The sequence below is a fragment of the Parabacteroides sp. CH2-D42-20 genome, from assembly GCF_003670185.1.
Taxonomy (GTDB): domain Bacteria; phylum Bacteroidota; class Bacteroidia; order Bacteroidales; family Tannerellaceae; genus Parabacteroides; species Parabacteroides distasonis.
This window is the reverse complement of record NZ_RAYG01000033.1, coordinates 1-57,671: the sequence shown is the minus strand read 5'-3', so window position 1 is coordinate 57,671 and position 57,671 is coordinate 1. Positions and strand designations below refer to the sequence as shown.

At 45.4% G+C, this 57,671-nt stretch carries 43 protein-coding genes and 2 pseudogenes; 25 read left to right on the top strand and 20 right to left on the bottom strand.

Translation table 11 applies throughout. The features are described 5' to 3' along the window. Positions 1-80 precede the first annotated feature (80 nt). From D7V92_RS18190 to D7V92_RS18155, 8 genes and pseudogenes are all read left to right on the top strand, one after another. Positions 81-3,277 (top strand): annotated as a pseudogene (locus D7V92_RS18190) (SusC/RagA family TonB-linked outer membrane protein). 22 nt (positions 3,278-3,299) lie between these two features. Further along, positions 3,300-4,868: a SusD/RagB family nutrient-binding outer membrane lipoprotein gene (locus D7V92_RS18185; protein WP_121773452.1), complete on the top strand. Its 1,569-nt coding sequence runs from the start codon at positions 3,300-3,302 to the stop codon at positions 4,866-4,868. Between the two features lie 481 nt (positions 4,869-5,349). Further along, complete coding sequence (locus tag D7V92_RS18180) at positions 5,350-6,621, top strand: replication-associated recombination protein A (protein ID WP_005865358.1); 1,272 nt, start codon at positions 5,350-5,352, stop codon at positions 6,619-6,621. A 132-nt stretch (positions 6,622-6,753) separates the two neighbouring features. Beyond that, positions 6,754-7,821, top strand: coding sequence for a 3-phosphoserine/phosphohydroxythreonine transaminase (gene serC / locus D7V92_RS18175; RefSeq protein ID WP_005855647.1), 1,068 nt, complete (start codon positions 6,754-6,756; stop codon positions 7,819-7,821). Between the two features lie 17 nt (positions 7,822-7,838). Beyond that, on the top strand, positions 7,839-8,762 hold the full coding sequence (locus D7V92_RS18170) for an NAD(P)-dependent oxidoreductase (RefSeq protein ID WP_005855649.1): 924 nt from the start codon (positions 7,839-7,841) through the stop codon (positions 8,760-8,762). 12 nt (positions 8,763-8,774) lie between these two features. Beyond that, positions 8,775-10,022 (top strand): DUF1015 domain-containing protein, encoded by a 1,248-nt coding sequence (locus D7V92_RS18165; RefSeq protein ID WP_044546169.1) that lies wholly within the window; start codon positions 8,775-8,777, stop codon positions 10,020-10,022. 122 nt (positions 10,023-10,144) lie between these two features. Beyond that, on the top strand, positions 10,145-10,777 hold the full coding sequence (locus tag D7V92_RS18160) for an HAD family phosphatase (RefSeq protein ID WP_048928386.1): 633 nt from the start codon (positions 10,145-10,147) through the stop codon (positions 10,775-10,777). 38 nt (positions 10,778-10,815) lie between these two features. Further along, positions 10,816-13,197, top strand: a complete 2,382-nt coding sequence (locus D7V92_RS18155; RefSeq protein ID WP_121773451.1) for a hybrid sensor histidine kinase/response regulator — start codon at positions 10,816-10,818, stop codon at positions 13,195-13,197. A gap of 69 nt (positions 13,198-13,266) precedes the next feature. Here the strand turns inward: D7V92_RS18155 and galE are convergent, their stop codons facing one another. From galE to D7V92_RS18110, 9 genes are all read right to left on the bottom strand, one after another. After that, a complete protein-coding gene (galE, locus tag D7V92_RS18150) occupies positions 13,267-14,307 on the bottom strand; it encodes a UDP-glucose 4-epimerase GalE (RefSeq protein WP_121773450.1) in 1,041 nt (346 codons plus the stop codon). Positions 14,308-14,332: 25 nt separating this feature from the next. Beyond that, the gene (rsxA, locus tag D7V92_RS18145) at positions 14,333-14,905 is read right to left on the bottom strand and encodes an electron transport complex subunit RsxA (protein ID WP_005855659.1); all 573 of its coding nucleotides are present in this window, start codon (positions 14,903-14,905) and stop codon (positions 14,333-14,335) included. Positions 14,906-14,917: 12 nt separating this feature from the next. Then, positions 14,918-15,502, bottom strand: a complete 585-nt coding sequence (locus D7V92_RS18140) for an RnfABCDGE type electron transport complex subunit E (RefSeq protein ID WP_005865370.1) — start codon at positions 15,500-15,502, stop codon at positions 14,918-14,920. Between the two features lie 17 nt (positions 15,503-15,519). Then, entirely contained in the window at positions 15,520-16,134 is a 615-nt protein-coding gene (locus D7V92_RS18135) for an RnfABCDGE type electron transport complex subunit G (protein ID WP_008771710.1), read from the bottom strand. Between the two features lie 2 nt (positions 16,135-16,136). Next, positions 16,137-17,105, bottom strand: coding sequence for an RnfABCDGE type electron transport complex subunit D (locus D7V92_RS18130; protein ID WP_005855664.1), 969 nt, complete (start codon positions 17,103-17,105; stop codon positions 16,137-16,139). Between the two features lie 12 nt (positions 17,106-17,117). Further along, the gene (gene rsxC, locus D7V92_RS18125) at positions 17,118-18,449 is read right to left on the bottom strand and encodes an electron transport complex subunit RsxC (RefSeq protein ID WP_121773449.1); all 1,332 of its coding nucleotides are present in this window, start codon (positions 18,447-18,449) and stop codon (positions 17,118-17,120) included. 11 nt (positions 18,450-18,460) lie between these two features. After that, positions 18,461-19,393, bottom strand: coding sequence for a Fe-S cluster domain-containing protein (locus tag D7V92_RS18120; protein ID WP_121773448.1), 933 nt, complete (start codon positions 19,391-19,393; stop codon positions 18,461-18,463). Positions 19,394-19,402: 9 nt separating this feature from the next. After that, on the bottom strand, positions 19,403-19,819 hold the full coding sequence (locus tag D7V92_RS18115) for a SoxR reducing system RseC family protein (protein WP_008780945.1): 417 nt from the start codon (positions 19,817-19,819) through the stop codon (positions 19,403-19,405). Positions 19,820-19,920: 101 nt separating this feature from the next. Beyond that, a complete protein-coding gene (locus D7V92_RS18110; protein ID WP_121773447.1) occupies positions 19,921-21,465 on the bottom strand; it encodes a DUF3078 domain-containing protein in 1,545 nt (514 codons plus the stop codon). 417 nt (positions 21,466-21,882) lie between these two features. Between D7V92_RS18110 and D7V92_RS18105 the strand changes: the two genes are divergently transcribed. The 3 genes from D7V92_RS18105 (at position 21,883) to D7V92_RS18090 (ending at position 27,376) form a co-directional block, all read left to right on the top strand. Then, a complete protein-coding gene (locus tag D7V92_RS18105; protein WP_005865380.1) occupies positions 21,883-23,490 on the top strand; it encodes a CTP synthase in 1,608 nt (535 codons plus the stop codon). A 10-nt stretch (positions 23,491-23,500) separates the two neighbouring features. Then, a complete protein-coding gene (gene yidC, locus D7V92_RS18100; protein ID WP_008771714.1) occupies positions 23,501-25,402 on the top strand; it encodes a membrane protein insertase YidC in 1,902 nt (633 codons plus the stop codon). A 249-nt stretch (positions 25,403-25,651) separates the two neighbouring features. Continuing rightward, complete coding sequence (locus D7V92_RS18090; protein ID WP_009276308.1) at positions 25,652-27,376, top strand: DUF6057 family protein; 1,725 nt, start codon at positions 25,652-25,654, stop codon at positions 27,374-27,376. Between the two features lie 16 nt (positions 27,377-27,392). Here D7V92_RS18090 and kdsB read toward each other — a convergent pair whose 3' ends face one another. Together kdsB and D7V92_RS18080 are read right to left on the bottom strand one after the other, a co-directional pair. Continuing rightward, a complete protein-coding gene (kdsB, locus tag D7V92_RS18085; RefSeq protein WP_005865386.1) occupies positions 27,393-28,145 on the bottom strand; it encodes a 3-deoxy-manno-octulosonate cytidylyltransferase in 753 nt (250 codons plus the stop codon). 17 nt (positions 28,146-28,162) lie between these two features. Continuing rightward, positions 28,163-30,433, bottom strand: a complete 2,271-nt coding sequence (locus D7V92_RS18080) for a cation:proton antiporter (RefSeq protein WP_008771717.1) — start codon at positions 30,431-30,433, stop codon at positions 28,163-28,165. 70 nt (positions 30,434-30,503) lie between these two features. Between D7V92_RS18080 and D7V92_RS18075 the strand changes: the two genes are divergently transcribed. Further along, positions 30,504-31,139 (top strand): helix-turn-helix domain-containing protein, encoded by a 636-nt coding sequence (locus D7V92_RS18075; RefSeq protein WP_057329185.1) that lies wholly within the window; start codon positions 30,504-30,506, stop codon positions 31,137-31,139. Positions 31,140-31,145: 6 nt separating this feature from the next. On the opposite strand, the gene D7V92_RS18070 is transcribed toward D7V92_RS18075, so the two are convergent. Then, complete coding sequence (locus D7V92_RS18070) at positions 31,146-32,525, bottom strand: nodulation protein NfeD (RefSeq protein WP_121773445.1); 1,380 nt, start codon at positions 32,523-32,525, stop codon at positions 31,146-31,148. Between the two features lie 265 nt (positions 32,526-32,790). Between D7V92_RS18070 and D7V92_RS18065 the strand changes: the two genes are divergently transcribed. Next, the gene (locus D7V92_RS18065) at positions 32,791-33,300 is read left to right on the top strand and encodes an RNA polymerase sigma factor (RefSeq protein WP_005855686.1); all 510 of its coding nucleotides are present in this window, start codon (positions 32,791-32,793) and stop codon (positions 33,298-33,300) included. Positions 33,301-33,350: 50 nt separating this feature from the next. Here the strand turns inward: D7V92_RS18065 and D7V92_RS18060 are convergent, their stop codons facing one another. Next, a complete protein-coding gene (locus tag D7V92_RS18060; protein ID WP_121773444.1) occupies positions 33,351-35,009 on the bottom strand; it encodes an AMP-binding protein in 1,659 nt (552 codons plus the stop codon). Between the two features lie 140 nt (positions 35,010-35,149). On the opposite strand from D7V92_RS18060, the gene mtgA reads away from it, so the two are divergent. From mtgA to D7V92_RS18045, 3 genes are read left to right on the top strand one after another with little or no spacing between them, the layout of a single operon-like run. Continuing rightward, positions 35,150-35,950 (top strand): monofunctional biosynthetic peptidoglycan transglycosylase, encoded by an 801-nt coding sequence (gene mtgA / locus D7V92_RS18055; protein ID WP_005865395.1) that lies wholly within the window; start codon positions 35,150-35,152, stop codon positions 35,948-35,950. After that, positions 35,896-36,561 carry a lipoyl(octanoyl) transferase LipB gene (gene lipB, locus D7V92_RS18050; protein WP_121773443.1) on the top strand — a complete coding sequence of 222 codons (666 nt, stop codon included), beginning with the start codon at positions 35,896-35,898 and terminating at the stop codon, positions 36,559-36,561. Before mtgA ends, lipB begins: the two co-directional genes overlap by 55 nt. A 1-nt stretch (position 36,562) precedes the next feature. Next, the gene (locus tag D7V92_RS18045; protein WP_121773442.1) at positions 36,563-37,495 is read left to right on the top strand and encodes a tRNA-dihydrouridine synthase family protein; all 933 of its coding nucleotides are present in this window, start codon (positions 36,563-36,565) and stop codon (positions 37,493-37,495) included. Here the strand turns inward: D7V92_RS18045 and D7V92_RS18040 are convergent. Further along, complete coding sequence (locus D7V92_RS18040; RefSeq protein WP_121773441.1) at positions 37,452-41,915, bottom strand: translocation/assembly module TamB domain-containing protein; 4,464 nt, start codon at positions 41,913-41,915, stop codon at positions 37,452-37,454. The genes D7V92_RS18045 and D7V92_RS18040 overlap by 44 nt on opposite strands. 139 nt (positions 41,916-42,054) lie before the next feature. Between D7V92_RS18040 and tsaD the strand changes: the two genes are divergently transcribed. Together tsaD and D7V92_RS18030 are read left to right on the top strand one after the other, a co-directional pair. Next, positions 42,055-43,074 carry a tRNA (adenosine(37)-N6)-threonylcarbamoyltransferase complex transferase subunit TsaD gene (gene tsaD, locus D7V92_RS18035; RefSeq protein ID WP_008780953.1) on the top strand — a complete coding sequence of 340 codons (1,020 nt, stop codon included), beginning with the start codon at positions 42,055-42,057 and terminating at the stop codon, positions 43,072-43,074. A 42-nt stretch (positions 43,075-43,116) separates the two neighbouring features. Then, complete coding sequence (locus tag D7V92_RS18030; RefSeq protein WP_005855698.1) at positions 43,117-43,653, top strand: CinA family protein; 537 nt, start codon at positions 43,117-43,119, stop codon at positions 43,651-43,653. A 12-nt stretch (positions 43,654-43,665) separates the two neighbouring features. On the opposite strand, the gene D7V92_RS18025 is transcribed toward D7V92_RS18030, so the two are convergent. Further along, complete coding sequence (locus tag D7V92_RS18025) at positions 43,666-45,405, bottom strand: SGNH/GDSL hydrolase family protein (RefSeq protein WP_009276310.1); 1,740 nt, start codon at positions 45,403-45,405, stop codon at positions 43,666-43,668. Positions 45,406-45,487: 82 nt separating this feature from the next. On the opposite strand from D7V92_RS18025, the gene D7V92_RS18020 reads away from it, so the two are divergent. The 7 genes and pseudogenes from D7V92_RS18020 to D7V92_RS17995 all read left to right on the top strand — a co-directional run bounded on the left by D7V92_RS18020 (position 45,488) and on the right by D7V92_RS17995 (position 52,144). Further along, on the top strand, positions 45,488-47,482 hold the full coding sequence (locus D7V92_RS18020; protein WP_121773440.1) for a glycoside hydrolase family 97 protein: 1,995 nt from the start codon (positions 45,488-45,490) through the stop codon (positions 47,480-47,482). 99 nt (positions 47,483-47,581) lie between these two features. Continuing rightward, the gene (locus D7V92_RS18015) at positions 47,582-48,604 is read left to right on the top strand and encodes a sensor histidine kinase (protein ID WP_121773439.1); all 1,023 of its coding nucleotides are present in this window, start codon (positions 47,582-47,584) and stop codon (positions 48,602-48,604) included. Next, a pseudogene (locus D7V92_RS18010) lies at positions 48,601-49,310 on the top strand (LytR/AlgR family response regulator transcription factor). The gene D7V92_RS18015 and the pseudogene D7V92_RS18010 overlap by 4 nt, the downstream one beginning before the upstream one ends. Before the next feature lie 129 nt (positions 49,311-49,439). Beyond that, on the top strand, positions 49,440-49,979 hold the full coding sequence (locus D7V92_RS18005) for an NlpC/P60 family protein (protein WP_005865414.1): 540 nt from the start codon (positions 49,440-49,442) through the stop codon (positions 49,977-49,979). Positions 49,980-50,026: 47 nt separating this feature from the next. Further along, positions 50,027-51,301, top strand: coding sequence for a serine--tRNA ligase (gene serS, locus D7V92_RS18000; protein WP_008771728.1), 1,275 nt, complete (start codon positions 50,027-50,029; stop codon positions 51,299-51,301). Positions 51,302-51,439: 138 nt separating this feature from the next. Continuing rightward, positions 51,440-51,598 (top strand): hypothetical protein, encoded by a 159-nt coding sequence (locus D7V92_RS22305; RefSeq protein ID WP_009276315.1) that lies wholly within the window; start codon positions 51,440-51,442, stop codon positions 51,596-51,598. 9 nt (positions 51,599-51,607) lie between these two features. Next, positions 51,608-52,144: a GNAT family N-acetyltransferase gene (locus D7V92_RS17995; protein WP_036614005.1), complete on the top strand. Its 537-nt coding sequence runs from the start codon at positions 51,608-51,610 to the stop codon at positions 52,142-52,144. A 104-nt stretch (positions 52,145-52,248) separates the two neighbouring features. On the opposite strand, the gene D7V92_RS17990 is transcribed toward D7V92_RS17995, so the two are convergent. From D7V92_RS17990 to D7V92_RS17970, 5 genes are all read right to left on the bottom strand, one after another. Further along, on the bottom strand, positions 52,249-54,717 hold the full coding sequence (locus tag D7V92_RS17990; RefSeq protein WP_036653219.1) for a DsrE/DsrF/DrsH-like family protein: 2,469 nt from the start codon (positions 54,715-54,717) through the stop codon (positions 52,249-52,251). Positions 54,718-54,784: 67 nt separating this feature from the next. Further along, a complete protein-coding gene (locus tag D7V92_RS17985) occupies positions 54,785-55,150 on the bottom strand; it encodes a MarR family winged helix-turn-helix transcriptional regulator (protein ID WP_005855716.1) in 366 nt (121 codons plus the stop codon). Positions 55,151-55,293: 143 nt separating this feature from the next. Next, the gene (locus tag D7V92_RS17980; protein ID WP_005855718.1) at positions 55,294-56,271 is read right to left on the bottom strand and encodes a dihydroorotate dehydrogenase-like protein; all 978 of its coding nucleotides are present in this window, start codon (positions 56,269-56,271) and stop codon (positions 55,294-55,296) included. Positions 56,272-56,300: 29 nt separating this feature from the next. Then, positions 56,301-56,969, bottom strand: coding sequence for a YggS family pyridoxal phosphate-dependent enzyme (locus tag D7V92_RS17975; protein WP_022193158.1), 669 nt, complete (start codon positions 56,967-56,969; stop codon positions 56,301-56,303). Between the two features lie 4 nt (positions 56,970-56,973). Then, positions 56,974-57,477, bottom strand: coding sequence for a DUF4494 domain-containing protein (locus D7V92_RS17970; RefSeq protein WP_022193159.1), 504 nt, complete (start codon positions 57,475-57,477; stop codon positions 56,974-56,976). Positions 57,478-57,671: the final 194 nt, after the last annotated feature.

The window sequence follows — 57,671 nt, the reverse complement described above, 5'->3', positions numbered from 1 at the left end:
ATGGAGTAGTTCTGTATGAACTATAGTCCACGAAAGCTTAATTGAATTTCTAGTTTAGTTTAAATAAAAAGAATGTGTCTATGAAGAAAAAGTTGACTTCTGTGCTACTATTTCTTGCGATGAGCGTAGGAGTAGTTTCGGCACAGACCTCGAAGGTTACCGGTAAGGTAGTCGGAGAAGATGGTGAGCCGGTGATCGGTGCGTCCATTATCGTAAAAGGAACGACTGTGGGAACAGTTACGGATTTTGACGGTAATTTTACTTTGGATGTTCCTAGTGATGGTAAGCAATTAGTTATTTCATACATCGGTATGAAATCCAAGGAGGTAGTTGTGTCTCCCAATGTAAATGTAACATTGATGTCTGATACCCAAAACTTGGATGAGGTCGTGGTTACGGCTATGGGTATCTCAAAGGAAAAGAAAGCTTTAGGTTATGCCGTGCAAGATGTAAAATCGGATGAGTTAACACAAGGTGCTAACACTAGTTTGTCTGGGGCTTTGCAAGGTAAAGTATCCGGTATCGATATCGCTTCCTCATCGGGTATGCCAGGCGCATCTTCCAAGATCATGATCCGTGGAGCCCGTTCATTTACAGGGGATAACTCTCCTTTGTATGTGATCGATGGTATGCCGATCGCTTCTACGGCGGATGTTAATACGGATACGATGAATAATGGTAGTGTTAGTGGAGCTGACTATGCGAACCGTGCCGTAGACTTAGATCCGAACGATATCGAGAGTATCAACATCTTGAAAGGACAAGCTGCTTCTGCGTTGTATGGTATGCGTGCTTCTAATGGTGTGATCGTTATTACTACAAAGAGCGGAAAAGGTGCTCGTAAAGGAAAACCTCAGATCTCATTCAACACGAATCTTGCGTTTGATAAGGTTTCTACATTACCTGAGTTACAAACTGAATATGGACAAGGTAATGAAGGTGCTTATAACCCATATTCGGGATTTAGCTGGGGACCGTCTATCTCTGACTTGGCGAATGATCCTGTATATGGCGGTAATGTACAAAATGAATATACGAAAGGTGGATTGCATAATGGACAATACTATGTGCCTCAGCGTGCTGCGGCAGGATTGGATCCATGGGCTACTCCCCAAGCTTATAATAATGCGAAAGATTTCTTCCAGACTGGCGTTACTTGGAGTAACTCTGTAAATGTAGCTCAGTCTTTCGATAAAGGAAACTATTCATTCTCTTTGGGTAATACGACTTCTGATGGTATCGTTCGTTCTACGGGAATGGATCGTTATAACGTGAAGCTGTCGGGTGAGGCACAATTGCATGATAACTGGACGACTGGTTTTAACGGAAACTTCGTGACATCAAAGATCAAGAAGCAAGGAACCGCTAATGACGGTGTTACCGCTACGGTTTATACGGCTCCTATCAGTTATACTATGGCGGGCATACCTTCCCATATCGAAGGTGATCCTTATACTCAGAATACGTTCCGTGAGAACTGGATCGATGATGGAAACTGGGCGTGCGACAATAATAGCTTTACGGAGAGATCTCAACGTTTCTTCGGGAATGCGTTCTTGAAGTATTCTACTAAATTTGGTACGGACAATCATAAATTGGATGTGAAATACCAAATTGGTGATGACGCTTATACGACCAATTACTCTGATATTTACGGCTACGGTACAACTGGTTATACGAATGGTTATGCTAGCGAATACGGTTTTACGGTAAATGAGATGAACTCATTGTTGACGTTTACGTATAACTGGAATATCAATGAGGATTTCGTATTCGATGCTTTGTTGGGTAATGAGCTTGTAGATAAGCGAATCAGTAATACTCAAGCCGTGGGATATAGCTTCAACTTCCCGGGCTGGAACCATTTGAACAACGCTTCTGTATTTAACAGCTCTCATGAGTATAAGAGAAAACGTACGGTAGGTAACTTCGCTAGCTTATCTTTGGCTTGGAAGAATATGCTTTATTTGAATGTTACGGGACGTAATGATATCGTGTCTTCTATGCCGAGAGATAACCGTTCGTTCTTTTATCCTTCCGTATCCCTTGGATGGGTATTCACGGAAGTGGAAGCCTTGAAGAATGATATCTTGACATTTGGTAAGATCCGTGGCTCTTACGCAGAGGTAGGTATGGCAGGAGAATATGTGCCGTCTTATTATTATACGCCAGGTTATGGTGGTGGTTTCTTCCAGGGAACACCTATTATGTATCCGATTAATGGAAATATGGCGTATATTCCTTATTTCGTGGTTTATGATCCGAACTTGAAGCCTCAGAACACGAAGTCTTATGAGCTTGGTGCTGACTTGACTTTCTTGAATGGTTTAGTTTCATTGAATTATACGTATTCTCGTCAGAACGTGAAAGACCAAATCTTCGAGGTGCCTTTGGCTGGCTCCACAGGTGCTTCCAGTATGATGATGAATGGTGGAAAGATGCACTCAAACGTACATGAGATTACATTAGGTATCTCTCCGGTTGATACGAAGAATTTCAAGCTGGACTTCGCTTTTAACTTCTCAAAGATCGACAATTATGTAGACGAGTTGGCTCCGGGCGTAGAGAGCATTATGTTGGGTGGTTTCGTGACTCCTCAAGTACGTGCAGGTATCGGCGATAAATTCCCGGTAATCTATGGTGTTGGTTACAAACGTGATGGCGAAGGACGAATTGTAGTAAACGAAAAAGGTATACCAGAGGCTGGTGAGACCCAAGTAATCGGTAAGGTTTCTCCTGATTTCCGTTTGGGTTTCAATACGAATATCGAGTTGTATAAATTCCGTTTGGCTGCTGTATTTGACTGGAAGCAAGGTGGACAAATGTATAGTGGTACGGCTGGTGAGACGAACTTCTACGGTACAAGTAAGTTATCAGGAGAGGTTCGTAAGAGTGATAAATATCATTTTGACTATGCTGCTGTTGAACAGAAGGGCGTAGATGCGGATGGTAAACTATCTATGTTCCCTATACGGGTGGAGTGAAAGGATCAGATGCAGAGGAGTATTTCAAAAGTGTGAGGGGCATTGACGAAGCCTATGTCTATGACAACTCGTTCTTGAAATTGCGTGAACTTTCATTGTCATATCCTGTATATAAGAAAGATAACTTGAATGTAAACGTGAATGTTTTCGCCCGTAATATCATTGTATGGTCTGAGATAAAAGGCTTCGATCCGGAGGCTACTCAAGGAAATAACAATATGGCTGGCGCTTTCGAGCGTTTCTCCTTACCGGGTACATCTAGCTACGGTTTTGGTGTCAACGTAAATTTCTAATTTATAAAGAAGACAGATATATATGAATACAATAATAAAATCATTTAAAGGGTTGGCTGTTATGTCGGCCGTATCCTTGGCATTGGCTGGATGTTCCGAGGATGTAATGGATCGGATTAACCAAGATACGAGCCATACAAATAGCGTGGATGGCAAATTTATCTTGGCCGACTTGATTACTTCTACTGCATTTTCCAACGTTAGCGGAGACTTCAATACCTATTCATCTTCCTACGTGGAATATGAAGTGGGTATCGAAAACCAGTTATATAACGCGGAAATTCGTTTGAATGAGCCTTCTGCCTCTTCTACGTTTGAGAATACGTGGGGAAATGTTTATACAAGCTTGAAGAACGCTCGTGTTATTATCGGTCAATGTCAAGAAGGTAAGCGTGATGAGGGAAATTTAGTGACGAGAGGTATCGCTGAGGTCATGGAAGCTTACAATGGCGCTCTATTGGCGGATATATTTGGAGATACACCTTATAGTGAAGCTTCTTTATTGGATGAGAATGGCTCACCGGTGAATATGAATCCTAAAATAGATAAGCAAGAGGAGATTTATGTCTCTATAATGGCCTCCTTGGACAAGGCGATCGAGGATTTGAATCAGTCTGATCGTTCACCGGTTGGTACGTATGATTATTTGTATAATGGAGATGCCGAGAAATGGATTAAATTCGCTTATGGTTTGAAGGCTCGTTATACGATGCGTCTGATCAATCGTTCCACGGATAAGCAAGCTGACTTGAATAAGGTTTTGGACTATGTATCAAAATCTTTTACTTCTGCGGATGACGAGGCTGCATACGCTGTCTATGATGCGAATAATATCAACCCATTCTTTGGTTACTTCGATTCTCGCGCTGGTTTTGCCAATAGCCAGAGCTTGACGGACAAGTTGATTGAGCGTAAAGATCCTCGATTGGAAAGAGTGATACTTTCTCCTACTACGGCTGACAAGAAACGCGTACAGGTTACAGGCTCTGCTGATAAGAACTTAGTTCCGGCCCCGAATGGTACTCCTGAGCAGAATATGCAGAAATATGGTGTTTCCGCCTTTGTATATTCAAACACTGCTCCTACGATGTTGATGAGTTATCATGAGTTGAAATTCTTGCAAGCTGAGGCGTTATGTCGCTTAAACCGTACGTCTGACGCCGAGAAAGCGTTGAAAGAGGCGGTAGCTGCCGGAATCGCAAATGCTGAGAGAAGTGTCTCTGCTGCTATCACTTATATGGGTAGCAAAATGGTCGTGAATTCAGAAAAAATGACAGAGGAGACGGCCAATACATATTTCGATAACCAAGTTAAACCGTTGTTTGCTGTAAATCCTTTGAAAGAGACCATGATCCAGAAATATCTGGCTTTGTGGGGGGCATCGGGAGAGGCTACCGAGACTTTTAATGATATCCGTAGAATGAAAGGATTAGGAGAGAATTTCGTGACATTGGCGAATACGAAAAAATTCCCTCTTCGTATGCCTTATGGTAATAGTGACGTGGTATCAAATCCGGAAGTAAAAGCCGCTTATGGCGACGGTCAATACGTATATTCAGAGCCTGTATGGTGGGCTGGCGGAACTCGCTAATCTAACATATATAATATAATGTATAGGGTGCCTCTCCGATTATGGAGGGGCATCTTTTTTTGTTATATATCTTACATGTTTTGATAGCTTCCCTTATCCCATTTCCTTGGAAGGCTTATTGGTTTTATACGGAAGTATAGATCATCTAACAATTGGTGCATGATCATCTAACAGCCGTTGCATGATCATGCACCAACTGTTGGACGATCATGCACCAGCTGATAGATATTTAATGCTTCAAGAAAAAAGGTATAATGTGTTAAGAAGATATCGCTAAAAGTACGGGATAAAAAGGATAGGGAACTAAGGGAATGTTAAATTTTTATTGTCATAATGTTAGTATATTATATGGGTAAAAGTGTGTTTGTGATGATTACTCTTTCATTATGTCACTATTTCCTGTTGTTTAACATTCTTTTTATACGATAAATTTCTTGACTTATCCTTTGAAAAGTAAATAAAATGTCCGACTTTTGCTTCCATGATGAGTCAACCATTAGCAGAGAGATTACGTCCGAAGACGTTGGATGATTATATCGGACAGAAGCACCTGGTAGGCCAGGGAGCCGTGTTGAGGAAGATGATTGATGCGGGACGGGTTCCCTCTTTTATATTGTGGGGGCCGCCGGGAGTAGGGAAGACTACCTTAGCGCAGATCATAGCGAATAAGTTGGATGCGCCTTTTTATACGTTAAGCGCGATCAGTTCGGGAGTGAAGGACGTGCGGGAGGTGATAGAGAAGGCCAAGAGCAACCGCTTCTTCAATACGGTATCACCGATATTGTTTATTGATGAGATACACCGGTTCAGTAAGTCGCAGCAAGACTCATTGCTGAACGCCGTGGAGACGGGCGTGGTGACGCTGATTGGGGCAACCACGGAGAATCCCTCGTTCGAGGTAATCCGTCCTTTGTTATCCCGTTGTCAGGTGTACGTGTTGAAATCGCTGGACAAGAATGACTTGCTTACGCTATTGCATAAGGCGATCGCCGAGGATGTCGTTCTGAAGGATAAAAACATAAGGCTGACGGAAACGGATGCCATGTTACGTTACTCGGGAGGAGACGCCCGGAAGTTGCTGAATATTCTGGAACTGGTGGTGTCTGCCGAGGAGAGTGACGATATTGAGATTCTGGATGAGAAGGTAGTGGAGAGGTTGCAGGAGAACCCTGCGGCGTATGATAAGGGAGGGGAGATGCATTACGATATAATCTCCGCTTTTATCAAGTCGATCCGGGGTAGCGATCCCGATGGCGCCATTTACTGGCTCGCCCGTATGGTGGCCGGGGGAGAAGACCCTGAGTTTATCGCACGGCGGTTGGTGATCTCCGCTTCTGAGGATATCGGATTGGCGAATCCGAATGCGCTTTTGCTGGCGAACGCATGTTTCGATGCCTTGAAGAAGATCGGCTGGCCGGAGGGCCGGATCATCCTGGCCGAGACGACCGTTTATCTGGCTTGCAGCCCGAAAAGTAATTCGGCCTATATGGCGATCAACGACGCTTTGGCACTTGTTAACCGGACTGGGAATTTACCCGTACCGCTTCATCTACGCAACGCGCCTACCAAATTAATGGCTGAACTGGAGTATGGCAAGGAATATAAATATGCGCACGACTACGAAAATCATTTTGTAAAGCAGGAGTATCTTCCGAAGGAAATTTTGGGCGAACGTTTGTGGAAAGGACAGGAAAATCCGGCCGAGCACAAACTAATTGAGCAAATGAGGCGCCTTTGGGGAGATCGTTTTTAATTGACATATTCTGATTGTAAATTAAAAAATGCTCGAAAAGTGTCGGCAAATGAGAAAAAATAGTTACATTAGCCGCCTGTTTTTGAAAAAATAGTTACTTTATTTATAATAACATTCTAAAAAGACATTGGTATGAAGAAGCACAATTTTTATGCAGGTCCTTCTATCTTGAGCGAGTATACAATTAAGAATACAGCCGCTGCGGTAGAAAATTTTGCGGGTATGGGGTTATCACTTCTTGAGATCTCTCATAGAAGTAAGGAGTTTGTAGCCGTAAACGACGAGGCACGTGCGTTGATCAAGGAATTACTGGATGTTCCGGCAGGCTATGAGGTTGTATTCATGGGCGGTGGCGCCAGCATGCAGTTCTGTATGGTTCCTTACAATCTGTTGAATAAGAAAGCCTCTTATTTGGATACCGGCACATGGGCTTCGAACGCTATCAAGGAAGCTAAGTTGTTTGGGGAGGTAGATGTTGTCGCTTCTTCCAAAGACAAGAACTATACTTACATCCCGAAGGGTTATGCGATCGCTGATGACTCGGATTATTTCCATTTTACTTCTAATAATACGATTTACGGAACAGAGATGCGTAAGGATCCGGATGTGAAGCAACGTTTGGTTTGCGATATGTCTTCCGATATTTTCTCTCGTCCGATCGATATTTCCAAATATGATATTATCTATGCGGGTGCTCAAAAGAACTTGGCTCCTGCCGGCGTGACTTTGGCTATCGTTCGTGTGGACGCTTTAGGACATGTAGACCGTCCGATCCCGACCATGTTGAACTACGCTACCCATATTAAAAAGGATTCCATGTTCAATACACCTCCTGTATTGCCTATTTACGCGGCTTTACAGACCTTGAAATGGTATAAGGAACAAGGTGGTATCGCCGCTATGGAGAAGAAGGATCTTGAGAACGCGGCGATCTTATACGATGAGATCGATCGCAATAAGTTGTTCCGTGGTACGGTAGCGGAGGAAGATCGTTCGATCATGAATGTTTGTTTCGTGATGAATGATGAGTATAAGGAGTTGGAGGACGAGTTCAGTAAATATGCTACTGCCGCTGGTATGGTAGGTATCAAGGGACACCGTTCTGTAGGTGGTTTCCGTGCCTCTCTTTATAACGCGATGCCGAAGAGCAGCGTGGAGGCTTTGGTAGCTTGCATGAAAGAGTTCGAGAAACAACATTAATTAAGGAGGATTCAGACATGGCAAAGATATTAGTTGCTACAGAGAAACCTTTCGCCGCTGTCGCTGTGAAAGGCATCCGGGAGGTAGTGGAAGGCGCTGGCATGGAACTGGCTCTTTTGGAGAAATATACAGAGAAGGCGCAATTGCTGGATGCGGTTAAGGATGCCGATGCCGTGATTATCCGTAGCGATAAGGTGGACGCTGAGGTATTGGATGCCGCTAAGAACCTGAAGATCGTGGTTCGTGCCGGTGCGGGGTATGATAACGTGGACTTGGATGCGGCTACTGCCCATAAGGTATGCGTGATGAATACGCCGGGACAAAACTCTAACGCTGTCGCCGAATTGGTATTCGGTATGTTGGTGTACGGGGTTCGTAATTTCTATAACGGTACTTCCGGAACAGAGTTGAAAGGAAAGAAATTGGGTATCTTGGCTTATGGAAACGTGGGCCGTAACGTGGCTCGTATCGCTAAAGGTTTCGGTATGGAGGTTTACGCTTACGACGCGTTCTGTCCGGCTTCCGTGATTGAGGCCGATGGTGTGAAGGCTGTAGCTTCTACAGCCGATTTGTTTAAGGCTTGCCAAATCGTCTCTTTGCATATTCCAGCTACGGCCGAGACGAAGGGTTCTATCAATTTCGAGTTGATGAATTCCATGCCGAAGGGAGCTATCGTAGTGAATACGGCTCGTAAGGAGGTGATGGATGAGGCTGGACTCGCTAAGATGTTGGAAGAGCGTCCGGACTTCAAGTACTTGACAGATATTATGCCCGCTATCCATGCGGAATTGGCCGAGAAATATGCCGGTCGTTATTTCAGCACCCCGAAAAAGATGGGTGCCCAGACCGCCGAGGCTAATATCAACGCTGGTATCGCCGCCGCCAAGCAGATCGTTGATTTCTTGGTGAATGGCAATGAAAAGTATCGGGTTAATAAATAATATTTAATTACCATGGCAAAAATAAAACCTTTCAAGGGAGTTCGTCCGCCAAAAGAATTTATAGAGGAGGTGGCTTCCCGCCCCTATGACGTATTGAACTCGCAAGAAGCTCGTGTGGAAGCGGAAGGAAACGAGAAATCCCTTTACCATATCATTAAACCGGAAATCGATTTCCCAGAAGGGACGGATGAGCATGATCCGGCTGTTTACCTGAAGGCCGCCGCCAATTTCAATAATTTTCAGGAAAAAGGTTGGTTGGTTCAGGATCAGAAAGAATGCTATTATGTTTATGCCCAAACCATGAATGGCAAGACTCAATATGGGTTGGTAGTCGGGGCTTATGTTCCCGATTATATGAATGGCACGATCAAGAAACATGAGCTGACCCGCCGTGACAAGGAGGAGGATCGCATGAAACACGTACGTGTCAACAACGCTAATATCGAGCCGGTATTCTTCGCTTATCCCGACAACTCAGAGCTAGACGCTATCGTAATGAAATATACGGCTCGTGAGCCCGAATATAATTTCGTGGCGAAATTAGACGGTTTCGGCCATACGTTCTGGATTATCGATGAGGATAAGGATATCGCTCGCATCACGGAGTTATTCGGGGAGATGCCTGCGTTGTATATTGCCGACGGACATCATCGTTCCGCCGCTGCTGCTTTGGTAGGAGCGGAGAAGGCCAAGCAAAACCCGGATCATAAGGGAGACGAGGAGTATAACTATTTCATGGCTGTTTGCTTCCCGGCCAACCAATTGACCATTATCGATTACAACCGTGTGGTAAAAGACTTGAACGGCTTGACCGAGGAACAATTCGTTGAGAGATTAACGAAAAACTTCGTGGTAGAGGAGAAGGGCTCTGCTATTTACAAACCGGGTGCCTTGCACAATTTCTCCCTGTATTTAGGAGGGAAATGGTATTCTTTGACCGCTAAGCCCGGTACGTACGATGACAATGACCCGATAGGCGTATTGGATGTCACGATCTCTTCGAACTTGATTCTGGATGAGATTTTAGGCATTAAGGATTTACGTTCGGACAAGCGAATCGATTTCGTGGGAGGTATCCGTGGCCTGGGTGAATTGAAACGCCGTGTGGATAGCGGTGAGATGAAGGTTGCCTTGGCTTTGTATCCCGTTACGATGAAGCAATTGATGGATATCGCCGATACGGGTAATATCATGCCGCCGAAGACGACGTGGTTCGAACCGAAGCTTCGCTCCGGTTTGGTGATCCATAAATTGGATTAAGTCTTATATACATAAATATAGCTTTGGATTGGGGTATAATCGTTGAAGATTATACCCTTTTTTATCCTTGTAACCTAGATATACGGAATAAATTGTATCTTTAGGACTTAAATAGTATCGCAATGGGTAAAATAAAAAATATAGTATTCGATCTGGGGGGCGTTATCATAGATTTGGACCGGGATGAACCTGTTCGTCGTTTAATAGAGATTGGGGTCAAAGATGCCGATGGATTGATAGATCCTTACGAACAAAAAGGGGTTTTTCAAGATCTGGAGACCGGAAAGATCGGAGTAGAGGAGTTTTGTCGCTATTTACGGAAGTATACGGGTAAAGACCTTTCTTATGAGGATATTTGTTGGGCTTGGTTTGGCTTCATTGGCGGCGTTCCCCAATATAAATTGGATTACATATTAAAACTCCGTGAGAGATATCAAGTCTATTTATTGAGCAATACAAATCCGATCATACAGCTTGAATGGGCACAGACAAAAGAGTTTACGCCGTCGGGCCGTCCATTAAATGATTATTTCGATAAATTGTATCTCTCTTATGAGATCGGTGTCACGAAGCCGGATCGTGAAATTTTTGATCGCATGGTCTTGGATTCAGGAATCAAACCAGAGGAAACATTATTTGTAGATGATGGTAAGAATAATATCGTAGTGGGGCAGGAACTAGGGTTCCATACCTATCAGCCTTTGAATGGAGAGGATTGGAGAGGGAGGCTCGATGAAATACTCTCAAAATCATAGGAGCTCTATTCCTCTTAATTAAATCTATATCATTGAAAATGACAAATACTACTTTAAATTTGGAAGAACTACTCTGTGGTGTAAACGAGCTAGTCGATACGCTTTGGATCGTCACATTAGGTAATGAAAAGGTTGAGATAGTCAAAGATTCGATGACTCCCGAAAGGGAAGGAGAATGTTTGGATTATACAGAACTTTGCCAGACTTACATTCAAGAATATGTATATCCTGCGGATTTAGGGAAATGGGAGGAGATCTTATCCTTGAATTCATTGCGGCAAATGGCGGCTAGCGGCGTAGCAAATAAGAAGTTCGACATGCGTTTCTGTAATGATTTGTTGGGTTTTGAGTGGCATGAGGCTTTTATTCGTATCTTGAAAGATAAGAGTGGAATTCCGGATCGTGTCATTCTTTTCAGCCGCTATGTGAATCATTGTCGCAAGGCACAGATCGTAGAGGCTGCCGTTCAGACTGAGTATGATTATGTCGTTTATATAGAGGCAAATACGAATAGCTATGTCATGTATACTTCCAATCGTGAAAGTGGGACGCCGGTCCCCCCGATAGCGAGTAATGACTATGAAAAAGAGGTAGCCGAGTTCCACCACAAATATGTGCCGGAGGATCAGCGAGATGAGTTAACCCGAAATCTTTCCCTAGATCATGTCTTATCTATCTTACAAAATTCCCGTGAGTATGTCTTGTTCTGTCAGGTGATGGAGAATGGCGTTTTTAGGGATAAGAAGTTGCGTTTTAGCTTTTTCGATAAGGAGAGGAATATACTTCTTTTGACCCGGACCGATATTATGGAGGTTCGTGAGGAAGAGCGGCAAAGGCAATTACTTCAAGATGCCCTACAAGTGGCTAAATCGGCAAATCAGGCTAAATCAGATTTCTTATCCCGTATGAGCCATGATATACGTACTCCGATGAATGCCATTATCGGTATGACCACTATCGCCAGTATGCATATCGACGATCGGGAGCGTATAGTGGATTGCTTGAAGAAGATTATGGTTTCTTCCAAATTGTTATTGAACTTGATCAATGAGGTCTTGGATATGTCTAAGGTAGAGAGCGGACATATTTTGCTGACAGACGAGGAGTTCGATATGGGCGAGTTATTGCAAAGCGTAATTACTATGGTTCAGACTTCGGTCAGTCAGAAGTTTCAGGATTTCCGGGTTCACTTGTTTCAAATCAAACATGAAAAGCTGATTGGCGATGTGCAACGGATTCAGCAAGTATTGTTGAATTTGCTGTCAAACGCCATAAAGTATACGCCGGACTATGGGAAAATAACACTTGAGATACGGGAAAAGCCAATTAAAAATGGTAATTATGGTTTATTTGAGGTTACGGTTATAGACAATGGTATCGGGATAAAGCCGGATTTCTTACACAAGGTTTTCGAACCATTTGAACGTGCGGAAGACGCAACCTTGCGGAATATACAAGGAACCGGCTTAGGCATGGCAATAAGCCGTAATATCGCTCATATGATGAATGGTGAGATTCAGGTGGAGAGTGAATATGGCAAAGGTTCCGTTTTTACATTTACGATGCAGTTGAAATTGCAGGATCAAGGGTGTTTTGAGGATGATCATTTAAGGGATTTACCGGTTCTCGTGGTAGACGATGATATCGTGTGTTGCGAGAACGCATGTATGAGGATTAACGAGATCGGTATGAAAGGTGAATATGCCATTTCTGGTGAGGAGGCTATCGGGAAAGTAGAGAGGGCACATCATCTTAATGATGACTATTTTGCCGTTATCCTTGATCTGAAAATGCCGGGAATGGATGGAATCGAGACCGCTACCCGTATCCGAAAAGTCGTTGGCCGGGATATTCCGATCATTATTCTTTCCGCTTATGATTGTCCGCATTTTGAGGAGATAGCCCAACGAGCCGGTGTCGATGGATTCATAAGTAAGCCGTTGATGAAATCCAAGTTATTTTATTTGATGAAAAGTTTCGCTATCAAGCAAGAGGAAAAAGAGGAAGAGACGGAGAAGCCTCAATATCCTTTCGGTAACTTTGAGGGTAAGCGGATCTTGCTGGTGGAAGATAATAGCTTGAATAGGGAAATAGCGACTGTGTTACTAGAAGAGACCGGTGCGGTGGTAGAGGAGGCGGAAAATGGCCTTGTCGCGGTGAATATGGTAAAAAACTCTAGTCCGGGATATTATGACTTGGTATTTATGGATATCCAGATGCCGGTCATGAACGGGTACGACTCTACTCGCCATATTCGGGCATTAGAACGTCCGGATATCAAGTCCATGCCGATAGTAGCCATGTCTGCGAACGCATTTGCGGAAGACATCAAGTTGTGTAAAGAATCCGGAATGAATGAGCATATCGCTAAGCCGATCGATTTCGGGAAGGTTCTTGAGATCTTAGAGAAGTACTTGTAGATATAAGGATATAAAAAAGGCCGTATCTTAGCTAAGCGCTATCAGATACGGCCTCTTTTTTTGTGTTATTTACTGGATGCCACGTTCTCTCAAACGTTTCTGCCAGTTCCATGCGGATTGCAGGGTGTCGGCTAAAGTCTCCTTGGCGGTCCAGCCTAATACCTTATTCGCGTGCTCCGGATTGGCCCATACCTTCTCGATATCACCTTCACGACGGCCCACGATCTTGTGCGGAACCTTAACGCCTGTTGTCTGCTCGAAGGTATTGATCAGTTCAAGGACAGAAACACCATTGCCGGTACCTAGGTTGAATATCTCGATATGCTCATCAGACTTATTCTCAAGCATACGGTCCATAGCGATTACATGTGCTTTCGCCAAGTCTACGACATTGATATAGTCACGGATGCAAGAACCGTCTACTGTATCATAATCATCGCCGAATACGCTTAATTCCTTGCGGATACCCATAGCCGTCTGTGTCAAGTACGGGATCAAGTTCTGGGGAACACCATTTGGCAACTCGCCGATCTCTGCGCTTGGGTGAGCGCCTATCGGGTTGAAGTAGCGCAAGATGATACTCTTGAAAGGCGCTCCTGCGTGGATCGTATCCCGGATAATCTCCTCGTTGATCTGCTTCGTGTTTCCATAAGGAGACATAGCGGGTTTGATCGGGGCATTCTCGGTTACCGGCAAGTTCTCCGGGTCCGGTTGTCCGTATACCGTACAAGAGGAAGAGAATACGATACCTTCGATATTGAATTCAGGCATCACCTCCAACAAGTTCACCAAAGTGACAATATTATTGCGATAATACTTCAAAGGCTGCTGTACGGATTCTCCTACCGCCTTGCTAGCGGCGAACAAGATAATGCCTTTGATGCCCGGATGAGCTTCCAATGCCTTGCGAGTACCTTCCTTATCCTTTAGATCCAATTGGATAAACTCCGGACGGATGCCCGTGATTTTCTCGATACCATCGAGCACCTCGATATTCGAGTTTGACAAATCGTCGATAATGACTACCTCATATCCGGCGTTCTGCAATTCTACTGTGGTGTGTGAGCCGATATAACCGGTTCCACCCGCTACTAAAATCTTCTTTTTCATTCTAGTGTTCATTTAGATAAGTTTGTTATACGATACCCGAGAATCCCATAAAAGCCATAGCCAGCAAACCTGCCGTGATCAAGGCGATCGGAGTGCCCTTCATGCCTTCCGGAACGTGTGTCATGGCTAGTTGCTCCCGAATACCCGCAAAGATAATCAAAGCTAGCGCAAATCCAATGGCCGTGGAGATCGCATATACCACAGATTCTAATAAATTATACTCTTTTTGGATTACAAGGATAGCCACACCCAAGATACAGCAGTTCGTGGTGATCAATGGAAGGAATACGCCCAACGCCTGGTAAAGGGCGGGAGAGACCTTCTTCAATATGATTTCCACCATCTGAACCAAGGCGGCGATGATCAAGATGAAACTGATCGTCTGCATGAACCCTAATCCGAAAGCGTCCAATATGTATTTTTGCACGAGGAATGTAACAATCGTGGCGATCGTAAGCACGAACGTAACGGCGGCTCCCATGCCTGCGGCAGTCTCCACTTTCTTAGATACCCCCAAGAACGGACAAATTCCCAAGAACTGTGCCAGTACAACGTTATTAACGAATACGGCGGCGATAAATATCAATATATATTCCATATGATCCGTTTATTATGCTTTACGCAGTTTGTTTACTATTGCTACCAGATAACCCAAGGCGATAAACGCTCCCGGAGCCAATACGAAGATCAGCGAACCATATTCCTCGGGCATCAAGGTTACGTTGAATAACTTACCGGTTCCCAAGAACTCACGGCAAGCGCCCAGCAGCGTAAGAGCCATCGTAAAGCCCAGTCCGATACCGATTCCGTCGAAAGCGGATGGGATTACGCCGTTCTTCGCAGCGAAAGCCTCGGCACGTCCTAGTACGATACAGTTTACCACGATCAACGGGATAAATAATCCCAAGCTAGCGTATAAAGCCGGGACGAACGCTTCCATGCACATCTGCACTACGGTCACGAACGTCGCGATCACAACGATATATCCCGGGATACGCACCAAGTCGGGGATTACGTTTTTCAAGGCGGAAATCACGATATTCGAGCAAATCAATACGAACATCGTAGCCAATCCCATACTCATGCCGTTGATGGCCGAAGAGGTCGTTCCCAAGGTCGGACACATACCTAACAGTAATACAAATGTCGGGTTCTCCGTGATGATACCATTCATCAATATTTTTAGATTACTCATTGTTCTGTCCTCCCTTTTTATTTGTTATCAGTTGAAGTGGCACCCGTTAATCCGTCTACACCTGCGAATGCGCTATACGCACGGTTCACGGCATCGAGGAACGCACGGCTGGAGATTGTCGCTGCCGTGATAGCGTCCACGTCGCCACCATCTTTTGTTACTTTTAAGCCTCCGTCCGGAATCGTACGCCCCAAGACACTTTGCTTGTTCTTGTCCGCACGGAACCATTCTTGCATCTTGGCTCCCAAGCCCGGAGTCTCGGCGTGTTGCAATACGGAATAGTTCAAGATCTTGCCATCCATATCGAAACCTACGATAACCCGTATCTCACCGCTAAAGCCTTTTTTCGTATTACTCTCTACGGCTCCGCCAACGACTTGTCCGCCTTTCTTGGCAGGATAAATCTTGAGGGAATCACCATCGGAGGAGACAGCCATATAGACGTCCTCAGTCGGTTTGTTGTCGAACTCGGGAGCAACGGCTTTAATCGCTTCCTCCAAGGCGGTCGCTTTGGCTACCGCTATAGGGCCGGCGGTAAACTGGTTCACTCCGGCTAGGATCGCCCCTGCTACCAAGCAAATGCCTGTTAGTGAAAGGAGCATATTGGGTAATGTTGATTTTAATTTTGCCATGCTTACTTTCCTCCGAAATGTTTAGGTTTGATATAGCTGTTGATTAGCGGAGTAAATGCGTTCATGATCAGGATAGCGAACGACATACCTTCCGGGTAAGACCCGAACAAACGGATCACCGTGGTAAGGATTCCGATTCCCACGCCGTAGACAAGCATTCCGTTCTTGCTCATCGGCGAGGTTACGTAGTCGGTCGCCATAAAGATGGAGCCTAATAACAAACCACCGGATAATAAATGAACGAACGGGCTGGCGTATTGTACCGGATTCACCAAGTGCATGATGCCCGTGAATACGAATACGGTAGCCAAGATGGATACCGGGATCTGCCAAGTGATGATCTTTTTCCATAGCATGAATAAAAGACCGAGGATCAAGGCCACGGCGCTCACTTCACCGAGACTACCTCCCATAGCCCCTACAAGCATATTCCCGTAAGACGGAAGCTCGGTCACGCCCTCGTTCATCAACGACAGTACCGTCGCGCCGGTCTGGGCGTCCGTATAAGTCATCGGGAAAACGTTCAAGGCATCTACCACCGGCCAAGTCGTCATCTGCGCCGGGAAGGAGATCAATAAGAATACACGTCCGACCAACGCCGGATTGAAAATATTATTACCTAATCCACCGAAAGACATCTTGCCGATGCCGATCGCCGCCAACGCTCCGATAATAATGATCCAGACCGGAAGGTTGGAAGGTAGGTTGAAGGCCAGCAATACACCCGTCAGGATAGCGGAGCCATCGCAAAGGGTCGGTTCCTTTTTCATCAGGAATCGCTGGATCAAATACTCGAATATCATACAGGCCAGAACCGATACGACCGTAACGATCAACGCTCCCAGACCGAAGAAATAAAGGGATACCAAGAAAGCCGGGATAAGGGCAATCAGTACACCATACATATTTTTGCTTATGCTGTCGCCACCATGGATGTGGGGCGAGGGCGATACGTATAAATTATTTTCCATGTTGCTCTTGTTTTATGACTTTCTAGACCGGATAATACCCATAACTTTTCCTTTACCCAACCGGATCTGATCCAGCAACGGACGGTTGGCCGGACAGGTATAACTACACGACCCGCACTCGATACAGTCGGTGATATAGTTCTTCTCCGCCAATTCCCAATTCTGGAATTCCGTGGCGTTCATCAATAGGGTAGGGTTCAATCCCATCGGGCAGACACTTACGCATTTGGCGCAACGGATGCAATCCCGGATCGGCTTGCGGACAGATTCCTCCGTCGTCAGTAATAAAACACCGGAGCTTCCTTTGCAAACCGGCACCTCGGCGCTGATCAACGCTTTACCCATCATCGGTCCGCCACCGATAATCTTACCCGTATTCTCGGGCAGGCCACCTGCGGCCTCGATCAAGCAACTGATCGGTGTTCCCATACGAACCAAGAAATTGGAAGGATTAGCTACCGCCTTACCCGTGATCGTCACCACACGCTCGAACAACGGTTTATTCTTTTGTACCGCCTCGTAAACGGCATAAGCTGTTCCTACGTTCTGTACCACGGCACCCGCCGAGATAGGAAGCGCACCACTTTTTACCTGACGGCGAATAACGGCGTCGATCAATTGTTTCTCGCCTCCTTGCGGATATTGTACCTTAAGCGGCATGATCTCTATACCTTTATAATTTACCGCCAACTTTTGCAGATGGGCGATAGCGTCCGGCTTGTTATTCTCGATACCGATCACGGCCTTGTTCACGTTGACCGCTTTCATTAGGATCGTGACACCGACTAGGATTTGCTCGCCTTTCTCCAGCATCAACGAATGGTCGGAAGTAAGATAAGGCTCACACTCCACGGCGTTGATGATTACGATCTCTGCCTTGTTTCCGGGAGGCGGCATCAATTTCACCTGCGTAGGGAAAGTCGCTCCACCCAGACCGACGATACCGGAAGCGGCGATCTTATCCACGATTTCCTTGGAAGACAGCGTGCACTCCTTCACTAAGGTCTCGCTGCGGTCGATCGTCTCTTCCCATTCATCACCTTCCACATCTATATAGATAGCGGGACGTTTGTATCCGCTAGCGTCGAGAGCGTTATCTATCTTGTTCACTTTGCCGGATACGGAAGAGTGGATGTTCGCTGATACGAAACCACCCGCCTTGGCTAGCAATGTACCCACCTTTACCAGATCCCCTTTCTTCACCACGGCCTGCGCCGGGGCGCCGATATGCTGGCTGAGGGGGATAATCACCTGTTTAGGCGTAGCGAGAGCCGTAATTTTCTTACCGGCAGACAGTTTATTCTCGGGGGGATGTATACCTCCGATTCGAAATGTCCTTAGCATACTATTAGATTTTAATTTAGATTTGTTTTTTCTTCACTTGTAACTTTCGGTGTGGCTTCCGGTTTCACGGTAGCCTCTGCCTTCGGCGCCGGTTTCACGGTCTCCGCTTTCGGAGCGGGAGCGGCTTCCTTACGAGGAGGGAAATTCAGCTCATGAATAGCTCCTGTCGGACATACAGCCACGCATTTGCGGCACATCCGGCACTTCGTATAATCGATATAAGCTACGTTGTTTGTTACGGTGATCGCCTCGAACGGACATTCCTTGGCGCATTTGCCACAGCCGATACAAGCGTTGGCGCAAGCCTTGCGGGCGGCGGCTCCCTTATCTTTATTTACGCAAGACACGTAAATCCGGCGTGATTTAGGTCCTTTCTTTCTCAACTCGATGATACTCTTCGGGCAAGCCTTCACGCAAGCGCCGCAGGAAGTGCATTTTTCCTCGTCCACCTCGGCGATTCCCGTAGCCGGGTTGATGTGGATCGCGTCGAAAGCGCAGGCGTTCACACAGTCGCCATAACCTAGGCAACCGAAAGAACAATTCGTCTCGCCTCCGTAAAGGGTAGAGGCGATGGCGCAACTTTTCGTTCCATCATAAGAGTTTGTACGTGGGCGGGCCTGACAAGTTCCGTTGCAACGGACAACGGCTACCATGGGTTCGGCTGTACCCGCCTCTTTACCCAGTATTGTAGCGACCTTGGCCATGACCGGGCCACCACCAACGGGGCAGAGCAATCCGTCTAATGAGTCAGCTTTTACGCAAGCGCCTGCGAATCCGGCGCAACCCGGATAACCGCAACCTCCACAGTTCGCCCCGGGAAGGACTTCCTGTACTTGTGCGATGCGAGGATCTTCGTAGACTTCAAATTTCTTGGAAGCAGCGTAGAGGAAAACCGCTCCGACCGCCCCGATTGCTCCTAATGAAATAACGGCAATTAAAATCATGATATATTATCAATTAAGTTTTTTCAAAGTAAATATAAATCGTCTTTTTAGTTTGTCACGCATTAAGTATAGTATACAGTAATAAGGCAGTAAAAGCGATAAACCGGTTAACCCGCTCGTGGTCTCGTCCCATTGTAGATTCGTCCCGATTACGATGGCCCCCACGACTATCACCAAAGGAATGACAAATGCCAGCAATACGGCCTGAAGTCCCATGGAATTTTGTCCGCATATTATCACTTCCTCGTTTACGTGAAACCGTCCCGACCGATCGGGTACCTCAATGATCTTATCCTTTTTCTCGGATGCCGAGCACATAGACTGTGCGTGGCATCCCGAGCATGCGGATTGTTGGGTAATGCGGACGAAGACGGTGTCGCCATCGATCTTCTCTACAAATCCTGTATGATTTATACTTTCGCTCATATTTGTAATCTCGACATTGCAAAATCAAGGCAAAAGTAAGTATAATTTAGAAACTATGTCACGATTAACAAAGTTTATTATTCGAAATCTTAAATCCTAGCTTACCATTTGTAATTAAAACCGAAACTTAACAACTCATTAAGCTGGAAATAACTCTTGTTATCCTCTGTTTTTTCCACTCCATCGTCGTATCTAAGGTGAAAATAGATACGTGTGGAGAAAAAGCGGCTGATGGCCAGAACCAAGGTATTCTCGAACTCCCCGATGGTATGATCGCCGTAAGTGGTAAAGAAATAAAGACGGGATTGCCAGCTTACGTTACGGTTGAAATCGAAGGCGAGGTCTGCGCGGATCGTGGAACCTATTTGGCTTAGCTTGTTATTGAACTCACCGGTTTCCTCGTTTTTCTTGAAACCGTGACGGCTATAATCGATCTCTTGTGTCGTATACATATATGTATAGGAGATCGGCGCCAAGTTGGTGCTGAATTTAATCTTCTTATGCTTGTCGGTAAATTGTTTTTCCAGCTCGTATTTCATACCGAGACCGAAGTTGATAGAGAACGGGGCTAGGAATGCGGCCTGTTTGATGCGCTCGTTCTCTTGGTAGTTGGTGAAGAACTGGGTCTTGAACTCAGCGTCGAACGTATAGTACCATTTGTTGAACGCTTGGTAGCCGACGTTGCTGTGTATACGGAATACGTCGTCACCGATCTTATAGTTCCTTAAGGTATCCTTCGGTGCCGTATATACGCTGGCTTTGAATTCCAGTTCGTTCGTTACTTGTACCTTATCTTTCTTATAGTCGTATTTTAAATTGTTCTTGGTGAACAGGTTCAAGTTGCTACTTCCACCTTTATACCAGTTCTCCGAAACGTAGTTCTGGGAGAATTGGATGGCGCTCTCGAAGGCCGATATCCAGTATCTCCGCTCCGGGATAAAGCGGGCGGGAGCGTCTACGTCCTCAAAATTGGCATCAGCCTCCACCTTGATCGGCAAGTCCTCATAAATATTCTTCTTGATGAATTTAGGTTTGATCACCTCATTGGGCAGATCCCTCTCGGAGTAGCGGAAATAAGTCGGGTAATTGTTCTGCACATATTTGTAAGCCATCTCCTCGAACTGTTTGTTTCGCTCCAGATCTTTGAAGATGGAGTCTGTCCGGTATAAGTTATCATAGGGAGTCCTCTCCTTCAATGAATCGAAGTTATAGAATATCAAGTTTTTGGGTAGATAATCTCCCCGGAAAACGATCGGCATGAATAAAGGGTTTACGATCACGGTGTCTCGGAAGGTCATCGTATTATCGAAAGCCGTGGAGGCGTCTCGTACCAGACGGGCCCAATACATCGCCTCGTCCGAGATCTCCAGTTCGTCTTTTTTCAAGAAACGCAGTAAATTCGTGCTTGGGGCCAAGGGCGCCGAGTAAGTCTTGTTTTGTTTCTCGAATTGTTTACGAATGTCTACGATGTTGTCTAATTCCTCTTCGCCAAGATTGATCGCAGGAATCGTATCATCCGATACGACTTGCTGTGCGGGACGTTGAACTATCGTTCCGGTAACTAGTTGGTTCTCTTGGCTGTATGCCGAGCTCCCAATTAGTGAAAGTAATAATAGCGCATACACACCATGCCTCTTCATCATCATAATACCTTATTTACATCTATTAGTTGTAGTGGTCGCAAAATTAGCTAAAAAGAATGATATACAACATACGATTTGATATTTATCTGGGTAAAAGTTACGATCACTGAGGCAAAGCAGGTGTGTCTAGCGAGGCTTATACGGACTTGCCTCAGTACTCCGCAGGAAGTACTGGAATACTTCGGTTAAAGTACTTCAGTACTTCCTACGTAGTACCGAAGTAATTCCATGAGAAGTACTGTCTTTAGTGCCGTGCTTCGGGTCGGGAATCGGAAGAGTCCTGCCGAAGCCCGGGTCAGTTCTGGAGATATTCAGCGAGAAATAAAAACATTAAATTTGGCATGTCTCGATGAAAATCGCTAACTTTGCGGTTTCGAAATGCAGGTGTGCAATTAAAAAGATAACTAAAATATTACTATCGTGGCAGATACAAAGTACATTTTCGTTACAGGCGGCGTGGTCTCTTCCTTAGGTAAGGGAATTATTTCCGCTTCTTTAGGTAAGCTCCTTCAAGCAAGAGGTTACAAGGTTACTATCCAAAAATTTGATCCTTACATCAACATCGACCCGGGTACGTTGAACCCTTATGAGCATGGGGAATGTTACGTGACCGTTGATGGACATGAGGCTGACTTGGACTTGGGCCATTACGAGCGTTTCTTGAATGTCCAGACTACCCGTGCGAATAATATCACTACCGGACGTATCTATCAAAGCGTGATCAACAAGGAGCGTAAGGGGGATTATCTGGGTAAGACGGTGCAGGTGGTACCTCATATCACGGATGAGATCAAGCGTAATGTGAAATTATTGGGTAGCAAGTATAAATTTGACTTCGTGATCACCGAGATCGGTGGTACGGTGGGTGATATCGAGTCTCTGCCTTTCATAGAGAGCGTTCGCCAGTTGAAATGGGAGCTGGGTAAGAACTGCCTTTGCGTACATCTTACTTACGTGCCTTATATCGCGGCGGCGAAAGAGTATAAGACGAAGCCTACGCAACATTCCGTGAAGCAATTGCAGGAGTTAGGCATCCAGCCAGACGTGTTGGTTTTACGTACGGAGCATGAGCTGAACGCGAACTTGTTACGTAAGGTGGCGTTGTTCTGTAACGTGGCCGAGGATTCCGTGATCCAGTCGATCGACGTACCGACGATCTACGAGGTTCCTTTGGTATTGCAACGCCAGAAGATGGACGAGGTGGTCTTGCGTAAGGTCGGTATGGAAGTCGGCCCGACTCCGGAGTTGAAGCCTTGGAAGGAATTCCTTGCCTTGAAGAGCACGGCTACGGATACGGTGAAGATCGGTTTGGTTGGTAAATACGTGGAATTGCAAGACGCTTATAAGTCGATCGACGAGTCTTTGTTGCAAGCCGCTATTTACAATCATCATAAACTGGATTTGCATTTGTTCCATTCGGAGAAATTAAATAACGAGAACGCCGCCGAGCAATTGAAGGATATGGATGGTATCTTGATCGCCCCCGGATTCGGGCAGAGAGGTATCGAGGGCAAGTTTGCCGCTATCAAATACGCTCGTGAGCATGATGTCCCTTGCTTGGGTATCTGCTTGGGTATGCAGTGCATGGTGATAGAGTTTGCCCGTGACGTATTAGGTTTGGCGGATGCCAACTCTACGGAGATGGAGCCGAATACGGCACATAAGGTGATCGACTTGATGGAGGAGCAGAAGAACGTTACCAATATGGGAGGTTCCATGCGTTTGGGTGCTTACGACTGTACGCTGAAAGAGGGCTCCAAGGTATTGGAGGCATACGGCAAGGAGCATATCCAAGAGCGTCATCGCCATCGTTTCGAGTTCAACAACGAGTATAAGAAGCAATATGAGGCCGCCGGTATGATGTGTACGGGTGAGAATCCGGAGACAAATCTGGTAGAGGTGGTAGAGATCCCCGCCTTGAAATGGTTCGTGGGCGTTCAATATCATCCGGAGTACAACAGTACCGTGGTGAATCCGAATCCTCTTTTCCTCAGCTTCGTGAAAGCTGCTATCGAAAATAAAAAATAATTGGTGATAAATGGATAAAAACACATTAATAGGTTTTCTGCTGATCGGTGTCGTATTATTTGCGTTTAGCTGGTTCAACCGGCCAACGCCTGAGCAGTTGGAGGCGCAACGTCGTTACCAAGATTCAATCGCGAAGATTGAGTATGCCCAGCAACTGGAATTGCAGAAACAAGAGAACAAAAGTGCTTTAGTGGAGGATTCGTTGGAGAACGTGCCGGACTCGGTAAGGGCGCAACGTTTGCAGCAGAGCTTCGGCGTATTCGGCGAAGCTATGGTGGGTACGGAAGATTACACGACCCTACAAAATAACTTGGTTGAGCTTCGTATCAGCAATAAGGGCGGACGTATTTGTTACGCACGCTTGAAGGAGTATGATACGTATAATGACGAGCCTCTCGTTTTGTTCGATGAGAAAGAGTCTAATTTTAATTTTACGTTGGTCACGGCTACGAACCGTGTCGTGAATACGGGCGATTTGTATTTTACCCCGGTTAAAGGTAATGACCCGAATTCCGTGATCATGCGTTTGAACACCGGCGAGGGTAGTCATCTGGATTTTACCTATACCTTGAAACCGGATGATTATATGGTGCAATACCAGATTCTGGGTACGGGATTGAACGGTGTCTTGGCACCGAGCACGAATGCCTTGGATTTATTGTGGGAGCAGGATATCCGCCAACAGGAAAAAGGACGTAAGTTTGAGGATCGCTACGTGACTTTGAACTACAAGTTCATGGCGGACGACGTGGAACACCTGAGCGAGTCGAAGAGTGACAGCAAGCAGATCCCGAACCGCTTGAAATGGATCGGTTATAAGGATATGTTCTTCTCTACCGTATTGATCTCGCAAGAGGGCTTTGAGGCTACTACCTTAGACTCGAAAGCGATTCCGGAGGGGGATGTATTGAAACAATTCAAGACGACCACTTCCGTACCTTTCGACTTGCAAGGTAAGGAGGCCACGAACCTGTCCTTTTATTTCGGACCGAATAAGTTCGCCTTGTTGAAGTCCTTCGATAAAGGTGTCGTTGCCGAGCAGCAACTGGATCTGGAGAAGTTGGTTCCGCTAGGTTGGGGTATTTTCCGTTGGGTGAATCAATATTTCGTGATCCCTTTGTTCGACTTCTTGGGTAAGTTTATCCATAATTATGGTATCTTGATTCTTTTGATGACTATCATCGTGAAGATCATCCTTTTCCCGTTGACGTATAAGTCTTATATGTCGTCCGCCAAGATGCGTGTATTGCGTCCGCAAGTGGAGGAGATCAACGCTAAGTATCCCGGACAGGATAAGGCTATGGAACGGCAGAAAGCGACGATGGAGCTATATAGCCGTGCGGGGGCGAGCCCGATGAGCGGTTGCTTGCCGATGTTGTTGCAGATGCCGATCTTGATCGCTTTATTCATGTTCTTCCCGTCGGCGATCGAGTTACGTCACCAGAGTTTCCTTTGGGCGCACGACTTGTCTACTTACGACGCTATCTTTAGTTGGAATAAATATATTCCGATCATCACTCCGTATTTCGGAAATCACATCAGTTTGTTCTGTTTGTTGATGACGATCACGAATATTTTTTATACCAAGTATAATATGGAGATGACGAATACCGGGCAGCAACAGATGCCGGGCATGAAGGCCATGATGTACATGATGCCGTTGATGTTCTTGGTGTTCTTCAACCAGTATGCTTCCGGTTTGACGTATTACTATTTCATCTCTACGTTGATCACAATCGTGCAGACATTGATCTTCCGCTATACGATCAATGAGGATAAATTGTTAGCTAAGTTGGAAGCAAACAAACGGAAACCGATGAAGAAATCCGGTTTCATGAAACGTCTGGAAGAGGCTCAACGAGCACAGCAGGAGACGTTGCGTAAACAACAAGAGGCTAAGAAAAAACGATAGGATAATAGTAATTGTTGTCCTTGAAAAAGGTCCCTTTATTTGCTTATTGGTAGATAAAGGGATTTTTTTTGTATATCTTGGCTCCTCTACTTGAAAAACAAGACGTCTTGATCATGATTCTATTTGTTTATTTGTATTTATTCAAAACTTTTTGTTTGTTTGCATTGTTTTGTATTCAAAAGATTGATGAGGAAATTGATTTTTTCTATATTGAGGAAATAGGGAGGTTATAAATAAGAGATTTTGTCAATGACAAAAAATGAACGATCGCTTCAATGGGTAATAGCGGGAATATTCTTCGTAGTATGCTTTGCTTTCTTTCAATGGATTTACCCAAACCATTTGTTCTTCAAAGAGCAGATGAGGATTTTTTTGTATACCACCGATTATTTTATCTCGTTCTGGGATGAGCCGGCCTGGTTGAGCTGTTATGTGGGGAATTTCTTGATACAGTTCTTCCATTTGACTGTGATAGGTCCGTTAATCGTGACGTGCGTGTTGTTGCTCTTATGGTATTACTCTATGCGGGTTTTACGCAAGTTCGGAAATGGTAATATGGTCTCCATATATGCGTTGTTTCCGGTAGCGTTAGAGTGGGGATTGATTTGCCGGTTGTCGTATAGTATAGCGTCTACGCTTACGTTGATTTTCGTGCTATGGCTCTTCTTGGGATACATCCGGATTAAGAATAAGAGAACGTCCGTTTGGGTGGCTTTTATACTTCTTCCCATAATTTATAGCATGGTCGGTAGCCGGCTGTTTGTCTTCTCCTTGATGGTGATATTCTATGAGGGAGCCAAGAATAGGAAACGGTGGTGGTTCTGGCTTTCTCTTTTGTTATCGAGTTATTTATATCCGTTGTTCATGCGTCATTTTTATGGATTGAGCATTGAGGAGGCCTATAAATATTCCCATGTGGATGGCTTGAGCGTATATTTCCCCGCTTTAGCGTTGATTCTAGAGATATTCGCTTTGGAGATTAAAAGTATACGTAGGATACGTCTGAACCGGCATAGCTTGCTTATTACCTTTTTAGTCGTATTTGGATTCTTTTCATTTGTTATAGCGGGTACGAACCGGAAGCGGGAAAAGGTTCTGGCAGTAGACCAAGCGATCTATAGGGGTGATTGGGAGCGAGTCTTGGATTTGTCTGCCGGATTTGATTCTCCCGATATCTTGGTAAGTTATTATAGGAATATAGCTTTCTCCAAGAAGAACGAGTTGCCCCAGAATTTGATGGATCATTATCAACGAGGGGCGGACGCCTTGTTCTTACCGATCGATTTGAGGTCTTCTATACTTCCCGTGTTTTTCAGTAATGAGGTGTATTATCAATTGGGAGATATGGATATGGCCCGTCACCGGGCGATCGAAGGAATCTTGTTCAGCCCTAAACAAAGAAGCGTACGGCAGATCAAGCGGCTGGTGGAGATTGATATGCGGCGAGGGGATATTGAGGAGGCTAGAAAATACCTGAACCTATTGGACGCGACGTTATTTTATCACTCATGGGCAAGGTCGAAGGAGGAACAGTTGAAGGGTGAGGAGACCTTGTCGATGGAGAAACGTTTGCCGAGGAAAAGTGATTGGGAGCGAGAGCACGACATACTAATGTCCATATCCGATTATCCGGGCGTACTGTCAAGTTTGGTGGCGGAATATCCGGAAAATAAACAGGCATTGGATTATTTGTTGTGCTATTATTTACTGAACGAGAATTTGAATAGTTTTAAGAATGCGTTCGATACTTATTATAAAGGAAAATTTGAGGTTGTACCCCGTTTGTACGAGGAGGCTTTGGTACAAGTCTTATCTAAAAGCTCGGACGAGGAGGTGGACGGTTATCAGATACCTCAAGATGTTATCGAGGATTACCAAGATTACATCCATTGTAAATCGGGTAGAAAAGCAAAGGAGGAATTACGAGAACGTTATTCCTCCACCTATTGGTACTACTCTGACTATATTCATTGAATAATAGTGTAAGTGATCAGCGGTTCGCAAGGAAGGCTAAGGCTTTCTCCATGTCCTCCGGTGTATCTATACCGATCGTTTCTTGCTCTGTGATGCCGACCTTGATTTTATAACCGTTTTCCAACCAGCGTAATTGTTCAAGGCTTTCCGCCAGTTCTAAAGCGGATTGAGGTAATTGGGTGATTTCTTTCAGCACTTGCGCACGATAGGCATATAACCCGATATGTTTGTAAAAGGTATGACTCGGCAACCATTCCGTATATTTCTTGCCCCGGATATAAGGAATAATAGATCGACTGAAATACATAGCCTCGTTGTTTTTGTTGAGTACGACTTTCGGGGAATTGGGATTGAATAGGGTACTCTCGAAATCATCGTCCGAACGGAAAGGCTTTACCAATGTCGCTATTTGCGTGTTTGCGTCGGCGAAGCAGGTTTTGATCGTCTGGATTTGCTCGGGATGGATAAAAGGCTCGTCACCTTGGATATTGACAATCACATCATACCCTTCGCCTATTTTCTGATAAGCCTCGTAGCAACGATCCGTACCGCTACGATGTTGATCGGAGGTCATGACGACTTGGCCACCGAAGGCTTTAACCGCATTCTCTATCCGGATATCGTCGGTAGCTACGCAAACGGAGTCTAAGACATCCTTTACTTGCTCATATACACGTTGTATCATGGGCTTTCCGTTCATATCCGCTAATGGCTTCCCCGGAAAACGGGTAGAGGCGTATCTCGCCGGAATAATTCCTATAAACTTCATCATTCTATATCGTTTTGTTAACTGGTTACTACTTTTCCTTCGCTTAACTGGATCAACTTATCCCGTTCGCCTACGATCCATACGATATCTCCTTCCTCGAAAACCGTACTGGGAGGCGGATTCTTGATCGAGCTACTTCCACGTTCGATACCGATTACCAAACAAGCGGCTTTATCACGGATACCGGACTCTATGATGGAGCGGCCAATCAATCGGGAACCTTCCGAGATAATGATTTGCTCCATGTTCATCTCTTCCTTTCTTGTGTTCGATTGCTCGGCGTATGATTTCTTGTAGCGTTCCTCCAGATATTTCCTAAAGTGCTCCAGATCATCATCGGCGCCAACTACTACCAGTTTATCGAACGGGTAGAGCCGCTCGTCTCCTCCCGGTATATTGATTCGCTTCTCTCCCCGGATAATCGTTACGATATTTACGTTGCACTTTTGCCTGAAGTTTAATTCTTTCAGGCTTTTTCCCATACTGGGGGAATTCTGCTTCACCTCGAAATCCGCTAAATGGAGATCTCGTTCTAATAAGTGGTTCGCGAAACGCTGGTTGATCGGGGCTTTTCGCTCTTGTTCCACTTCCCTCGCTACAAGGTTACTGAAAAAATGCCGTTCCATCAGGATCGACTGCCTCTTTAGCCGTTTGGAGAATATCATTAATACGATAACGGCGGAAGCGACCGCTAGCATAATTCCTAGCGCAGCATTCAATAACCGTGCGACAGGAAGCATGACGAGACCGATACAGAGCAGGATTCTGAGGATCACGAGTGAGACTAGGGGACCCCGGTTATATTTATTATCGTTCCATAATTGCTGGAACTCCACGGAATGATTCTTTTTCATCATGATCGCCCGCAACATCGGGGAGATCAGAGCTAGGATTAAGATCAAGGAGATTAGATTTCCTTGGATGCCGGGCAAATGTTTGCAGATGAACGGTGTCACGATTTGTAGCCATAAAAAGATAAGTACTAGGCAGACGGCGGTATAAGTACCGACGATGCGGACCAAGGCTTTTAGTAACTTATTCCATGCGCTTTTTTGACGGATCGTATTGGAACCGGATGAATATCGCTCCAAGAACTGTTTCCAATTCTCCGGTATGATCCGCTCCGCCCATTTGTAGGCAGGTTCCGCTAGCCGGATCATATAAGGTGTGAAGAATGTCGTGATCACGGATACGGCGACAACGATCGGATACAGATATTGATCCGTCACGTTTAATGATAGTCCCAAACCTGCGATGATGAAGGCGAATTCTCCGATCTGCGCTAACGAGAAACCAGACTGGATGGCTATTTTTATCGGTTGTCCGGACAGTAATACTCCGAAGCTGGCGAAACAAATCTGTCCGGCCATGACTACGAGCGTGATAATGAAAATCGGGATTTTATACTCCCAGAGCATCTGAGGATCGATTAACATGCCTACAGACACGAAGAAAATCGCTCCAAATAAGTCTTTTACGGGTTTTACCAAATGCTCGATCCGTTCAGCGTCAATGGTCTCGGCCAAAATCGAACCCATGACAAAAGCTCCGAGAGCCGATGAGAATCCGGCTTTTGTGGCGATCATAACCATACCAAGGCATAGCCCGATGCTCACGATCAACAGAGTCTCCTCATTTAGGAAGCTTTTTGCCTTTTTCAGAAAAGAGGGGATCAAATAGATCCCGACGACGAAACAGAATAAAAGGAAAATGCCTAATTTGACTACGCTATCCAGCATCTCCATGCCTTCCACGTGTTTACTTACCGCTACGGTAGAAAGTAATACCATTAATAATACGGCGAATAGATCCTCTACTACCAAGATACCGAATACGACACCGGCGAATCGTTGGTTACGCAATCCCATGTCGTCGAATGCCTTGAAGATAATCGTCGTGGAAGACATCGATAACATACCTCCGAGGAAAAGACTGTTCATATGTCCCCAACCCAGTGATAAGCCCGTGATATATCCCGCTGTCATCATACCTATAACAACGGTTATGGCTCCAATGACGGCGGTTCCTCCCACCTTCATCAACTTCTTGAAACTGAAATCGAGCCCCAAAGCGAATAACAGGAAGATAACGCCTATATCAGCCCAGATACGGATACTTTCCACATCTGTAACTGTCGGTATTTGCTCGATGGAAGGCCCGGCGAGTATTCCGGCTACGATATACCCCAATACGACCGGTTGCTTTAACTTTTTGAATAACAGGGTAACCAACCCGGCGGATATGAGTATGACCGCAAGATCTGATATTAGCGCAGGTATCTGAGACATCGTTTATTGTTTTTTCGATTGCCAAAGTTAGGTATTTATTTTAATTTTGTGTCTCAAAACAGAAGCCAAAATGAAGAAGAAACATCCGATTGAAGCGCTTATAGAGCAAGGGGAACATCAACAACTTGATTTTAAGTTTGAGGTGAGCGACAGTAAGAAGATCGCCCGGACGTTGAGTGCGTTCGCAAATACAGATGGCGGGCGTCTGCTGATTGGAGTGAAGGATAACGGCGCTATTTCCGGTGTGAGAAGTGAGGAGGAATATTATATGATCGAGGCTGCTTCTAAAATGTATACGCATCCCGAGGTGCCGTTTACAGCTAAGCGCTGGGATGTCAACGGGAAGGCCGTATTGGAGGTCTATATCGCCCCAAGCGATGAGAAACCGCATACGGCACCGGATAAAGACGATAAATACAAGGCCTATATCCGGGTTGCGGACGAGAATATATTAGCGAACGAAGTCCTCATGCAAGCATGGAAGAAGCAGAAAACCAAAGAAGGTACATTGCTGAAAATAAGTAAGCCCGTCGAGATCCTGTTTTCTTGGCTCGACGAGCATCCGTATATCAGCATAAAGCAGTTTTGCCGTATCGCCCATATCAATTATTATGCGGCCCGTAACATCCTAAGTGATTTGATGGCTATGGGAGCGATGGAATATGTCGTGATCGATAAATGTATTGCCTATAAACGGATCGCATAGACTCGTTTATAGGTTGATTACATAGACTTGCGCGCTCTCGAATCTGACGACTTTGATAGGAGTCCCTTTCTCGATGAAGCCAGACTCCGATACGCCGTCATACAACTCTCCCTCGATAGATACCTTACCCGAAGGACGTAAAACGGTAGCGGCCGTGCCCTCTTTTCCGATCAGTTGTGTCAAATTGGGGCTGGATACCGCTTTTTCCAAATCAGCGTTTAATGCCATTTTCTTTAGCGGTCCTTTATGTCCTATTTTGTTGGATAACCATATCACTAGCGTGAATCCGATACCCAGACCTAATAGAACCGTTAAAGCGGCTCTGCCCGTATCCATTCCAGATACGTTTTGAAAATCAAAAACAGTATTGTTCAGTAAGCTCATTGTAAGTCCGCCGACCACGAGAATAATTCCACTTATCCCCGCTATGCCAAAGCCCGGGATCACGAATATCTCCAACATTATTAATATAACGCCGAGAATGAATAACAGGATTTCCCAGTTTTCAGCCAACCCGTCCATATAGAGAGGAGCGAAGTAAAGGATAGCCGCTATTATCGCGGCAGCGGATGGAAAACCAAGCCCCGGGGTTTGCATCTCGAAATAAATACCACCGATGATAATAATGATTAATAAGCCCTGTATTACCGGACTCATAAAGAAACCTTTTACATTATCGAACCATGAGGGTTGATAACTTTTAATCTCATAGTCCTTACATCCGATATATTCTGTGATTACTTGATCCGGACTCTCGGCGATGCCATCGCAATAACCCCATTTGAGTGCTTCTTGAGAGGTAAGTGTCAATACTTTACCACTATCGATGAGGTTGGGGACGATCACTCTGTCATCGACCATCGCTTCGGCGATTAAAGGATCTCTTTTCCATTTATAGATCGTGTCGCCGTTTTGTATAAGCGTATCTTTCCCTTGCGCCTCAGCCGTCGAACGGATCATGGAACGCATATAAGATTGATATTTATCAGGTAGAGCCGCACCCGTTTGATTGACAACCGTTGCCGCTCCTATATTCGCCCCTTTCCGCATATAGATTTTCTTGCATGCTATGGAAATTAAAGCACCTGCTGAAGCTGCGTTATTATCGATAAATACATATACCGGTATGGGACTATATAAAATAGCCGTTCGCATAGAATCGGCAGATTCCAGTAATCCGCCGTATGTGTTCATATGCAATAAGATGGCATCGGCGCTCAATTGCTTGGCCTCTGATAATCCGTTATGGAGATAAATCCACGTGGTGTTATCGATCTCTTTTTTTATATCAATCGTATATATTAAGGACTTCTCTTTAGCCTCCGATTGAAGAGAGATTGCAAGTATTAATATTATAGCTGTTAATATTGTTAATAAACGTTTCATCTTGTTTGTATTATATTCGTTTTTAATATTTGGTTGAAAATTGTAACTGGCTTGTTGTAAATGTTGATTTTTGTAACTTGTGCAACTTGTAAATAATACTCATTTTCAGTAAGATTTACAACAAAAATATTAAGTTACGATTTTTAATATTAATATTTATCAAAGAACTGTATATCTCCATTTTTAATTTATATATTTGTTGCATCCTTCAATGTTTGAGGGATAATACTTATACAGTATTAAACTTTATTTAACTAGTAACAATATGAATGCGTTGCAATTTCAGAAAAAATTATTGAGCATGCAAGAAAACATGATGAATTTTGCGCTTATGCTTACAGCGAATAGGGATGATGCCCAAGATCTGATGCAGGACACAACGCTGAAGGTTTTAGACAATCAAGAAAAATTTGTAGACAATATCAATTTTAAGGGCTGGGTCTTGACTGTGATGCGTAACATTTTCATTAACAATTATCACAAGATCGTTCGCACGCAAACTGTCGTAGATCAAGGTGTCGACTTATATAACTTGGATGTCGTGAACGATTCAGGTTTTGACTCTCCGGATGGCGCTTATCAAATTCAAGAGATCACGAAAGCGATCAACGGTTTGAACAATGAGTTGAAGGTTCCATTCTCTATGTTTTTGAGTGGCTATAAATACAATGAGATCGCTGATAAACTGGATGTTCCTCTGGGGACGGTTAAGAGCCGTATATTTTTCGCTCGACAAGAATTACAAAAAGTTTTAAAAGATTTTCGTCAAGGATAAAATTTACTTTATATAAAAGAAGCCGTCTTTAACAAAAGACGGCTTTCTTTTTATTCGGCCGGTTGGTATAAATATCTCTTGATGCTTCTTTTGGGTGTTTTCTCGAATTCTTCTTGATACAGCTTGAAACAGGTGATTTTACTGTAATTCGGCATCTCCTCGTTTACTTGGTCAATGTTGGTCTGCATCAACTTCTCGATTTCGGAATGTTGTATACCTGCCTTATCTACTTGCTCCCAATCGGGATAGATGAGGGCGACTAGTTTACCTCCTTGGGAGATGATGAGCGATTCCGCTACATATAGCATATTATTCAAGCGATCCTCGATCTCTTCCGGATAGATATTTTGTCCGCTGGGGCCTAGAATCATGGTTTTACTACGGCCGCGGATATATAAAAATCCATCTTTATCGAGGGTTCCCAGATCGCCGGTACGCATCCATCCGTCAGGCATCATAACGGCTTTCGTAGCCTCCAGATTCTTGTAATAACCGAGCATCACGTTCATGCCCTTCACCAATATTTCTCCCACCTTGTTTTCCGGGTCCTCTGAATCGATGCGGACTTCCATACGGTCGACGATACGTCCTACGGAACCAGGCTTAAACTCATCCCATTGCGCATAGGAGACTAGCGGGCCACATTCGGTCATCCCGTAGCCTACGGTATATCGGAAATGGATGGAATGAAGGAACGTCTCCACTTCTTTATTGATAGCGGCTCCTCCGATAACGATCTCCCCGAAGTTCCCTCCGAAAGACGCCGTTAACTTGGCGGAAATGGTATCCAGTACTTTCTGGTCTATATAGGGGACTTTCAAGAGCAATTTAATCAAAGGCTTCTCCAGTTCGGGGAATACCTTGTTTTTGATGATTTTCTCGATAATCAGAGGTACGGCTAGGATCAGCGCCGGCTTGATTGTCGTAAAAGCTTCCGCTATGATTTTCGGGCTGGGGGTACGTGTGAGGAAGTGTACATGGCAGCCTTTATTCACGGAATTCAATACCTCGAATGCCAATCCGTACATATGGGCCATCGGAAGCATACATACGATATTATCACCCGGATGGATGAACGGTAAATTGTCGTAAGCGAATTGCGTATTACTCCATAAGCTCCGATAGGGGATCATAACCCCTTTCGAGAAACTGGTGGTTCCGGAAGTATAATTAAGTACCGCTAATTCTTCCGGCTTTTCCACGTGATACCGAACATCGTTCGACGTGAATGAACGAGGGTACTTTTTACCGAAATATTCATTGATCCGGTCTCTTACTACCCGGACTTCTTTGCTTTTACTGTGAATGATCGAGAAGTTATCCAGCATCATGAACAGTTTCACGTCAGGCATCATGCGTTCATTCATATTCTCCCAGTTACTGGAAGCGGCAAGGACTGCCTTTGCCTCGGAATGATTTACGATATGATGTATATTATCCGGTTTGAATTCATGTAGGATAGGCACGGCTACGGCTCCATAAGCCAAGATCCCGAAGAAACAGATCGCCCAGTTGGAAGAGTTCCGTCCAACTAAAGCCACCTTATCCCCCTTTTTAATGCCGGCATGCTCTAGGATAATATGAAATTTCTCGATTCGACGAGCTACATCTTTATAATGGAAGGTATGTCCATTATAATCGGAGAACGCTGGGAGATCCCAATGCTCCTTGATGCTATTCTCTATGAGTCCTAAAAAACGATTCTCCATACTAATTTATTTATCAAATAACCATATGACAGGGTGGAAAGTTGTCAAAAGCCAAAGATAGTGCCTTTTCTGTAAATTATGAGTTTCAGTCCGCCGGAAACTGAAATATTCTTTACCTTTGTCTCTCCAAATAGAAGAATATGGTAGCACCTTTGGTAAAACGGATATGGATCTGGTGCAGGAATCTGTTGATCTTCCTGTTTGTATCCAGTATATTGGCGGTAGTGGTATATAAATTTGTACCCGTATATTATACGCCATTGATGTTTATTCGTATGTATGAGCAGCATCAGGATGGGAAGAAAATGAAACTCGATCATACGTGGGTTCCTATATCCAAGATCGCCCAGCCTTTGGTTCAAGCGGTCATAGCGTCGGAGGATAACCTGTTCATGGAGCATAATGGCTTTGATGTGGAACAAATCCAGAAGGCACGGGCCGAGGCCGAGAAAGGTAAAAGGGTGAGAGGTGCCAGCACGATTTCCCAGCAGACCGCTAAGAATGTATTTCTTTGGCCGGGGAAAAGTTATTTACGGAAAGGCATCGAGGTCTATTTTACCTTCTTGATCGAATGGATATGGGGAAAGGAGCGTATTATGGAAGTCTATCTGAACTCGATAGAGATGGGGGAGGGCATCTATGGTGCGGAGGCGGTAGCGGAGGCTCATTTCGGTAAGCATGCCTACCAATTGACCAAAAGCGAGGCAGCCCTAATAGCGGCCACACTTCCAAATCCCCGGAAGTTTAATTCCGCTAAACCGTCACCTTATATGCTGAAACGACAAGCGAAAATAATTTCCTTAATGGGAAAACTGATAAAAGTAGAAATGGGATATGGTGCCGGGCAAGTTGATCCCGGTACCGGAAAGGTTAAAAAAAGAAAGAAATGGAGAGCTTCCGTTATCATGACTTGGGACGAATCGCTTATGCCGATGCGTTAGAATATCAGACAGCTGCTTTCGAGGTCTTATTGGATGCGAAGGCAACGGGAAAGAAAGAGGATAATCAATTATTCTTTTGTGAGCATTTACCGGTCTTGACGATCGGTAAAAGTGGCAAGGACTCTAATTTGCTTATCCCCGAGGAAACTTTACGGGAACGAGAGGTCTCGTTTTACCATATAAACAGAGGGGGGGATATAACGTATCACGGGCCGGGACAGATTACCGGTTATCCGGTATTTGATCTGGAATATTGGAATCTGGGATTGAAACAATACATCCATATGCTGGAAGAGACGATCATCCGTTTCCTATCGCTTTACGACTTGAAAGGGGAACGTTTGGAAGGGGCGACGGGTGTATGGCTAGACCCTGAAGTACCGGGGCGTGCCCGTAAGATCTGTGCGATTGGTGTGAAAAGCAGCCGGTTCGTTACGATGCATGGCTTTGCTTTGAATATAAATACGGATCTGAGTTACTTTTCATTGATCAACCCTTGTGGCTTTACGGATAAAGGCGTTACCTCCTTGGCTATGGAGTTGGGGGCACCCCAAGACTTTGAGTTGGCAAAAAGTCAATTGAGATCGATTTTCATGGAAATCTTCGCTTGATATGGCAGTCATTCATTTCGCTCCTTTGCAAGGATATACGGATTCGGTTTATAGAGAGGCGCATACCCGAGTATTCGGGGGCGTAGATACCTATTATACTCCTTTTGTAAGGATAGAGAAAGGTGGTTTCCGGAATAAGGACTTGAAGGATATCGCTTGCGATAGAAATAGGCAGGTACATGTCGTACCGCAATTGATCGCTTCCACACCAGACGAGTTTCGGTCGATCGTGCGTTTATTCCAAGAGAATGGGTACCGGGAAGCGGATATTAATTTAGGATGCCCTTTCCCTATGCAGGTCCGTGCCCATAGAGGCTCGGGACTTTTGCGGTACAAGGAAGAGGCCGAGTATTTATTACGTACGATTGAGGAGTTCCCGGATATTTCTTTTTCTGTGAAAATGCGTTTGGGGTGGGAGTGTGCGGACGAGTCATTCGTGCTTCTGTCCTTATTAAATAAGTTACCTTTGAAGCATATAACCTTGCATCCCCGGTTAGGGATACAGCAATATAAAGGAGCTATCGATTGGGATGGATTCTCCCGTTTTTATGAGGAATGTAAACTTCCTTTATATTATAATGGAGATTTAGTGGGGCTGGAAGATATCCGAGGTATAAAGGAGCGTTTTCCGGGGCTTGCCGGGCTTATGCTAGGACGAGGGTTATTGGCCTCTCCTTGGCTGGCCACTGAGTTTGTGTCCGGACAGGTCTTGACCGTGAATGAGAGGCGGGATAAACTAGTCATGTTCCATGAGTCGTTGATGGATGAATATGCTGCCCGGTTGGAAGGTGGCGAGCATCAGGTATTATCCAAAATGAAGACAATCTGGGATTATCTTTTGCCTGAGGCCGATAAAAGGCTTCGCAAGAAAGTATTGAAAAGTACTTCCCTTACTTTTTATCAGTCGGCAGTGAAAGATTTGTTGAGTCTTTGACTACGGGAGGGACATTCGTAGAGTCTTTGGGAATCAAGGGTAAAAGAGGTCTCTTTCTTCTTCTGAAAATCTCAGAGAAATTTGTAAAGTCTTTCCGGTACATGATTCCTACACCTTGTATGGTTAACGCTTGCTTCAGGCCGAAATACATATCTCTGGCATGGTTATAAGCCTTTAGCCGGATCTCACCGGAGGGGGTCAACTTATATTCTAGGTCGAACTCCCCGATAAAGGTGTTATTTTTGCCTGTAGTAACCGTATTTCTCATACCGAAATTACCATTGATCAATAAGCGGTTGTTTAGCAACTGGCTGGATAATATCATCTCGTATTCCGTGTCTTCCTTGAAACCGTCCTGTCCCGCTCGTATGTTTGTCCCTATTTGCACTTTATCCGTGAAACTACCTAACAGATTGGATAATTGCGCTGAGATAGCGGATGAAGCCACGGCGTTTAACTCGCTAGACTTGTAAGTCGTTTGGGCATACTCGGGTGTATAGAATTTATTCAACACCAACAAATAAACGATTTGCCGGGTCATCATATCCTCTGTGTCTATAAACGCTTTGACTTGACGCTCTAACTCCTCGTTAGAGTTCGGAAATTCTAAGTCGAAGGAAATAGACGGGCTGCGCAATGCGCCTTCAAGGTTTAAGACGCAATTGACGGGTATGTTTGTTCGAGAACTTTCTAGTAAGAGACTCTGATCCAAGTCTCCGATATTTGCGGTCAGATTGTAGATCGCATTGATATCCATATGGGCATTAAAGGGATCGCCACGGAAATTGATCGTGCTACCGTCTCTGATCTTAAAGTCTTTATGGATGATTTGCTGTAAGCTGAAATTATAGTTTCCTTGTACGATATTCACGTCGCCATACATACGAAGATCACTTCTTGTTCCATATTGTATTTGTAAACTTCCACTGGCGTTTCCTTTGATACGGTCTCCCGCTATCGGGTCCATGATTAGCTCTATATCGGCATCGGGTGTGATATCAAGGAGGAAGTTCATTCGTAGCTCGGCTCCCTCGTCTGTCTCGTGTACGATATTCAATGGGTGTGTGGACGTGGAATCTACGTTAGCGGCCAACTTGCTTTTATCGACGAACGTGATAAAATCATAGTCCGTAGCCGAGTTATTATTCATGAAGTCCAGATAAATAGCGGTCTTAGGTTCGCTTTTCATGTTAATATCAAAGTCTATCAACTTACCGTTGCCCTTGATTTGCGCCGTTCCGCTGGCGAATACCGTTCCATAGATCAGCGGATTCTTTTTCTGGTTGGCGTTATACATCAACATCTTATTACCCTGCACGTTTACGAGGAAGCTATAATCCCGGAAATGCAGATGATTGAACTTAAGGCTGACTTTTCCGGAGTTGCCGAATTGATCCTTGACCGTGATATTCCGTAAATTGACGGACGTAGAGTCAAGGTGGACGGAATCGGAGAAGGTATAATAAGTATCCAAGAAATCAACGCCGACTCCTCCATCCATGACATAGGCATCTCCCTCGACATTCAGCTCCTTAAAGGGGCCGTGCAAATGTATACTTCCGAATCCCCGGCCTTGCAAGTTCTTTACGACCGTATCGACAAAGGGTTGCAAGAAGGCCAGATTGATATCATTGGCATCGAAATACAAGGATAGCCCCGCATTGGGCCCGACTGGAAATACATAACCGTTCACATCCGTCCAAGTGCTGTCGTTCTTGTAGATACTTCCTAGCATAAGGATGCCTTTCTGTGCGTCGTCCCATTCGCTGAAAAGATTGAGACGACCTAAGGTGACTTGATTGAACGAGAAATTCTTTACTTCCAGATCCGTATTTAGCATGCGGCTATTGAATAAGTCGTTCACATAGAACTTACCGGTCGCCTCACCCCCGAATTGCAAGACTGGGATATTCAATACGTCGAAGACATAACTCAGCTCTATTTGCTTCAAGTCTACTAATAAAGTATCTGCCGGATCTTTCGAGATCGTCCCTTCCATAGATAAATACTGGGTCTCATGATCTACCCGGAAATGCTCGATACCGATCTTGCCCTCACGAATCGTTATATTCGCCGGATTGATGGTCCAGAGCGTGTCTTTAATAATGAGGGGGCTTTTATTCAACGTGACTTCCGTACGTAACTTGGCCGGCCCTTTCTCGCTTTCCTCTTCGACAAAAAGGGTAGAGGCGGAGATGTCGGCCTTAAATAACCGCTCTTTATTATTCGCCCAGCCAATCAGGGTGTTCACCAGATTATCTTTAGCGTCTGCTTTGATATCAAGGTAGTTACGCAGTCCCTTGTCGTTATAATTAATCGTTTTTAATTGGAGGTTTACCTTATCGTTCGGATTGTCGCAGACCAAGTAACCGGATTCGAACATGGATTTCCCGAGATTGAACTTCGGAAGCCACGCCTCGATACGGAACTTATTATAAATATTATTATAATGTCCCGTGATCCGTCCGGGTTGCACCATCGTGAACGGTAGTTTCAATGTCGTAGAAAGCGCTTCCGTATTCTCGATCGTTAATAGGAGGGCGAAGTTATTCTCCTTCACGATTTGTTTTTTCTGGGTCGTGTTGATCAAGGCTGGCACATATCCCTTGAACGTATTCATAAGGCTGGGGATTAGCGTGTTGAATGAGTAAGACCCGGTGACCTCTCCATTCAAGATATCGGATGTTATGGTTAATTGCCGGTCGAGACTATGCCCCGAGGCAACTACTTCGAATTTCTTAAGGAAGAAGCTGCTGGGAGTGGTCTCGAAAGAAAGACTGTCCAACGTGATGCTACCTTCCAGATTATCTATATTATCTCCGGTGAAATCCGCGTTTAAAGCCAAGGAGATATTCGGCGCCTCATATTTGTCCGTCAGGTTCAATCGGTCCGGCCGGAAATGATCGAGGCGGGCGGTGAAATTAAACAAGGAGTTTTGCCCTTGGTGCTGGAAGATGCCTTGGGCGTATAACTCGCCATTGGGATCGTTTACATGGATAGTCCCATCGAAACTACTCTTCTTGAAATTACCGGAAAGATTTATATCCTTGTATTTATAAGCTTTATAATCGAACTCCTTGACTTGTGCTTGGATATTTCCGGAGAAATTTCCGCCAACAGGTCTACGGGTATCGATATTGATGTCGAAGCGAGCCTCCCCGAAAGGATTATTCTCGCCAAATAACTCATGGAGCCGCAAGTTGCTGGAGGCGATGCGTCCCCGTAGGTAAGCGGCTATATTCTTATCCTTGTTGCTACCGAATATCAAGTCTGTCTGTATGGAGCCGATGGAAGACGATAGTTTTCCGAAAGCGACTAGGTTATCAAAAAAGCCTGATATCTCGCCCGTGAAATTGATCGTCCCCAATTTGACGACCGGGGCCGGGAGATTCTTCGGACGCTCATTGAAGTTATTGGCCAGACTGGAGATACCGTCTGTCGTGATATACATCTTATTCACCTTCCCTAAAAGATACGTTTCCTCGGGATGGGTGATGTTCTTTAATTCCATCTGGCCGATAAACAGCATCTTATCGCTATATTTCAAGGTGAGGCGCTTCAAGTTGAAATTATTGATGTAGCCGTTTGCCTCGGCCGATAACTCAATCGTGTCGGCGAAGTTCTTGAACGCCGGGACGAAAGGGGATAAGTCTTTCAGGCAGATTTGCGAAGGTGTTATATTCAAATCGATCGGAGCGTTGTTCAAGAGAGCGGGAAGGCTATCGATCTCGCTTAAATCGATCCGGGCACGCCCGATCTTCAAGTCTGTCTGCGGCAAGCGTACCTCGAAGTCCTGCACGAAAGCGCTATCCCGGTTCCCGACCACGTTCAGCGATAACTTATTCAAGGAGAAACCGGATGCCTCATCGAAACTCATCTTCTTGATATGGGCGTTCACGCTGTCCTTGTTAAAAGCCTTGAGGGATATCTTGGCACTCAGGTTCTTGATATCGATATGCTTGGCGTTGAACTTTCCCGGGGTCTCTTTCTCGCTATCCACGTTATAGCTGAAATTACCTCTTCGGATCATGATGGAGTTGAAACGGAGATCGATATTCTTCTCTTTCTTTATCGAATCCTTGCTGGCGAAAGCGTCGATGACGAATTGCAGGTTCAAGGGGCTTTCGGGCGTATGTTTTCGTAGGTTGAAGGAGAAACCGAACAAACGTACCGTCGTGAAGACGAACTTCCCTTCCAGTAACGGCATGATCTCGAATCCCGCCGCCACATGGTTCGCCTCGAACATGACTTTCCCGTCTTGGTCTTCCAGATAAAGCCCTTCCAGTACTAGGCGATTGAACCATTCGATATCCACGTTACCGATCTTTACGGGCACACCGAGGTGGCCGGATAACTGGGTCGTGGCTACTTCTGATACTTTGTTTTGAATATAAGGAATTCTCAGTAAGATGCCCGGCAACGCATAGAATATCCAGAATAATGTAAGCAGGGTAATGATTATGTATTTAAGTCCTCTGATATCTTTTCTATTTATTTAGCGCAAATCTACAACAATATCGCGATAGATTTCGTTAATTCGCGGAAAAAAGAATGAAGATATGAGTATAACGATATTAGGAATCGAGTCTTCTTGCGATGACACTTCCTCTTCGGTGATCCGTGACGGCGTGATGCTGTCCAACGTAATAGCCAGTCAAGCCGTTCATGAGGCCTATGGCGGGGTTGTCCCCGAGTTGGCTTCCCGTGCCCATCAGCAGAATATTATTCCGGTAGTAGCCGAGGCCATCAAGCGTGCCGGCATTGATAAGTCCGAGTTGAGTGCCGTGGCGTTTACTCGTGGACCGGGTTTGATGGGTTCTTTATTGGTCGGGACCTCGTTCACCAAGGGTTTGGCCGCTTCCTTGGATATCCCGATGATCGAGGTCAATCACTTACAGGCTCACGTGTTGGCTCATTTTATCAAGGAGACTCCGGACGATGACCATGCTCCCTCGTTTCCTTTCCTTTGCTTGTTGGTTTCGGGCGGTAACTCGCAAATCATAAAGGTGAACGCTTATAATGATATGGAGGTGATCGGCCAGACGATCGACGACGCCGCAGGAGAGGCTTTCGACAAATGCGCTAAGGTGATGGGACTGGGTTATCCTGGTGGCCCAGTCGTGAATCGTTTGGCGAACGAGGGTAATCCGAATGCCTTTACGTTCAGCAAGCCGCATATCCCCGGATATGATTATAGCTTCAGTGGCCTGAAGACCTCCTTTTTATATACCTTGCGTGATCATTTGAAAGATGATCCGGATTTTATTGAGAAGAACAAGCGAGACCTATGCGCTTCCTTGCAAGCTACGGTAATCGATATCTTGATGAGTAAATTGCGTAAGGCTGCGAAGGATTTGCATATAAAGGAAGTAGCTGTCGCCGGAGGTGTATCGGCCAATTCCGGTTTGCGTGAGGCATTCTTGGATCACGCAAAACGTTATGGCTGGAAAGTGCATATCCCGAAGTTCTCGTTCACCACGGATAACGCCGCTATGGTAGCTATCACGGGATATTATAAGTATATGGATAAGGAGTTCTGTCCGATGGATGCCGCTCCTTTTTCTAGGGTTGTCTTATAGGAAAAGATAGTTTTGCTATAGAGAAACAAAAGTTTCTTCCTAATGAAACTATTGTTTTCCCATAATGAAACTCCTAGTATCATTATAACAATGGAAGTAGATGATTTACCAATAGAGTTAGAGGTAGCGGACGCACTCAAATCAGGACACCTGATGATGGGTACGGCAGAGAGTTGTACAGGCGGAAAGATTGCCAGCATGATAACCTCCATGGCGGGCAGCTCGGAATACTTCACCGGGGGCGTGGTAGCCTATTGCAACGAGGTGAAGCATCATGTGCTCGGTGTCTCCGAGGCGGACTTGAACACTTTCGGGGCCGTAAGCCAGCCGGTCGTGGAGCAGATGGCCCGTGGGACTATGCGGGTATTGGGATGTGATTGTGCCGTCGCTACCTCCGGGATCGCCGGGCCGGGAGGCGGGACTCCCTCGAAACCGGTGGGAACGGTATGGATTGCCGCCGCTTATAAGGAGAGGATTCTCTCCGAGTGCTATCATTTCGGGGAGAATCCTCGTATGGAGAACATTCGCTTGTCGGCAGAGGCGGCGTTGCGTATGTTGCTCGGATTGATTCGTGAGTAAAGGGACTATCGCTTAATGGGCGATCTCGTCCACGATTCGTTTATAGCCTTCCTCGTTCGGGTGTAATCCGTCTGAGAATAAGGATTCGTTTATCTTGCCGTCTTCCTGAAGCAACTTCGTACCCGGGTTCTTGAACGTGTACCATCCGGTCTCGGCTATTTGACGGATGCGGAGATTGAGATTCCTTACCCGTTCTTCTTGGTTACGGCGGGGCAAGATGCCGATTACCTTGATCTTGGCCTCCGGCTGCCGTTGCCTGATGGCGGAAAGCAAGAAACGAATGCCTTCCACGATCTCGTTGTCATTGTTGATTCCGATGTTATTCGTGCCGATCATCAATACTACTTCCTCAGCCTTGTATCCATCCAATTCACCATGATAGACTCTCCAAAGTACGTTCTCGATACGGTCGAAACCATATCCGAGATTGTGGAATCCAGCCGGACGCATGATTTTCTCCCATGTTTCCATACCTCGCACGGACGGTCCTTTGGGCTCTCCTCCCCAGAAATGCGTGATGGAATTACCTAGGATCACCCGTCGAGGCGGGTTGCTTTGATTCAGCGAGAGAATATCCCGGTGACGTTTTTGCCATTCGTAATTATTGGGTTCCCGGCGCTGGGTGACAGGCATTGTGGTAGAGAGGTCTCCTTTGGGGATGCGTAATATCTCCCGTACTTTCCGCTCTACGGCGTTCGCTTGTGTTTCCATGCCCCAGTCGGAAGGATGGACGTAATCTACCCAAGCATCCGGGTGCAGTCCCAGCTCTTCTCGTGTAAGGTAGTAGATATCTTTTATCCCTTGTGCCTGCAATTCCTCGAATGCTTTTTTAGCTCCTTCGTTCATGCGCACATAATCTTGTAGCTTCGTATCGTCGGCGAGTGCGTTGCTATATCCGGCATGCTCCACCAATAAGATCGGAGAGGAGTGGGTGGCACGTATTTGCTTGACTGCGTCCGATACGAGTTGCGTGATCTCATCTTTGCTCTTTGGCGTGAGGTTGGGCAGGCAGTCAAGGATATAAAGGCGTGCGTCTATCTCACAAATAAAATCCAATACCTCTTTCTCTAAACGTCCGTTACCGGAGAAGCCTAGGTTGATAAGCGGATATCCCAGTGAACGCTGCAAGATCGTACCCCAAGTCATGCCCGGACGGGAGGCGCATGCGCCTTGGGCGATCGAGGTTCCGTATAAAAGAATCGGTTTCTCGGGCGATACGGGGATAAACGTAAGCTCATCGTTTTCGGGCACGCCGATTTCCAACCACTTTATCGTATTATAAGGAGGCAGGTAGAGGCGGAACTCATAGCCCCTGTCATGATATATATCTTTGCCTATGTTCGTATAATGGTATTGAAGCGTATCTCCGGAAGGATAACCGCCGAAATAAAATCTCCATTGGCCATCACTATCGATACTATATATATCTACACCGGATACGCCTGTCGTGGGCATATGTGGCATATTCAGCGGTCCGCTTACTTGATAGCGTACTTTTAGTTCAGGGGCGTTGCTGAAAAAATGAATCGCCAAACCGGCGGAATTGCGGGATAAATCCCAGACGGGTTTACGTACCTTGCCTTCGGCTCTTTGGGGAAGCCGGACGTAGCTGTCTCCGATCTCTTCGGTCCATCCTTGGTTTTGTATGACAGGGAATCCACATTCGAGCGGGTTGAGCCATTTCCATTGTGCGTGGGCGGATAGAGCCGTGAGGCATACGAGCGTTAAGAAGATTTTGTGAAGTCTCATCATTCCGGTATTATTTGTTTTTTGTTATGAATATGACAAAGATAATATATATTTGTATTCATAAACAAACTTAAATCAATAAACCATGAGTAAAAACATTCTATTTGCTTTTCTCTTTTTAATGGGCGCTATCCCGTCGATCGCCCAGAAGAATTACCAAGTCCAGTCTCCAAACCGGGATATAAAGGTGGAGGTTACGGTAGCCGATAAAGTCACTTTCGCTATCGTACAGGATCATTCGGAGGTGATGAATTCTGCCGTATCTATGACTTTACAAGGAGGTGAGGTACTTGGCGCTAACCCGAAAGTCTTGAAAGTGACGAAGACCTCAGTAGACAAGGAGATACCCTCTCCGTTCTATAAGAAGGACGTAGTAAAGGATATCTATAATGAGATGCAAATCTCGTTCCGGGGAAACTACGGGCTGGTTTTTAGGGTGTATAACGATGGAGTCGCTTACCGTTTCACGACGAAAAGAAAGGAACCGATCGTTATTGCCGATGAGGAGGCCGTCTATAATTTTCCCTCGGATTATAAGACATTCACCGCTTACGTGAATAGTACGAAGCCGACGTTCGAGGAGCAATTTTTCAATTCCTTCGAGCAGCCCTACGCAAACGAGACGATCACTGGCCTGAATGATAAACGCCTGAAGATCCTGCCTCTTTTGGTGGATCTGGGAGATGGTCGCAAGATCTGTATCACGGAAGCCGATCTGGAGGATTTCCCCGGGATGTTCTTGAATAACGAGACGGGAAAACCTTCCTTTAAAGCGGTTCATGCGCCTTATCCGAAAGTGAAGGAGCAAGGTGGCCATAATCAGTTACAGATGTTGGTGAAAGAGCGTGAGAACTATATCGCCAAAACATCCGGAACCCGTTCTTTCCCTTGGCGTGCGTTTATAATCTCCCGGAATGATAAGGAGTTGGCCGATTGCGATATGGTCTACCGTCTGGCTTCTCCCTCCCGGGTAAACGATATCTCTTGGATCAAGCCGGGTAAGGTGGCTTGGGATTGGTGGAACGACTGGAATCTATACGGTGTGGATTTCCGTGCCGGAATCAATAATCCCACCTATAAATATTATATAGACTTCGCCGCCGAGCATGGTATCGAGTACGTAATCTTGGATGAGGGCTGGGCCGTGAACCTGCAAGCGGACATGATGCAAGTAATACCGGAGATCGATCTTCAAGAATTGGTGGATTACGGTAAATCCAAGAATGTCGGTATTATCCTTTGGGCAGGTTATTGGGCTTTCGCCCGTGATATGGAGAATGTCGTGAAGCATTATTCGGATATGGGCGTGAAAGGCTTCAAGGTGGATTTCTTGGATCGTGACGATCAGGAAATGGTGAACTTTGTTTATGAGGCCTCCGAGGTATGCGCTAAATATAAGATGCTTGTGGATTTCCATGGCGTATTCAAGCCGACAGGTCTTCAACGGACCTATCCGAACGTATTGAACTATGAGGGTGTGAATGGCTTGGAGCAAATGAAGTGGTCTTCCGAGAAGGAGTTCGATATGGTGACGTATGATGTCACGATCCCGTTTATCCGTATGATCGCCGGCCCGATGGATTATACGCAAGGCGCTATGCGTAACGCCGTTAAAGGTAATTATCGCCCGGTAAACTCGGAGCCGATGAGCCAAGGAACCCGTTGCCGCCAGTTGGCTACTTACGTGATCTTCGAGTCTCCTTTCAATATGTTGTGCGATGCCCCGTCTAATTACAGGAGGGAAAAGGAATGTACGGAGTTTATCTCTAACATTCCCACTATCTGGGATGAGACGGTCTCATTGGATGGAAAGGTCTCCGAGTATGTAACGATCGCCCGCCGTCATGGTAATGATTGGTATATCGGGGCATTGACCAACTGGACGCCGAGGGAGCTGGATTTAGACCTGTCTTTCTTGGGCGAAGGTGATTATATTTTGGAATTATTCAAGGATGGCATAAATGCCGATCGTGCCGCCCGTGATTATAAGAAAGAGGTAATCCCAGTCCCGACAGATCGCAAATTAAAGATCCATATGGCTCCCGGTGGAGGCTATGCGGCTCGTATCCAGAAACGATAATTCTTTTTTCGTCTAAAGCGACCCTGCCTTTCGTCGAATAAACGCTTGCGTTCATAGGCGCAGGCGTTAGATTCGTTTACTTTTATAAAAAACGGTATTATGAAACTCACGAGGCAAGATTATATATTGGCGGGAGGACAGGCTTTATTGTGGATCACCTTATGGCTGATTCCTCCTGCGATCGATTTTTTCATACGCTTTAATCCGAGTTCGGCTTTCGAGGTGTGGAAGATTAATACGGGGTTCATTACTCCGTTGGCTATTGTTTTCACCGCTAATTTCTATGTATTGGTTCCCTATTTGCTTTATCGGGATCGGAAGATGCTCTTTGGTTTGATGAATTTGCTATTGATCACGGGGGCTAACCTATGGATATTTTCTCCTAAGGCGGATTTCCCGGACGAATGGCGTTCGGGAATGTATATGGTCGCTTTCGGAGCGTTCTTCTTACATTTGCTAGTGGTTGGATGTGCCGTGGGATTCCGTTATATCGTACGCTGGGGCGATATGCAGATGCGTTTGAAAGAGGAACGGCAGAAAAACGCCGAGGCGGAACTGGCTTGGCTGAAGAACCAGTTGAATCCGCATTTTCTCTTTAATACCTTGAATAATATATCCAGCTTGGTCCAGATAGACCAAGATACGGCGCAAGAAAGTATCGGGCAATTGAGCGATTTGCTGCGGTATACGCTCTATGAGTCGAACCATGAGCTGGTACTGGTGGAAGGCGAGATCGAGTTCATGAATAATTACATCGAGCTGATGAGATTGTGCTGCAATGAACTGGCTACCGTGGAAGTGGATTTGCAAGTTCCGCCTAAACCGATGAGGATCGTGCCGCTTTTGTTCATCTCTTTAATAGAGAACGCATTCAAGCATGGCGTGAATAGCCGTAAGTCGTCGTTCGTACGTATTCGTTTCAAGGCGGAAGGAGATGACCTTGTTTTTACCTGCGAGAATAGCGACCATCCGAAACCGGATGTGAACCGTAGCGGATCGGGGATCGGGTTGGAAAACCTGAGGCGTAGGCTGGATCTGGCTTATCCCAGTCGTTATCAATATGATCAAGCGCTCCGGGAAAATAGTTACTTTGTTCAAATAACACTTCGAGACTGCTTATGAAAACACTGACTTGCATGATCGTAGACGATGAGCCCTTGGCGGTGAAGATGCTGGAGGACTTTGTAAGCCGTACGCCTTATCTGAGGCTAGCGGCTTCCTTCAATGATCCGGTACTGGCACTCTCCACGTTGCGTGAGTCTTCGGTGGACGTGCTTTTCTTGGATATTCAGATGCCGGATCTGGACGGGCTGAACCTCTCCCGCATGGTGCCCCCCGGTACGAGGGTGATCTTCACGACCGCCTTTAAGGAGTATGCCTTTGATAGCTATGAGGTGAATGCCCTCGATTTCCTGCTGAAGCCCATCCGATACCATAAGTTTCTCGGAGCTGCGGAGAAGGCCCGCCAATGGTTTGAGATGAGTAGCGTGAAGGAGGAGAGAGGCAGCCTTTTCGTGCGGGTGGATAGCCGTTGCGGCAGGTGGAAATCTCCCGGATATTATACGTGACGGGTTTGAAGGATTACGTGATGATCTATCTGGAAGGGGAGGCCCGTCCGCTTATCACCCACGTGACGATGAAGGCCATGGAAGAGATGCTGTCTACCGGTCGCTTTATGCGGGTACATCGTTCTTATATCGTGGCGTTGGATAAGATCCGTTCCGTCGACCGGAATAATTGCGTTTATATCGGGAAGGAGATCATCCACGTGACGGATGCCTACAAAGAGGCGTTCAACGCTTATCTGAAAGCTGCTCAACCTTCTTGAACTTGGATGCCCATTCAAAGCTCCTTACGATGGGCATTCTAACGACCTTACAATGCCCATTGTAGGAACCTTATAATGGGCATTCTAAACTTTATGTGTATATTCGTGCCTTAATTAAGAGAAAACGATATGAAGAATAGCATTCCTTTAGGGTTTATCCGGATCTTTATCCTGCTTATATGTCTGACCTCGTGCGGTAGCAAAAAGCAACAAAAAGTAGCTTTGCCCGCCGATTTCAAGGGACCGAAGGAGTTGGCTCGCTTATATGGGGTACGTATCACACCGGAAGATAATATATTCTTGTACAACGAGGGGGCCCGTTGGTTGGGTGTACGTCATAAATTGGGAGGGAGCACGAAACGGGGCGTGGATTGCTCCGGTTTCGTATCGATCGTTTATCGGGAGGTATACGGAAAGCAGCTGGCTCGTTCCTCGGCGGATATGCTGAAGTATAATTGCAAGAAAGTGAGTCGTGCCAAATTGCAGGAAGGAGATCTGGTATTTTTCAAGACGGGCCGTGGCGGGAAGCGTGGCGTTCCGAATCACGTGGGGATTTACTTGAAAAATGGGCGCTTCATCCATACCAGTACTTCTAGCGGCGTGATGGTAAGTAGCCTTAGCGAACCTTATTATACAAGAACTTGGTTAACGGGTGGTCGGGTAAAATAAAATTACTAAATTCGCGTCTTAGAAAAACTATTAAACATAAATAGAATATGTTGACAATCAAATTAATCACTGAAAACACGGATGCCGTAATCCGTGGACTGGAAAAGAAACATTTTAAGGGTGCGAAAGAAAGCATCGATAAAGTGTTGGAATTGAATGATAAAAGACGTATCGCACAAAATCAATTAGATAAGAACCTAGCGGAGGTAAACGCAACCTCTAAGTCGATCGGACAATTAATGAAAGAGGGCAAGAAGGAAGAGGCGGAGGCCGCTAAGAAACATGTTTCTGAGATCAAGGAGGTGAGCAAGGCTTTGCAGGCTGAGATGGATCAGGCTGCCGAGGAGCTGCAGAACTTACTTTATACGATCCCGAACGTACCTTACGATGAGGTGCCCGAGGGTACCTCCGCCGAGGACAATGTGGTAGAGAAAATGGGAGGTATGGAAACGGAACTTCCGAAGAACGCTCTTCCGCACTGGGAATTGGCGAAGAAATATGATTTGATTGATTTCGATCTGGGTGTTAAGATCACGGGAGCAGGTTTCCCGGTCTATAAAGGACAGGGCGCTCGTTTGCAACGTGCGTTGATCAACTTCTTCTTGGATGAGGCCCGTGACGCCGGTTACTTGGAGATCATGCCGCCTACGGTGGTGAACTCGGCTTCCGGTTATGGTACGGGACAGCTTCCGGATAAGGAGGGACAGATGTATCATTGCGAGGTAGACGACCTCTATTTGATCCCGACGGCGGAGGTGCCCGTGACAAATATTTACCGGGATGTCATTCTGGATGAGAAACAGTTACCGATCAAGAATTGCGCTTATACACAATGCTTCCGTCGTGAGGCCGGATCTTATGGCAAGGATGTACGTGGTTTGAATCGTTTGCACGAATTTTCTAAGGTGGAGTTGGTTCGGATCGATAAACCGGAGCACTCTAAGCAATCTCACCAAGAGATGTTGAATCATGTGGAGGGATTACTTCAGAAGTTGGAGTTGCCGTATCGCATCCTTCGTCTTTGTGGGGGTGATATGAGTTTCACGGCTGCCCTTTGCTTTGACTTCGAGGTGTATTCCGAGGCACAACAACGCTGGTTGGAAGTTAGCTCCGTGTCCAACTTCGATACGTATCAAGCCAACCGCTTGAAATGCCGCTATCGTGACGAGAATAAGAAAACGCAACTTTGCCATACCTTGAATGGTAGTGCTTTAGCCTTGCCTCGCATCGTAGCCGCCTTATTGGAAAACAACCAAACCCCCGAAGGTATCCGCATCCCGAAAGCGTTGATCCCTTACACTGGGTTTGATATGATTAAATAAGAATGAGTGAGGCCATGTTAGGATTTTGATCTTAACATGGCTTTGTTTAAAAATCAAAGAAAGTTATTGTAAGTATATGATGCTTATTTGATTGTTATTACCTATCTTTGCCGCTATAGGACTAAAACATATAAAGCTATGGCACGACCGATTAAAGAAACTCCCGTTTTATACGGTGATGACGCTAAGCGTTTTGATGAACGAATGAAATATAATGAAACGCATAAGGCAACGGAAATAGAGAAAGAACGTATCCGTAAAGCTTATGAGTATATGAATTCAATCATGATTAAATAATTTACTACTATGCAACCAAAACATCTTAACTTGCAAATCCTTTCTGAACAGGTAGATCTACACTCTTTTAACTGTGGCGATGAAGATTTAAATGATTTCTTGATTAATAATGCGTATCAATCTATGATACACAGAATGTCATTGACTTATATACTGAAAGAAAATGAGCAGGTAGTTGCTTATTTTAGTTTGCTCTTTGATAAAATATCAAAGGAAGATACTAGGAATACGACTTCTTTTATTGAATTTAAAAGTAATAAAGGGCTCATTATGGAAGGTAAGGACTTTAAAAGTTATCCGTCACTGAAAGTTGGACGTCTAGGGGTTAACATTAGTTGCCAAAAACGTCAGTTAGGCCATTTGATACTGGATTATATAAAAAGGCTCACATTGACCCAGCAATTAGCCGGATGTCGTTTTATCACTGTGGACGCTTATCGAACAGCCTTTACTTTTTATGAGAAAAACGGCTTTGAATACTTAACCTTAAAGGATGTAAATGATCATACGAGACTGATGTATTACGATCTGTATAGGTTGCTTTGATTAAACTGTTTGTATTTTGAAGGATGAAGATAACATATAAATACGCCAATGTGACTCTTCGCTAAATATATACTGATTTAAAGGAGAGCACATTGGCGTATTTTTTAGATGAATAAGTTTACGTTTGCGTCTTCCGCACGTTCCAGATAGGTGGCTACGCCTCCTAGGACAACGTTATCCATCAGTTCTTCTTTTTTGACGCCCATTACGTCCATACTCATCGTGCAGGCGATCATCTCGATACCATTCTCTACGGCTTGTGCCATAAGGCTTTCCAAGCTGTCGATCCGTTTCTTCCTCATGATAAGGCGCATCATCCAACTGCCGGCTCCACCCATATTCATTTTAGATAGTTTCAGCTTTTCGCTATTTGCCGGAAGCATCCAGCCAAACATCTTGCCGAAGATATCTTTTGATACGGCAGGTTTTTCCCGTTTCTTAATCACGTTAAGTCCCCAGAAAGTAAAGAACATAGTCACCTTCTTTCCGGTGGAGGCAGCCCCGTTCGCTATGACGAATGAGGCCAACGCCTTATCGAGGTCATCGCTGAAAACGATCAATGTCTTGTTGTCGGCACTATTACCACCTGTCGCTATTTTGCATTCAGCTTTTTTTTTTCGTACCGTGGCGGCGATCGTGCCTCCCTTATTTTCCAGAGAGACTAACTCTGCCCCGGTTATCTTGCACCATGAAGAGACATCTTTTCCGAAAGCCTGATCTGTTGCGGTGATTTCCAATGACTCATCTTCCCGCAAGTTCTCATAGTTCTTTTTCAACTGCATGATCGGTCCCGGACACATTAATCCGCAAGCGTCTACCTTAATCGCCGTAGCTGCCGGAGTCGATTTGCAAGAGCTACTTTTACCAGATGCCTTATCAGAAACAGCTTCGGACGAACAAGGTGCGCAGGCCGGCTCATTCTTGATCTTTGCTGTCGCTACACTCCAAGTCTTGTAACCACCGGATAGGTTCCGGACATTCGTGAAGCCATTTTGAGTCAGGATGCGATAAGCCAAATAGCCCCTTAATCCAACGGCACAAGTCACTACGATCGGTTTATCCTTGGGCAGTTCCTCCAAATGTTCTCTTAACTCATCAACCGGGATATTGATGAAGCCGGGGATTGTCCCTAAGCTGTACTCGTCACGGGTACGGACATCGATACGTACGGTATCTGGCGATAAGTTCTGGATCTCTCTCCACTGGATCGCTTTCGCTTTTCCCGTAAGTAGGTTCTCCGCTACGAACCCGGCCATATTTACGGGATCTTTAGCGGCTGAATAAGGAGGAGCATACGCATGTTCCAACTCCGTCAGGTCATAGACCGTACCTTTCCGCTGGATCACTTGCGCTAACATCTCGATCCGTTTGTCTACGCCTCCGAAACCTACGACTTGCGCCCCTAACAATCGTCCGTCTTCCGGCGCGAACAATATCTTGATCGATAAAGGCACGGCTCCCGGGTAATATCCCGCATGCGAGGCTCCATGCGTATAGGAGGATTGATAAGCGATTCCTTCCCGTTTCAACAGCTTAGCGTTAGCTCCCGCCGTGGCGACCGTCAAGTCGAATACCTTGGCGATAGAGGTTCCCATCGTCCCGTCATAAGTTTCCTTATTGCCGGATACGATATTATCGGCTACGATACGTCCTTGCTTATTCGCCGGACCCGCCAATGGGATCAAGGCTGGTTTGCCTGTCACGAGGTGGCGTACTTCCACGGCATCTCCCAACGCATAAATATCCGGGTTCGAGGTCTGCATATATTCATTGACAGCGATACCGCCGAGTGCTCCGATCGTAAGTCCCGCTTCCTTGGCCAATCGGGTTTCCGGACGGACACCGATACTCAATAAAACCATATCCGCCGGGATTTGCTTCCCACTTTTCAAATGAACGGTCACGCCTCCGGAAGTCTCCTCGAAACGAGATACGCCATCTTCCAGCATCAAGCCTACCTGCTTGCCTATCAATTGCTGATGTACGATAGCGGCCATGGAATAGTCGAGGGGTGCCATCACTTGGTTAGCCATTTCCACGACGGTGACATGGATACCCAGCTCATGCAAATTCTCCGCCATCTCCAAGCCGATGAAACCACCCCCTACAACAACGGCGGTACGGGGCTTTTCCGTGTTCACGTAATTCTTGATCGTGTCCGTATCCGGCACGTTACGTAACGTGAATATCTTTTTACTCTCGATTCCTTCGATGCGTGGACGCAAAGGCTCCGCACCGGGAGAGAGCACTAGTTTATCGTAAGTCTCCGTGTAGGTTTCTCCTGTGCCGAGTATCTTTACCTCCACTTGCTTGGATTCGGGAAGGAGTCGGGTTGCTTCCTGCTCCGTACGGATATCGATGCGGAATCGATCCGTGAAGCCTTTCACGGTTTGTACGAATAATTTATTCCGGTCGTTGATCGTGTCTCCTATATAATAAGGTAATCCACAGTTTGCGTAAGAAACATATTTTCCACGTTCGAAAAGGATGATTTCCGCTTTCTCGTCCATTCTACGCAGCCGGGCTGCTACGGTAGCTCCACCGGCTACACCTCCAATAATCAAGTACTTCATATCCGTTTGTATTTAATTTATATTATACATATTTGTTAGTAGACAATAATTAGTTAAAAAAAGGGATTCATCCCTTTTGTATGTATTCTTTGAGTTGATTGAACAGGCTGTCCATGTTTAGCTCGGCCTGCATCATCTGTTGTATTTTCTCTTTCCCTTTCGGGGTGAGCGAGAAAAACATTTGCCGCTTATCCTCTTTATTGATGTTCCTGCGGATAAACCCCTTGTTCTCGACAGAGGTGATCACCTTTGAGACCCGGGAGTTTGAAAGACCGATATAATCGCAAATCATTCCCGCCGACTTGGCCTCATTATCCTTTAAGCAACAAAGCAACATGGCCTCGTTGATGGTGATAGCATGTACTTCCGAGAAATTTTTCTCGAACTGGTACAGTATCTTATAGATATCCTTTATGGCGCAAATTGGTTCCATATTTCTTTATAACTTGTTTGATGATGCAAAGATATAACTATTTTCTAATAAAAATACTTTCTAGTGGAAAATAATTAAGACTATTGTATATTACCCTATAGTAGAGACGGGGCACGCCCCGTCTCTACTACTAGGTATTTCTTTTAATCTCTGTTGGAGAAATATTTCATGAATTGTGAACGCTCATACATCGCCGGGTTCGGGATATTGGCGTAATTCAATTTGCCTTGGAATTGGGAAAGGGATTGGTAATGTGCCTGATGCATCCACTCTTCCACGCAAGTCAATACTTGGGAGATGATTTCCGCTCCATGTGTATAGACAGCGCTACACATCTGTACGGCGGAAGCGCCGGCCAATAGACATTTAACGACATCTTCCCAATCATGCACACCGGTAGAGGAAGCGATACTGATTCCCGGGATCTTTCCGGATACGATAGCCGTCCAGCGAATCGTGTCACTCAAATCGGAATGATTGCTAAATACATTACCCGAAACGATCTGCATATTATTGATGTCGATATCCGGCTGGTAGAAACGATTGAATAGCACGACACCATCAGCACCGTTTACTTTCAACAAATTAACCAGCGAAGGAATATTGCTGTAATTCTTTCCGATCTTCATGATAACCGGAATCGATACGGTCTCTTTTACCTTGCGGATGATACTGACATACGTATCCCGGATACTCTCGAAATCTTCGGTCAGTTCGGTTTCCATGAAGAACACGTTCAATTCCAAAGCGTCCGCTCCCGCTAACTCAATTTGGCGGGCAAAGTCGATCCAAGCGTCCGCCTTATAGCAATTGATGCTGGCGATAATGGGGATCGTACATAATTCCTTGCTCTTCTTGATCAGTTCCAGATAATCATTTACTTGATTCGCTTTTACATAACCACGGATATAATCCGCCGCTTCGGGGTAATCGGAGTCTTGCATCAAAGCCTCGCTCTGCATCTCGATCTGCTCTTCGAAAAGAGATTTCAATACGATAGCTCCAGCACCTGCTTTCTCAAAATCCCTGTTACGTTCCGCCTTATTGGTGAGTCCGGAGCTCCCTACGATAATCGGATTGCGAAGTGTTAACCCCGCGTATTGGGTTTTAATGTCAATCATGTTGCCTATATTTAGATTTAATAATTACTTTAATATTCCCGTTCGCCAAAGATACTGGTACCCACCCGTATCAAGGTGCTTCCTTCTTGGATAGCGATCGGGTAATCATGGCTCATCCCCATGGATATCTCCTTGAAATCGACATTATCTTTACAGAGCGTCTCTTTCAGTTCGATAAATAAATCATGGATCTTGCGGAATTCTTCCCGTATCAACCCCGTATCATCGGTATTGGTAGCCATGCCCATCAATCCGCAAATACGAATATGCTGGAATTCGGCCAAGGACTCGTCACGCAACAACTCCTTGCATTCCTCAGGACTGAGTCCGTGCTTGGATTCCTCTTGCGCCACATGGATCTCCAATAATACCCGGATCGTGCGGTCGTGTTTTTTCGCTTGTTTATTCACCTCAGCCAAAAGCTTCAAGGAGTCTATGCTATGGATCAAATGAATAAAAGGAGCGATATCTTTTACCTTATTGCTTTGTAACGGGCCGATAAAATGCCATTCGATATCCTCAGGTAGTACTTTTTGCTTGGCGCTCAGTTCCTGTGCCCTGCTTTCGCCAAACACCCGCTGTCCGGCGTTGTAAGCCTCCCATAGAGCCTCCACCGGGTGAAACTTAGAGACGGCAACCAACGTCACCCCTTGCGGGAGCGACGTTTTCAGTTGTACTATGTTTTGAGCGATACTCATGTTTTTATACTCTTTGTTCAGCTTGTTGTTTTTGCTCCGCTATCAGTTCCTCGCCACTTTTCTTCTCGCCGGGAATACTGTTCGCATCGAATGGGAATACATCCATCAACTGGGTTTCCGTTACCGAGGCGATGGTATAATCCGCCAATGTACCCTTCATTCCATCTTCCAATACGGCGATGGCCTCTTTCAGCGTAGTGGCTTGGGCAAGCATTTGTGCGGCGGTTTTCTTTTCCGCTCCGCTCTTCTCGTCCAACGTGATAAAATAAACCTTGATCTTATAGAACCGATCACCATTCTCGTTGAAGAATAATTCGGATAAACGAGCTCGTTTGATGTCTGTTACCGTGAATTCACCCGTGATGAAGGGGCGGATCTCCTCGATGATGCGAGCTTCCGCTTCCGTAAAAGACAGGGCGTCTACCAAGTAAGGCTCGGTTACTTTTTTCTGCATGCCATTTTCCAGCATTTTCTCGTAAGAGACCTTACATTCAAACCAATTGTGCATATGCTTTACTTTTTAATTTAGTCTGTACTCTGTTTAAAACAACGTACAAATATAGTGGCTATTCGTCAATAAAACAACTTGCCGCAAAAGATATAATTTGTCAGGATGTCTAATTTCGCGTGTTTGTTTTCAGTTGGAATTTAAAATAGAGAGATATGGATGAGAAAGATTTGGTGGAAGGGATGCGAGAGTAT

Bases quoted from the DNA above. Each gene is read 5' to 3' on its own strand.
- rsxA (WP_005855659.1), bottom strand. From the start codon at position 14,905: ATGGAATATATATTGATATTTATCGCCGCCGTATTCGTTAATAACGTT.
- D7V92_RS18170 (WP_005855649.1), top strand. From the start codon at position 7,839: ATGGCAAAGATATTAGTTGCTACAGAGAAACCTTTCGCCGCTGTCGCT.
- D7V92_RS18130 (WP_005855664.1), bottom strand. From the start codon at position 17,105: ATGGAAAATAATTTATACGTATCGCCCTCGCCCCACATCCATGGTGGC.
- D7V92_RS18160 (WP_048928386.1), top strand. From the start codon at position 10,145: ATGGGTAAAATAAAAAATATAGTATTCGATCTGGGGGGCGTTATCATA.
- rsxC (WP_121773449.1), bottom strand. From the start codon at position 18,449: ATGCTAAGGACATTTCGAATCGGAGGTATACATCCCCCCGAGAATAAA.
- D7V92_RS22305 (WP_009276315.1), top strand. From the start codon at position 51,440: ATGGCACGACCGATTAAAGAAACTCCCGTTTTATACGGTGATGACGCT.
- D7V92_RS18075 (WP_057329185.1), top strand. From the start codon at position 30,504: ATGAAGAAGAAACATCCGATTGAAGCGCTTATAGAGCAAGGGGAACAT.
- D7V92_RS17970 (WP_022193159.1), bottom strand. From the start codon at position 57,477: ATGCACAATTGGTTTGAATGTAAGGTCTCTTACGAGAAAATGCTGGAA.
- D7V92_RS17990 (WP_036653219.1), bottom strand. From the start codon at position 54,717: ATGAAGTACTTGATTATTGGAGGTGTAGCCGGTGGAGCTACCGTAGCA.
- D7V92_RS18020 (WP_121773440.1), top strand. From the start codon at position 45,488: ATGAGTAAAAACATTCTATTTGCTTTTCTCTTTTTAATGGGCGCTATC.
- D7V92_RS18070 (WP_121773445.1), bottom strand. From the start codon at position 32,525: ATGAAACGTTTATTAACAATATTAACAGCTATAATATTAATACTTGCA.
- D7V92_RS18080 (WP_008771717.1), bottom strand. From the start codon at position 30,433: ATGTCTCAGATACCTGCGCTAATATCAGATCTTGCGGTCATACTCATA.
- serS (WP_008771728.1), top strand. From the start codon at position 50,027: ATGTTGACAATCAAATTAATCACTGAAAACACGGATGCCGTAATCCGT.
- D7V92_RS17995 (WP_036614005.1), top strand. From the start codon at position 51,608: ATGCAACCAAAACATCTTAACTTGCAAATCCTTTCTGAACAGGTAGAT.
- D7V92_RS18110 (WP_121773447.1), bottom strand. From the start codon at position 21,465: ATGATGATGAAGAGGCATGGTGTGTATGCGCTATTATTACTTTCACTA.
- D7V92_RS18140 (WP_005865370.1), bottom strand. From the start codon at position 15,502: ATGAGTAATCTAAAAATATTGATGAATGGTATCATCACGGAGAACCCG.
- D7V92_RS17985 (WP_005855716.1), bottom strand. From the start codon at position 55,150: ATGGAACCAATTTGCGCCATAAAGGATATCTATAAGATACTGTACCAG.
- galE (WP_121773450.1), bottom strand. From the start codon at position 14,307: ATGAAAAAGAAGATTTTAGTAGCGGGTGGAACCGGTTATATCGGCTCA.
- D7V92_RS18090 (WP_009276308.1), top strand. From the start codon at position 25,652: ATGACAAAAAATGAACGATCGCTTCAATGGGTAATAGCGGGAATATTC.
- D7V92_RS18025 (WP_009276310.1), bottom strand. From the start codon at position 45,405: ATGATGAGACTTCACAAAATCTTCTTAACGCTCGTATGCCTCACGGCT.
- D7V92_RS18015 (WP_121773439.1), top strand. From the start codon at position 47,582: ATGAAACTCACGAGGCAAGATTATATATTGGCGGGAGGACAGGCTTTA.
- kdsB (WP_005865386.1), bottom strand. From the start codon at position 28,145: ATGAAGTTTATAGGAATTATTCCGGCGAGATACGCCTCTACCCGTTTT.
- D7V92_RS18135 (WP_008771710.1), bottom strand. From the start codon at position 16,134: ATGGCAAAATTAAAATCAACATTACCCAATATGCTCCTTTCACTAACA.
- D7V92_RS18115 (WP_008780945.1), bottom strand. From the start codon at position 19,819: ATGAGCGAAAGTATAAATCATACAGGATTTGTAGAGAAGATCGATGGC.
- D7V92_RS18065 (WP_005855686.1), top strand. From the start codon at position 32,791: ATGAATGCGTTGCAATTTCAGAAAAAATTATTGAGCATGCAAGAAAAC.
- D7V92_RS18155 (WP_121773451.1), top strand. From the start codon at position 10,816: ATGACAAATACTACTTTAAATTTGGAAGAACTACTCTGTGGTGTAAAC.
- yidC (WP_008771714.1), top strand. From the start codon at position 23,501: ATGGATAAAAACACATTAATAGGTTTTCTGCTGATCGGTGTCGTATTA.
- D7V92_RS18060 (WP_121773444.1), bottom strand. From the start codon at position 35,009: ATGGAGAATCGTTTTTTAGGACTCATAGAGAATAGCATCAAGGAGCAT.
- tsaD (WP_008780953.1), top strand. From the start codon at position 42,055: ATGAGTATAACGATATTAGGAATCGAGTCTTCTTGCGATGACACTTCC.
- D7V92_RS18005 (WP_005865414.1), top strand. From the start codon at position 49,440: ATGAAGAATAGCATTCCTTTAGGGTTTATCCGGATCTTTATCCTGCTT.
- serC (WP_005855647.1), top strand. From the start codon at position 6,754: ATGAAGAAGCACAATTTTTATGCAGGTCCTTCTATCTTGAGCGAGTAT.
- D7V92_RS18120 (WP_121773448.1), bottom strand. From the start codon at position 19,393: ATGATTTTAATTGCCGTTATTTCATTAGGAGCAATCGGGGCGGTCGGA.
- D7V92_RS17980 (WP_005855718.1), bottom strand. From the start codon at position 56,271: ATGATTGACATTAAAACCCAATACGCGGGGTTAACACTTCGCAATCCG.
- D7V92_RS18185 (WP_121773452.1), top strand. From the start codon at position 3,300: ATGAATACAATAATAAAATCATTTAAAGGGTTGGCTGTTATGTCGGCC.
- D7V92_RS18180 (WP_005865358.1), top strand. From the start codon at position 5,350: ATGATGAGTCAACCATTAGCAGAGAGATTACGTCCGAAGACGTTGGAT.
- D7V92_RS18045 (WP_121773442.1), top strand. From the start codon at position 36,563: ATGGCAGTCATTCATTTCGCTCCTTTGCAAGGATATACGGATTCGGTT.
- D7V92_RS18030 (WP_005855698.1), top strand. From the start codon at position 43,117: ATGAAACTATTGTTTTCCCATAATGAAACTCCTAGTATCATTATAACA.
- mtgA (WP_005865395.1), top strand. From the start codon at position 35,150: ATGGTAGCACCTTTGGTAAAACGGATATGGATCTGGTGCAGGAATCTG.
- lipB (WP_121773443.1), top strand. From the start codon at position 35,896: ATGGAGAGCTTCCGTTATCATGACTTGGGACGAATCGCTTATGCCGAT.
- D7V92_RS17975 (WP_022193158.1), bottom strand. From the start codon at position 56,969: ATGAGTATCGCTCAAAACATAGTACAACTGAAAACGTCGCTCCCGCAA.
- D7V92_RS18165 (WP_044546169.1), top strand. From the start codon at position 8,775: ATGGCAAAAATAAAACCTTTCAAGGGAGTTCGTCCGCCAAAAGAATTT.